This window comes from Nocardia sp. IFM 10818 (assembly GCF_054655275.1).
Window position 1 is genome coordinate 848,544 of sequence record NZ_BAAHJH010000001.1, and the last position, 57,671, is coordinate 906,214.

Genomic DNA, 57,671 nt, shown 5'->3' on the forward strand with positions numbered 1-57,671 from the left:
GTAGATGGTGACCCAGCTGAGCACCGCCACAATGATGGTCGCGCCCAGCGCGGCCGCCGCGGCGACGCGCGTTCGCACCGAATACGAACGGCGCCAATTCATTCGGCTGCCTGCATCATTCTCAGTGACCACAGCATTATCGCGCCCACGTCATTTCGGGGCCCGGAGCACGAAGCCCACGCCGCGGATGGTGTGCAGCAGTCGGGGCGTGCCGTCGGCCTCGAGTTTGCGGCGCAGATAGCCGACGAAGACGTCCACCACATTGGTGTCGGCGGCGAAATCGTAGCCCCACACCAATTCCAGCAGCCGCTCCCGGCTCAGCACCACGCCGGCGCTGCGCGCCAAGGTGGACAGCAACTCGAATTCCCTTTTGGTGAGCTCGATTTCGCGTCCGTGCAACAGTGCGCGATAACCCGCCACGTCCACTTCCAGCGGTCCGACCGAAATGCCGCCGGGAATGGTCGAGGCCGGGACGTCCGAGCGCCGCCGCAGCAGCGCCTTGATGCGCGCCACCAGTTCGGCGAGCACGAACGGCTTCACCAGATAGTCGTCGGCGCCGGATTCCAGCCCGGCAATGCGGTCGTCGACCGAGCTGCGCGCCGACAGCACGCAGATCGGCACCTCATTGCCCATGGCCCGCAGCGCGGTGACCACGCCCGCGCCGTCCAGGACGGGCATGTTCATATCGAGCACGACCGCATCGGGGGACTGCTCGGTGACGGCGCGCAGGGCCGCAGCCCCGTCCCGGGCGATGACCACCCGGAAGCCCGAGAGCCGGAGCCCGCGCTCGACCGAAGCCAGGACATCCTCGTCGTCGTCCACGACGAGGACCGTAGGTAGCGCTGTGTTTATCTCGCCCTCCGCTTCGCTCCGGGCGGGGTTCGCGGCCCTGATAGTCTCGATTTTTCACTCCTCCGCTCAGTCGCTGCGCTCCCTCGCTCCGTCGCCGCAGAATCGAGACGGGCCGCGAACCCGCATGTCGTCACACAACAGGCTTGCCCCGGGTTATCCGCGGGGCGAGCCTCTACCTAGTATCGCGCGATCGATGTCAGTAGTTGTGGCATGTGTCGGCGACCTGCTGGATCGCCGCGGCGATTCCGCCCGCGCGCGGGTCGGCCTCGGCCTGGGCGGCGGCGTCCGGGTTGGCCGCCACATAGGCCTCGAACTCGGCCTGGCGCTGCGCGATGGGCTGATCGAACTTGGCCTGCAGTTCGGCCTTCTGCGCCGGGTTCTGGTCGAGGAACTGGGCCAGCGCCGGGGCCTTGTCGTGCAGTGCGGCATCCACCTGGGCGAAGCTGCAGGTCGAATTGAGCAGCGGCGCGACCAGATCCGCCGGGGCCGCCGATGCGGTGGCCGGGACCAGTGCGATGGCGATGGTGGCGAGAGCGCCGGCCCCGAGGACCGCGCCGACCCGGCGATTACGGACGAAACTCATTGCATCGACCTTTCCGATTGGCATGCGCGGGGATCCGCGCCCGCCCGACGGTAGGGCATTGCGGTGGGAGACCGATGAACGATCTCTGAGAAAACTTTGAGGGCACGTACCCGAACAACCGGAGCGAAGCGGAGGCAAATTAAACACTGCCCGCCGGGTCGATCCGCCGCAGCGGCATGGTGGCGGCCGCGGCGGCATCGGCCGCGGCAATACGTTCCCGGTCCTCCATCACTGTGACGGCATCGCGGATCTGCTTCTCCAGCGTCGGCAGCATGCCCGCGTCCTCGATGGTGGGCGGCACCTCGAAGGCGTCCCCGGCCGCGATCTGCCGCATGGTGCGGCGCAGGATCTTTCCCGAGCGCGTCTTGGGCAGGGCCGAGACCGGCACCACGTCGTAGAGGGTGGCGATGGCGCCCACCCGCTCGCGCACCCGCGCGATGACCTCGTCGCGCAATTGTGCGGCGTCGATGTCGATACCGGCCTTGAGCACGACGTATCCGATGGGGCGCTGGCCCTTCAGCTCGTCGGGGATGCCGATGACCGCGGTCTCGGCGACCGCCGGGTGCCCGGCGATGGCGGCCTCGATCCCGCCGGCCGAGAGCCGGTGACCGGCCATATTGATCACATCGTCGCTGCGGCCGAGGACGAACAGATAGCCGTCCTCGTCGAAGTAGCCGGAGTCGCCGGTGAGGTAGTGCCCGGGATAGGCGGAGAGATAGGAGCGCTCGAAGCGCTCGTCGTCGCGCCACAGCGTGGTGAGCGTGCCGGGCGGCAGCGGCAGTCCGATGACGATATTGCCCTCGGTGTTCGGCGGCACCGCATTGCCTTCGGAATCCAGGACGCGCAGCCGGTAGCCGGGCACCGGCACCGAGGCGGAACCGGTCTTGATCGGAAGCTGCTGCAGCCCGAGCGGATTGGCGCAGATCGGCCAGCCGGTCTCGGTCTGCCACCAGTGATCCACCACCGGGCACTCGGGGTGATCGGCGAGCAGGGTGTCGACCGACCATTCGTAGGTGGCCGGATCGAGCCGCTCGCCCGCGCAGAACAGGGCGCGCAGGGTGGACAGATCGTGGCGCTTGGCGGCCGCGGCCTCCGGATCGGCGCGGCGGATGGCGCGCAATGCCGTTGGTGCGGTGAACATCACGTGCACCTTGTAGTCGTCGATCAACCGCCAGAAGGTGCCCGCGTCGGGGGTGCCGATCGGCTTGCCCTCGTAGAGAACGGTGGTCGCGCCCACCAGCAGCGGCGCGTAGACGATGTAGGAATGCCCGACGACCCAGCCGATATCGGAGGTCGTCAGCATGACCTGCCCGCCCTGGACGTCATAGATATTGCGCATGGACCAGGCCAGCGCCACCGCGTGCCCGCCGTTGTCGCGCACCACGCCCTTGGGCTTCCCGGTGGTGCCGGAGGTGTAGAGGATGTACAGCGGATCGGTGGCCGCCAGCGAGACCGGTTCGGCCGGTTCGGCATCGCGGGTGGCGTCGTCCCAGTCCAGCCAGCGCGCGGCCACCGTCTCCGAGGAGGCGGGCAGGGATTCGGTGGCGGCCTGCTCGGCCGGGAAGCGCAGCGCCGGAAAGCCCTCGCGCTGTTTGACGAGCACGGTGCGCGGGGACGTGGTCTCGGCAATATCGAGGGCCTGCAACACGATCGGCGGATATTCGATGCGGCGGCCGGGTTCAAGCCCCCCTGACGCAGTGATAATCAGCACAGGATGGGCGTCGTCGATGCGGGCCGCCAATTCGTGCGCCGCGAAGCCGCCGAACACCACCGAATGCACCGCGCCGATGCGCGCGCAGGCGAGCATGGCGATGACCGCTTCGGGGATCATCGGCATATAAATGACGACGCGATCGCCGGTCCGGACGCCCAGACGCGCCATGGATCCGGCAAATCGGGCGACTTCGTCCAGCAGCTCGGCATATGTGTACGCACGCCTGGTGCCGGTCATAGCGGAGTCGTATATTAGGGCGGGCTGATTGGCGCGACCCCCCTCCTGACCGCTGGATGAGCCGTCCGGGGCTGTGATCTCGCGCACATGCCGATCGAGGGCGTTGTAGGAGGTGTTGAGGCGAGCGTCGGGAAACCACCGGGCCGTCGGCCGTGCCGCGGTATCCAGAATTTGGGTGGGAGGCACGTCCCAGCTGATGCAATCGGCCGCGTCACGCCAGAACTCCGAAGGATCGACCAGGCTCAGCTGATACGCCGGTCGGTACTCCTGCTTCGCGTTCAACCCCGTGACTCCCTAGCTCCGCACCAGCACGCTTGTGATGGGCATGGATGCCCGCCTCGATAGATCAGCCTGATTGTGGCAGACTTCACGCGACGTCCGGGCGGACGCCGCGACCTTTGATAATGCCTGGAATCGGCAGGTCAGAGCCCGGTGGTTGCCAAGAAGTCACACAAGAAGTTATTGATCCGTTAGAATCGCATGTCACATATTTCGGCCGTCATGGACGCAATTTCTCGGCCAGCCGCAGTTCTCGGCCAGCTCTGTCTGTCGAGCCCAGCGTGCGATCGTGGAGGCTCGCGGATGGCGCGTGGCTTGGGCCAGTTTGGAAAGTGAGTGGGAGATGCGTGACGCCGCTAGGTCCGGCAGCACACGGCGCTGGGCGCTGAGCAACTGGGACCTGCGATGGAAGGTGACGGCAGTTCTGGCCGTCCCGCTGTTGGTCGCGGTCGCGCTCGGTGCGTCGAGGATCTCGGCGGAATTCGCCGAGTCGAGCCGGTACAAGACGGCAGTCGAGCACGTCGGGGTGATCCCGGCGATCACCGGTCTGTCCGCGACCGCCTCACAGGTGGCCTCGGGTCAGTCGATCATGTTGTCACCGACCCAGTCGATGACCTCCGAGCCCGAGTTGGCCGCCCTCGACACGGCCATCGCCTTCGCGGAGAAGGCCGCCCCGAAGCTGAGCGATATCCCGAGCGCTCGCTCCGCCATCGACGAGATGATCATCGGCGCCAAGGCGATCCGGGCCAGCGGCCTGGCGCCGACCAAGACCGTCGCCGACGCCACCGCCGCCATCGAGCGCATTCGCGGTAACAGCGTCCGCACCGTGGAATCCATCGTGTCCACGGTCGCCGACAAGAACGTGGACCAGTACAAACTGCGCCTGGTCGACTCGCTGAACACCCGTGCCGTCATGGTCAGCGAGATCGCGGGCGTGGCCGAGGCGCTACGCGGCAATACCAAGGACGGTCTGCGCGACTTCCAGGTCGGCGCGGCCACCGAACGCCACATGCTCAGCGTGCTCGCGCATCGCTTCGACGATGCCGACAAGACCATCGCCGAACTGAATCAGCTGGTCGACACCCGATTGCAGCTGACCTCCGGGCCGCAGGCCGCCTCCGGTTCGCTGCCGATCTCCGAGCTGAAGGATTCGCTCGAGCAGAGCATCAATCGCTATCAGGGCATCGTGAACGACTCCACCCGCGACATCGTGGACCGGGTGAACAGCCTCGCGAGCACCTCGCGCTCCGACGCCATCCGCTACGCGGTCATCGTGGTCGCCACCATTCTCGGCGCGCTGGCCCTGGCCGTGCTCATTGCGCGCGCCATGATCGTGCCGCTGCGCCGGCTGCGCCTGGCCGCGCTGCGCGTCGCCGAATACGACCTCGGTCAAGAGGTTTCCGCGCTGCGTGACGGCGCCGATCCCGAAGACGTGCCGCTGGAACCGATGCCGGTGCACACCGAGGAGGAGATCGGCCAGCTGGCCCGCGCCGTCGACGACATCCACGGCCAGGCGCTGCGCCTGGCCGCCGACCAGGCCGCCATGCGTACCCAGGTCAACGACATGTTCGAGACCCTGGCGCGGCGCTCCAAGTCGCTCGTCGACCACCAGCTCTCGCTCATCGAGGCGATGGAGTACGACGAGAAGGACCCGCGCCTGCTCGAAAACCTCTTCCGCCTCGACCATCTCGCCGCCCGTATGCGGCGGAACGGCGACAACCTGCTGATTCTGGCCGGCACCAAGCAGCGCCGGTCCAAGTCCGCCCCCGTCGAGATCGCCGACGTGCTGCGCGCCGCCATCTCCGAGGTGGAGGACTACGAACGCGTGAAGCTGGGCGCCACCCCGCGCGGCTCCCTCACCGAACCGGCCGCCTCCGACCTCGCGCACCTGTTCGCCGAGCTGCTGGACAACGCGCTGCGCGCCTCGCCGCCGGAAACGGATGTGAAGTTCACCTTCGCGCAGGCGCACGACCAGGGTCTGCTCATCGAGGTCGCCGACCGCGGTATCGGTATGCCGCCCGCGGAGATGGCCGAGATCAACCGCCGTCTGGAGACCACCGCCGAGGTGGGCCCGGACACCGCCCGCCACATGGGTCTGTTCGTGGTCGGCCGGCTCGCGGAACGGCACGGCCTGACCGTGCGGCTGCGGCCGACCTTCGATACCGCCCGCGATCCCGGCGTCACCGTGACGGTGCACGTGCCCAAGCCGCTCATTGTCGGCACCGGCGGGCCGATCTCGGTGCCGCCGCAGCCGAACGCCCAGCAGCCGGCGCCGCAGGGCCCGGCCCCGCAGGGCGCGCAGGGCGGCGGGGGCTCCTCCATGCAGATGCGGGCGGTCACCCGCACCGCGACCGGCAATGTCATGGTCACCGTGGATCCCGGTGGGAGCGGGCCGATTCCGGCCGGTTCCGCGCCGGCGGCCCCGGCCACGCCCGCGCCGGCCGCGGCCAGTGCCGCCACCGGCCTGCCGCAGCGCCAGCCGGGCGCCGCGGCGCCGAGCGTCGGGCTGCCGGTGCGGCAGCCGGGCACCAATGGGCCGACCGTGAAGCACACCGTGGCCACCCCCGGCGTCTCCCGGCCGGGCGGGCTACCCCAGCGGGAACCGGGCCAGCACGGACCGGCCGGGCCGGGCGCCCAGCCGGGCGCGAACCTGCCGCAGCGCGCACCGGGCGAGGGCCCGGCGCAGCCGCGCGGCGGACTGGCCGCCAATATGCTCAAGCGCCAGGGCGGGGGCGGCGGCCTGCCGCCGCGGCCGGGTGCTCCCGGTGCGCCGGGTGAGGGCCTCCCGCCGCGGGATTCGGGTCCGACCCAGCGTGGTCCGGTGCCGCCGCAGCGGGATGCGGCCGCCTCGGGCGGGCTGCCGACGCGCCAGCCGGGCGCCAATGGCGCGCCGCCGCGGGAGCCGGGTCTCGGTCAGCCGCAGCGGTCCGCCTCCGGTGGCCTGCCGCAGCGCGGTGGCGCCGACGGTGGTCTGCCGCAGCGTGAGCCGGGCAAGAACGGCGCACCGCAGCGCGGTGGCGCGGAGGCCGGGCCGAATGGCGCCGCGGGTCTGCCGCAGCGCGGTGTGAGCGAATCCGGCAAGCACGGTCTGCCGCAGCGGGAGGCCGGTGCGACCGGTATCCCGCAGCGGGATTCGGGTCCGACCCAGCGTGGTCCGGTGCCGCCGCAGCGCGATGCCGCCGCGTCGGGTGGTCTGCCGCAGCGGGATCCGGCCGCGGGCGGGCTGCCACAGCGCGGTGGCAATGGCTTGCCGCCGCAGCGTGAGGGCGGTCTGCCGTCGCGTGACGGCCTGCCGCAGCGGGAGGCCGGTGCGACCGGTATCCCGCAGCGGGATTCGGCCGGCGGCGGATTGCCTCGTCGTGCGCCGGGCAGCAATGGCGCGCCCCAGCCGGGTGCTCTGCCGCAGCGCGGCGGAGCCGATTCGGCCGCGGGCGGCTTGCCGCAGCGTGGCAATGGTCTGCCCTCGCGCGACGGTCTGCCCCAGCGGGAGGCCGCCAATGGCCTGACGCAGCGTGGCGCGGCTCCGCAGCGCGAGGGTCTGCCGCAGCGCGATGGTGGTCTGCCGCAGCGCGAAGGCGGTCTGCCGCAGCGGGATCCGGCCGCCGGTGGGCTGCCGCGCCGGGATCCGGGCGCCGGGCTGCCGCCGCGTCCGGCTCCGCTGCCGGGCGTCGGACTGCCGCCGAGCGAGCCCTCGGGTGATCCGAAGGATCGCGGCCGGCACAGCTTCCGCTCGAATCCGCAGAAGGCGGCCTCGTTCTTCCAGACCCGGCTGCAGCCGGCCGGGGAGTCCGAGTCGTCCATGGGCACGCCGATTTTCGCGGAGATGATGTCGGCGTGGCTGTCGGATCCGAATGCGGACCGGTCCCAGGTGGCCGCCTCCTTCGAATCACCTGGCGATGAGGGCTGGCAGGCTGCGCGGCGTGCCATCGAGTCCACGCCGGAGCGGCGCACCGCGGCGGGTCTGCCGCAGCGTGATCCGGGTAACCGCCTGGTGCCGGGCGGTGTGAACGGAAACGCTGACAAGGCGCCCTCTCGGGACCCAGAATCCATCAGGTCAAGTCTGAGTCGTCACCAGCAGGGCGTCCGGGATGGCCGCGCAATGAAAGCTATGAACCTAACCGGAGATAAAGGAGACCGATGAACCCCGATCTAGGTGGTACGAAGCGACAGCTGGATTGGCTGGTTTCGAACTTCGCCAATGAGGTTCCCGGCGTTGCGCACGCGGTTCTCGTGTCGGCCGACGGCCTGCTGATGGCCGCGAGCGCGCAGCTGCCCGTGGACCGCGCCGAACAGCTGTCCGCGGTGACCGCGGGGCTCGCGAGCCTCTCGGTGGGTGTGTCGAATCTGTTCGAAGGCGGCACCGTGCTGCAGTCGGTGGTCGAGATGGAACACGGCTACCTGCTGCTCATGGCTGTCGGCGACGGGTCCTACCTCGCAGTCCTGACCAATACGTCCTGCGACATCGGCCAGGTGGGATACGAAATGGCATTGTTGGTCGAGCGAGTGGGCCAGACCGTTCAGGCCACACCTCGCGTCACGATGGGTTCCTGATGGCGGGATGGACATAGACAACGAACGCGTTGGGAGCGCCGAGCCCAGTCTCGTACGCCCTTATTCCCTGACCGCCGGCCGTACGCGGCCGAAGGTGGAATTGGCGTTGGAAGCGCTCGTCGCATCGCATCCGGTCGCCCTCGAGCGGCAGTTCGAACTCACCAACATCGAGACGTCAATCGTGGAGTTGTGCAGAGAATCGCCGTCTGTCGCCGAGGTCGCCGCGCGCCTGGGTATCCCCATCGGGGTGGCTCGGGTGCTGGTCGCCGACTTGATCGAAGCCGGCCATGTTCGGGTTTCGGCGACATTGAAAGACGATTCCAGCGACGATGAACGTCGCGAGCTGATCGAAAGGGTTCTCAGTGGACTCCGGCGTATTTGATTCGACGACACAGGTCGATACGCGCACCAGCAAGCCCACGTCGGCCAAGATCGTTGTGGCCGGTGGTTTCGGTGTGGGCAAGACGACCCTGGTAGGTGCCGTCTCGGAGATCGTTCCGCTGCGCACCGAGGCTTTGGTGACCAATGCCAGTGTCGGCGTGGACTCCCTGACCGGTGTTCCGTCGAAGGCCACCACCACGGTGGCCATGGACTTCGGCCGTATCAGCCTGGCCGATGATCTGGTGCTGTACCTGTTCGGTACTCCGGGTCAGTACCGCTTCTGGTTCATGTGGGACGACCTCATCCGCGGCGCCATCGGCGCGGTGGTGCTGGTCGACACCCGCCGGCTGGAGGACAGTTTCGCCGCCGTCGACTACTTCGAGGCGCGGAACCTACCCTTCCTGGTGGCCATCAACGAGTTCGACGATGCGCCGCGCTACCCGGTGGAGGACATCCGGCAGGCCCTGGCCATTCCGGCGGATGTGCCGATCATGTCGATCGACGCTCGTCGCCGGGAACCGGTGAAGCAGGCGCTGGTCGCGGTCACCGAGTACGCGCTGCGCAAGGTCGTGCAGGGCTACTAGGACGGTTGCCCGGCCCGGCGTTGCCCGCGGCAACGTCGCGGCCGGTTAAGCTCGCGCCGTGAAGATCTCGGCGCGGGAACTACTCGGCCAATTGCTCGATCCCGGTTCCTTCCAGAGCTGGGATCGACCGCCGGTATCCCTCGACGCGTCCCCGTCGTACGCGCAGGATCTGGCAGCGGCCGCACTGTCGGCGGGCACCGATGAGTCGGTGCTCACCGGTCAAGGCCTCTTACGCGGGCGGCGGGTCGCCGTCATCGCGTGCGAATTCGCTTTTCTCGCAGGCTCTATCGGCGTCGCGGCCGCCGAGCGCATCGTCTCGGCCGTGGAGCGCGCCACCGAACTCGGCCTGCCCCTGATTGCCTCGCCCACCTCCGGCGGCACCCGAATGCAAGAGGGCACAGTCGCCTTCGTGCAGATGGTGAAGGTCGCCGGGGCCATTGCCGCGCACAAGTCCGCGGGCAATCCCTATCTCGTCTATCTGCGCAATCCCACCATGGGCGGCGTCTTCGCGTCCTGGGGTTCGCTGGGGCACATGACATTCGCCGAACCCGGCGCTCTGATCGGTTTCCTCGGCCCGCGCGTCTACCGGGCCCTCTACGGCCGCGACTTCCCCGAAGGCGTCCAAACCGCCGAAAACCTCTACCGCAACGGCGTTATCGACGGCGTGGTCCCCGTGCCGGTCTTCCGCCGCATCGCCCACCGCGCCCTCACCGTGCTCTGTGATTCCCCGCAACCTCTGCCCGACAAGGAAAAGGAAAGGGACCCAAGAGAATTCGACCGGGGTGTCGGAATCTTCGAATCAGGCCACGAACTCTACGGACCCGCCCTGCGCGAGAGCGACGATCTGCCCGCCTGGCAGTCGGTCCTCATCTCCCGCCGCGCCGATCGCCCCGGCATTCGCGAACTGCTCCGCCACGCCACCGACCGGGTTCCCTTGTCCGGCACCGGCCAAGGCGAAGCCGACCGCACCGTGGTGCACGCGCTGGCCCGCCTGCGCGGGCAGCCCTGCATCGTCTTCGGCCACGACCGTGCCGGCCAGTCCGCCGACCAGACCATGGGCCCGGCCGCGCTGCGCGAAGCCCGCCGCAGCATGCACCTGGCCGCCGAACTGCGCGTCCCCCTGGTCCTGGTGATCGACACCATGGGCGCATCCCTGTCGCGAGAGGCGGAGGAGCGCGGCCTGGCTCCCGAAATCGCGCGCTGCCTGGCGGATCTCGTCACCCTGGACACCCCGACGGTGTCCGTTCTGCTGGGCCAGGGCAGCGGCGGCGGCGCGCTGGCCCTGCTCCCGGCCGACCGGGTGCTCGCCGCCGCGAACGGCTGGCTGGCCCCGCTCCCGCCCGAGGGCGCCAGCGCCATCGTCTACCGCGACACCATGCACGCCCCGAGTTTGGCGGCGGCACAACGCATTCGCTCGGTCGACCTGCAGGAGGACGGCATCGTCGACCGCATCGTCCCGGAGTATCCCGACGCCGCCGACGAGCCGGTGGATTTCTCCCTGCGCATGGTCGCCGCCATTGCCCGTGAGCTCGCGAGCCTGTCCGCCGCGCCCGCCGGGGAACTCCGCGCAGCCCGCCACCGGCGCTATCGCCGCCTCGGACTTCCGGGTGGCTGAGCGGCCATCCATATCGCAACCAGTTGCCGAGAGATAACCAGCATTCACATGCAGCCTTCAGAGTCCGCGACCAAGACAGGTAGAGGACGAGCCGGCATGGTCGTTGACCGCGGGGCAAACGGCTTCTACGGTCGAAACGGTGACCTACAGGAGTGAAACGAGCCCCATCCCGTCCATCGTGCTGAACGACGGGCAGGTGATGCCCAAGCTCGGGTTCGGCGTGTTCCAGGTTGCCGCCGACGTGGCGGTGAACACCGTGGCCACGGCGCTGCAGGTCGGCTACCGCAGCATCGACACCGCCGCGGTCTATCGCAACGAGGCCGAAGTGGGCCGCGCCATCGCCGAATCCGGGCTGCCGCGCGATGAGATCTTCGTCACCACCAAGGTCTGGAACGATCACCAGGGCTACGACGCCACGCTGCGCGCCTTCGACGAGAGCATGAAGCTGCTCGGCCTGGACCGTCTCGACCTGTACCTCATTCACTGGCCGATCGCCCAGGCCAATCTCTACGTGGACACCTTCCGCGCCCTGCAGGCGCTCAAGTCCCAGGGCCGGATCACCTCCATCGGCGTCTCCAACTTCCAGCGCCCCCATCTGGAGCGCGTCATCGCCGAGACCGGTGAGACCCCGGTGGTGAACCAGATCGAACTGCACCCGTATCTGTCCCAGCCCGAGCTACGCGCCTTCCACGCCGAGCACGGCATCGCCACCGAGGCCTGGAGCCCCCTGGGTCAGGGCGCGGAACTCGAGGACCCGGTCATCACTGCCATCGCCACCGAGACCGGCCGCACCCCCGCCCAGGTGATCCTGCGCTGGCATATGCAACTGGGCAATGTCGCCATCCCCAAGTCGGTCACCCCCTCACGCATCGCCGAGAACTTCGAGGTCTTCGACTTCGAGCTCACCAATGATCAGATGGCTCGAATCCACGGCCTGGACAACGGCACTCGCGTCGGCCCGGACCCGGACACCTTCATGGCCGGCGCACCCGCCTGAGGGGTCAGGCCAATCCCAGAAAACCGGTGAGCTCCACCGCGGCGGCGCGACCGGCGCGGTTGGCGCCGATGGTGCTGGCCGACGGGCCGTAGCCGATGAGGTGGATGCGGGGGTCGGCGGCCACCTGGGTGGCCAGGCGGCCGGTCATGGTGATGCCGCCGCCCGGACCGCGTAGTCGCAGCGGCGCCAGGTGGTCCAGGGCGCTGCGGAAGCCGGTGCACCACAGGATCACGTCGGCGCGCTGGAAAGTATTGTCCGGCCAGCGGATTCCCTCGGGTTCGATGTGATCGAACATGGGGTGGCGATCGAGCACGCCGCGGGTGCGGGCGGCGCGGACGCGATCGTCCTCGAGCAGGCCGGTCACCGACACCACCGAACCCGGCGGGAGGCCGCGGCGGACGCGGTCCTCGACGATGGCGACGGCCGCGCGGCCGTTCTCGGGGGCGAATTCGCCTGTGCGGAAGACGGGTTCGCGCCGGGTCACCCAGGTCGTGGTGGTGACCTGCGAGATCTCGTCGAGGAGCTGGATGGCGGTGATGCCGCCGCCGACCACGACCACGTGCTTGCCTTCGAATTCGGTTGCGGTGCGGTAGTCGTGGGCGTGCAGCTGGCGGCCGGCGAAGGTCTCCGCACCCCGGTAATAGGGAATGAAGGGTTTGTCCCAGGTGCCGGTGGCATTGACCAGGCCGCGCACGCGCAGCGGGCCATCGGTTGTGCTCCCGGGTTTCAGTTCCGCGTGCAGCAGGCCGTCGACGGCCTCGTTCGGGCAGGTCGCGGGGGTGGAGCGGTCGCAGACGACGGTGACCGATTCGGGGCGGTGCACGCGCAGGTCGAATTCCTTCTCGTACAGCGCGAAGTAGTGCGGCACGGCGGTCGCGGCCTGCGCGTTCTCCGATCCGGGCGGCAGGGTTTCCGCGAAGGACATGCCGGGTAGATCGTGCACGCGGTTGACCGTGCTCAATGTCAGTGACGGCCACCGGAACTGCCACGCCCCGCCGGGTGCGGGGGAGTGATCGACGATGAGGAAATCCCGTTCGGGGGCCAGGCCGAGGCGGCGCAGATGATAGCCGACGGAGAGGCCGGCCTGGCCTGCGCCGATCACGAGGATGTCGACATCGGGTGTTGCGGTCACGAACCCGACGTTATACCCGCTTAGAGTGAAGATGACCTTGGGTACGCAGCGCACAGTGGGGAAGGACAGATGCTCGGAGTAAGCCGCGATGGTGAGGTCGTCACCATCGAACTACAGCGGCCTCAGCGCCGGAACGCGCTCAACGAAGAGCTGGTCGGGCTGTTGCGGATCGCCATCACGGAGGCGGCGGGGTCGGCGCGGGTGATCGTGCTGACCGGTCAGGGACCGCTGTTCAGCGCGGGCGCGGATCTGGACGGGGTGTACTCGGACAGCTTCCTGGGCGGTCTGCTGGGAATGTTGCGGACCATCGAATCGGTGCCGGTGCCGGTGATCTCCGCCATCAACGGCGGGGCGCTGGGTGCGGGGGTGCAGCTGGCGCTGGCCTCGGATCTGCGGGTGCTGAGCCCGGATGCCTTCATCGGCATTCCGGCCGCGAAACTCGGTATCTCCGTTGATCGTTGGACGGTGCGGCGGTTGTCGTCGCTGATCGGGCCCGGTCCGGCGCGCACGATTCTGCTGGGTGCGGAGCGGGTGTCGGCGCAGGACGCCTACACCTTCGGTTTCGCCAACCGGATCGGCACCCTCGCCGATGCCCAGGCGTGGGCCAAGCAGATCGCCGAGCTGGCGCCGCTGTCGCTGCGGCACATGAAGCTGGTGTTCAACGACGACGGCACCCGCGGCGAGGACACCCCCGAACAGAGCGCGGCGCTGGCGGCGGCCTGGAGCAGCGCGGATGCACAGGAGGCGCGAATGGCCAGGCAGGAGAAGCGGGCCGCGAGGTTCACCGGCCGATGAACGGGAAGCGCATCGCCGCGAATTCGCGGAGACTGGTGGGTATGGCTGCGGGAGCGTTCGGAATCGGCTGGGTTGTGCGGGCGGCGTGGGGGATACCGTCCGCCATGGGTGCGTCCATCTCGGCCATCGCGCCGACCGCCATGGGCGCGACCACCTATCGCAAGGGCCAGTTCCACAACACCGAGCCCAGCGCCCAGATCACGCCGGGTTCCGGCCTGGAACTGCTGTACCAGCTGGTGACCAAGAGCACTGTGGGCCGGCCGCCGGGCCGCATCCCGCTGGAGACCCCGGCGCATCCGGAGCAGGCCGCCGATCTGGCGGTCACCTGGTACGGCCACGCCAGCTGCCTGGTCGAGGTGGACGGCTATCGCGTGCTCACCGATCCGGTGTGGAGTGAGCGCGTCTCGCCGTCACCGCTGGTGGGCCCGGCCCGCCTGCATCCGGTGCCGACCGCCCTGGAGTCGCTGCCGCCGGTGGACGCCATCCTCATCTCGCACGACCACTACGACCATCTGGACCGCGAGACCGTGGACGCGCTGGTGCGCATCCAGGACGCGGTCTTCATCGTGCCGATCGGCATCGGCGCGCATTTGCGGCACTGGCACGTCCCGGTCGACCGCATTGTCGAATTGGATTGGGGCGCTTCGGTTTCCCTGTCCGAGCTGGAGCGCGCCCGGCCGGACGGCACCGATCTGGTGATCACCTGCTCGGAGGCCAGGCACTTCTCCGGCCGCGGGCTGGTGCGCAACACCACGCTGTGGGCGTCCTGGTCCATCGCCGGCCCGACACGCCGGGTGTATTTCGGCGGCGATACCGGCTACACCAAGGCGTTCGCCGAAGCCGGCGCACGACTCGGGCCTTTCGATCTGACGCTGCTGCCCATTGGGGCCTACGATCGGCACTGGCCGGACGTGCACATGAATCCCGAGGAAGCGGTGCGCGCACACGCCGACCTGTGTGTCGGCGATCCGGGGCACGGCCTGCTGGTGCCGATCCACTGGGCGACTTTCAACCTGGCCTTCCACGGCTGGTCGGAACCCGTCCGGCGATTGGTCGCGGCGGCGGGCGAGGCGGACACGCGGATCGCCGTGCCGAAGCCCGGACAGCGGATCGACCCGATTGGCCTGCCACCGCGAGATACGTGGTGGGAAGATGTTCGCCAATGACCGAGGACCAGGAGTGAAGGAGTAGGACTGTGAGTCTGATTGACACGCTCAAGGGTTTGGTCGGCAAGGGCAAGGATGTGGCGGCCCAAAACGCCGAGAAAATCGAGCAGGCGGTCGACAAGGCCGGAACGTTCATCGACGAGAAGACGGGGCACAAGTACTCCGACAAGATCGAGAAGGGCAAGGAGGCGGCCAAGAACGCCATTCCGACCGAGAGCGGCGAGGCCGCCCCGGCCGCCGAGCCCGCACCCGCCGAAGCCGCGGCCGAGCCCGCCCCGGAGCCGGCTCCGGAACCCGCGCCCGCGCCCGAAGAGGGGCAGCAGCAGCCTCCGGCCTGATTTCACCGGCCGTACCGGGCCGTTCGGGTCCGGCGGATAGCCTCCGCCGGTGACCCGAACGGCCCGTTGGCTTTTCGGAAACCTTCGAGGTACCGGCCGTGGCCGGTTCCCGGCACTAGACTGGTTCTATGGGGTCCCGGAGGAATTTCGGGGGAATCGAGGTTGGGCTGACCAACCTCGACAAGGTGCTGTATCCGGCCACCGGGACCACCAAGGGCGAGGTCATCGACTATTTCACCGCCATCGCGCCGGCGTTGCTGCCGCATATCGCCGGGCGTCCGGTGACGCGCAAACGCTGGCCGAACGGGGTGGAGGAGGGCTCGTTCTTCGAGAAGAACCTGGCCGAGCACGCGCCGAAATGGCTGGCGCGGCGCAGCGTTGAACACTCCGACCGGACGGTTGTGTATCCGCTCATCGATTCGGTGGCCGGCATGGCCTGGCTGGGGCAGCAGGCGGCGCTGGAACTGCATGTGCCGCAGTGGCGTTTCGACGGCGCCGAAATGGGGCCGATCACGCGGCTGGTCTTCGATCTGGACCCCGGGCCGGGCGCCGGGCTGGCGCAGTGCGCGGAGGTGGCGCTCATCCTGCGCGATGTGGTGCGCGATGTCGGTCTCGACGCGTATCCGGTGACCAGCGGCTCCAAGGGAATTCACATCTATGTGCCGCTGGACCGGCGGCTCGGGCCGAACGGCGCGTCGGCGGTGGCAAAACAGGTGGCGACCAATCTGCAGCAGTTGCGGCCGGAATTGGTGACCGCGAATATGGCCAAGTCGGCCCGGGACCGGAAGGTGTTCCTGGACTGGAGCCAGAACAATCCGGCCAAGACCACCATCGCGCCGTATTCGCTGCGCGGGCGCACCGAGCCGTGGGTGGCCGCGCCCCGCGCCTGGGAGGAGATCGAGAAGCCGAAGAAGCTGCGGCACTTGCATTTCGAGGAAGTGCTGCGGCGGTGGGGGCGGGACGGGGATCTGCTCGAAGATCTCGACGACCCGGCTCCGGACCGGCTGGACAAATACCGTTCCATGCGCGACGCGGAGTCCACTCCCGAGCCCGTCCCGATCGGCAGGCCCGCGCCGAGCCCCGGCAATCGCTATGTGGTGCAAGAGCATCGGGCCCGGCGGCTGCACTACGACCTACGGCTGGAACGCGATGGCGTACTGGTGTCGTGGGCCGTGCCCAAGGGCCCGCCCACCGATACCCACGAGAACCGGCTCGCCGTGCACACCGAGGACCATCCGCTGGAGTATCTGGAATTCCACGGCACGATTCCCCAGGGGCAGTACGGCGCCGGGGAGATGACCATCTGGGATACCGGCACCTATGAGACCGAGAAGTGGCGCGAGGACGAGGTCATCGTGCGGCTGCACGGTGAGCGCCTGGACGGCCGGTACGCGCTGATCCAGACCAATGGCAATCAGTGGCTCATGCACCTGATGAAGGACCAGCGGCCCCCGGAGTCGGAAGGCAATGGCGCACAGCGTGTTCCGGCACCGAAGAGCGATTCGCCCATGCCGCGCGGTCTCACGCCCATGCTGGCCACGCCCGGCGATGTCTCGACCCTCGACGCCGAGCACTGGGCCTTCGAAACCAAATGGGACGGCTTCCGGCTGATCGCCGAGATCGAGGACGGCGGGGTGACGCTGCGCAGCCGCAAGGGCCTCGTGGTGACCGGCAAATACCCGGGCGTGGCCCGGCTGGGCGACGAATTGGCCGGGCACCGCGCGGTCCTGGACGGCGAGGCGGTGGTCTTCGACGATCACGGCGCAGCGAATCTCGGCCTGCTGCGCGAGAATTCGGGCCGGGCTATTTTCCTGGCCTTCGATGTGCTGTACCTGGACGGCACCTCGCTGGTGCGCAAACGCTACGACGACCGGCGGCGGGTGCTCGAAGCCCTGGCGGGCCGGGCGTCTTCGCTCATCGTGCCGCCGCGCCTGGACGGTTCCGGCGCCCAGGCCCTGCGCTACAGCCAGGAGCACGGTATGGAGGGCGTGGTCGCCAAGCGCCGCGATTCCATCTATCTGCCCGGCCGGCGCGGCCAGTCCTGGATCAAGACCCGCAATTGGCGCACCCTGTCGGTGGTGGTCGGCGGCTATCGCAAATCCGAACTGCGGCAGTTCGCCTCGCTGCTGGTGGGCGTCCCGCACGAGGGCGAGCTCTACTATCTGGGCCGGGTCGGCACCGGTTTCAGCGAGCAGGAGATGAGCGAGCTGGCCGCGCAATTGCGCCGCCTGGAACGCAAGACCAGCCCGTTCGGCAACGACCTCACCGCCGATGAACGCAAGGACGCGGTGTGGGTGAGCCCGAAGCTCACCGGCACGGTGCGCTTCATGAACTGGACCGAGGGCGGGCGGCTGTGGCATCCCGCCTGGATACCCGCCTCGGACTGAGGATTCCGGCTAGCTCGACTTCTCCAGCAGCGGCGTGAGAGTGTCGCTGTCGGTGACCATGGCATGCCCCTGGAAGGCGAATTCGTCCCAGGCGCGCTGCAATCCGGCCTCGTCCTTGCCGCCCACGGCATCGCGCACCACGACCGGGATGAAGCCCAGATCGGTGGAGTGCGCGACGGTGGGCTGAATGCCGATCTCCAGGGCCACGCCGACGATGGCGTACGCGCCGATGCCCAGATCGCGCAGCGTGGACGCCAGCGGCGTGCCCTCGAAGGCCGACATGGAGGTCTTGTCGAACACGATCTCACCGGGCTGCGGCTGCAATTCCGGCACCAGCTGGAAGCCCGGGGTGTCGCGCTGCAGGATCGGCTCGACCTGCTCGACGGAGTCCACGCCCTGCCAGCTCATGGCCATCCGCAGCGCGAAGGCGCCCATGAGCCGCTTGGGCAGGAACATGTGGCGCAGGAAGATGATCGGATACCCGCCGCGCCGGGCGGCCTCGACCACGCGCACCACCCGCTCGGTGATCCGCGGCCCGTCCGCCAGCTGGCCCAGCACGCCGACCTGCATGTCGTACACGATCAGCGCCATGCGCTCGGGCGCGCACACATCCTCGAGGGTCTCCGGAATCTCCAGTCCGTTACCGCGTCGCATCGCACCCCGCTATCGGTAGCTCCCACAACAGCTTTCGCTGCCCCACAGTACCCGCTCAGGCGGCGGCCACGGCCGTGTCGCCGACCTTCGGATCACGGTCCTCGTGCTCCGGCGCGGGCCGGTGTACCTGCTGGAATCCGGGCAGGAAGCGGTCGACCACGGGAATCAGCACGTGAATGAGCGGTCCGATGCCGAAGGCGTACACCAGCGTGCCCACGCCGAGGCTGCCGCCCATCAGGAATCCGATGGTCAGCACGGTCACCTCGATACTGGTCCGCACCACCCACACCGGTTTCCCGGTCCGCCGGACCAGTCCAGTCATCAGGCCATCGCGAGGTCCCGGCCCCATGCCCGCGCCAATGTAGAGCACCGTGGCGATCGCATTCAGCACCACCGCCGCCGCCATCGCCGCGATCTGCCAGCCCAGCCCGTGGACCTGCGGCAACATCCACAGCCCGGCATCGACCGACACCCCGATCACCACCACATTGCTGACCGTCCCGAGTCCGGGCCGCTGCCGCAGAGGAATCCAGGCCAGCAATACCGCCGCACCCACGATGGCGGTGACTGTGCCGAAGCTGAGCGGGGTGTGGTTGACCACGCCCTGATGGAAGACGTCCCACGGATCCAGTCCCAAGGCCGCGCGGATCATGACCGCCATCGAGAACCCGTACAACCACAACCCGACATACAGAGCGATCAACCGGCGAAGCAACATTCCGCAATCATCCTGGCAACTGGCATGCCGGAAACAGATCCAGTTGCCGATCACTGGTCTGTTTGCTGGACCGGGATTCGCGGCTGGGTTGATGATCTCCCGGGACCTCAGCAGGTGGTCAGTCCGCTGACCGCCAGTGTCATGCCGAGCAGTGTGACCGCCGCACCGGCCACCGGCAGTCCGCGCCGCCGGTCGATGCCGTCGAGCCCGCGGCGCAGCCGCGCTCCCGTCGATCGGGCGAATTGTGCGATGGCCGCGGTCGGCCGGGCCACGCGATCACGCCGGGCTCCGGTGGACGGCGTCGCGGCGGTCGAGGTGTCGGCCGGGGCGTTCTTCCGGCGCAGGCGGCGTATGACTCCGAGTGTCGTGACGATGAGCGTGGCGATCAGCATGGCCGAGTCCTAATCGGTCGGTGAATGTCGGATCGTAGGGACGGTGCGTGGCGGATCGGGTTCAGGCCGAGGCGGTTTGGGGGCGGGGCGCCTTGCGGGAGGCGTGCGTGCGGGGTGCGCCCGGATCGGCGACGACGCCGAAGCGGATGAGGCTCTCGGCGGTATCGAGGAGGGTCTGCTCGACGGGCCGCATGCTCCAGCCGAGCTCGTTCTCGGCTTTCGCGGCGCTGAGCAGTTCGCGGCGGCCGAGGTAGCGCGCGGCCAGGGCGGCGGAGGGGTTGAAGCGGGCGACCAGGCGGACCAGCCAGTCGGGCAGGGTGCGGGTGGGGACGCGGTAGCGGGTGGCCAGGACGCGCGCCATATCCGGGAGCGAGAGTTCGCCGCCCGCACAGATATAGCGGTTGCCGGCGGCATGGGGATCGGTCATGGCCAGCCGGTGCGCGACGGCCAGATCGCGGACGTCGACAGTGGCGAAGTTGAGCCGGGGCGCGCCCGGCATCTCGGCGGCGAGCAGGATGCGCAGGGCGTCGACGGAGGTGCGGACCTCGGCGTATTGAATGGGGCCAAGGATCATGCCCGGATTGATCACCGCCAGTTCGAGTTCCGGATGCGCCGCCGCGAAATCCCAGGCGGCGCGCTCGGCGAGGGTCTTGCTCTTCTCATAGGCATTGCAGGCCGCGGGATTCGACCAGTCCTCCTCGGTGAGCACCCGATCGCCGCCGTGCCCGACCCGGATCGCCGCGATGGACGAGGTCAGCACCACCCGCTCGACCCCGGCCGCCGCGGCCGCGCGCAGCACCCGCAGCGTCCCGTCGACCGCGGGCCGGACCAGCTCGTCCTCGTTCTTGGGCTCCCCGGACGGGAACGGCGAGGCCGTGTGCACGACGAACCGGCAGTCCGCGGCGGCGGCGGCCCATCCGGCATCGGAGGTGAGATCGGCCTCGACGAGTTCGAGGCCCGGCAGATGCGGCAGCGTGCCACTGCGCGCGAGCGACCGCACCGTGCCGCGCACCCGGTATCCGTGCTCCTGCAGGTCCTTGACGATATGCCCGGCCACATAACCCGAGGCGCCGGTGACGAGAACGAGATCGGACATGATCCGACTCCAATCTGAGCAGTGTTTAGAATCTAAGTACTGTTTAGATTGCGAGGACCGCAGCTGTCAACCCTCTACAGTCATCCCATGTCGCCGACCAAGGACCGCTACCACCACGGAGATCTCCGCGAAGAGCTGATGCGAGCATCCCTGCAGCTCATCGACTCCGAGGGTCTGGCCGCGGTGAGCCTGCGCCGGGTGGCGCGCGAGGCCGGCGTCAGCCCCGGCGCCCCCTACCACCACTTCGCCGACCGCTCCGCCCTGCTCGCGGCCCTGTCCACTCGCGGCTTCGAAATCCTGCGCGACGAAATCACCGCCGCCAAGGCCCAGGCCTCCGGCCCCCGCGACGCGCTGTCGAAGCTCGCCGCCGGTTATGTCCGCTTCGCCGTCGAACAGCCCGCCTACTTCCGCCTCATGTTCCGCCCCGAACTCTCACAGCCCGAGAAGCATCCGGACGCGATGGTGGCCGGAGAAGCCGCCTTCGCGGTCCTCTCCGAAACCGTCGAGGAGGCGGTGCGGGCGGGCGACCTCCCCGCGGACGAAGCGGGCGCCCTCGCCGTCGCCTGGTGGAGCCTGGCCCACGGCCTGGCCGCCCTGACCGTCGACGGCCAGCTCAGCAAGCGCGCGGGTCTGATGGGCACCACCCCCGAGGAACTCACCTGCCGCATCACGGGCATGTTCGCCGCGTTCGTGGACTCCGCCAAAGCCGGCGATTGATCGATACGAACCAGTAAACCTTCGCAAATCCGGCACTACCCTTGGTCGCTGTGACCACCGATCTCCGTAGCTGGGCCGCGCGGACCGCGCGCGCTCGATTATGTGCGCTACCGCGTCGCTGGGCACACACCCAGGGTGTCGCGCGGCAGGCCGCCCTGGCGGCCGGCGTCGTCGACGACCCGGACCTGCTGATAGCGGCGGCCTGGTTGCACGACATCGGATATGCGCCCGATCTCGTACGAACCGGATTCCATCCGATCGACGGCACGATTCATCTAGCGGCACAGGGTATTTCCGAACGATTGTGCGCGCTGGTGGCCCACCATTCGTGCGCCAGTGTGGAGGCGCGCAATCGCGGACTGACGATCGATTGGCCCGATGAACGCACATCCCTGCGCGATGCGCTGTGGTGGGCCGATCTGACCACGACGCCGACGGGCGAGGTCACCGACGGGTCCAGTCGCATCGAGGAAGTCCGGCGGCGATACGGGGCCGATCATGTCGTCACCCGCTCGGTGGTGGAAGCCGCGCCGGAATTGCTTGCCGCGGTGGGGCGAACCGAGCGACGGCTGGCCGGACGGGATCAGGTGTAGAACGGGTCGGCCCGGTATTCGAGCCCGCGCGCGATCCGCAGCCGGATGGAAGGGTGGATGTCGAGCGCCGCCAGGTCTCCGGCCGCAACCCATTCCACCGCTGTGGATTCCGCGCTCGTGCGCAGCTCGCCGCCGGTCGGGTCGGCGCGGAAGCAGATCGAGAACTCTTGGCGCACTTCGCCGTCGTCGTAGGCGATGACGTGCCCCGGATTGGAGAAGACGCCCACCAGTCCCGTCACCACGACGTCGATGCCGGTCTCTTCCTTCACTTCTCGCACCACCGCCTGGGTGGGCGTCTCGCCGATCTCCAGCCCGCCGCCGGGAATGGCGTACTTGCTGTTGTCGGTGCGATGGATCAACAGAATTCGTCCCTGGGCATCACGGACCACCGCGCTCACCGCGACCCGGATGGTGTTGGCTCTGGGCGCCGCCGGATCGTGGTAGTAGTCGATGCGGGTCATGCCCTGATCCTGGAGAAGTTCGCGGCCTCCGAGGCCGCCCAGACATGTTCGAAGCTGGTCGAATACGTCTCGAACATATCGCTCGCCGGCAGCCGTCTGAGGTGCAGCGCCGGCGCGTAGGCGCCGGGCAGGCCGAAGACGTGGGTGTTCACGATCATTTCATCGTCGAATCTGAAAACCGAGTTGTAGAGGGTGGTGCGGTGGAAGCGCAGGTCGACGCCGTCCACCTCGTTCAGCGACTCCACCAGCGCCAGCGCGTTGCGGATCCGGGCCTGCACCGCCCCGGCCGCCAGCCGCTCCTCCGCGCTGCGCCGCGCGACCTCGTCCGCCAGCGGGTCACCGAACAATATTCGCACCGAAACACCCTGCTGCGCTTTGCTTTTGACCAGCTTCACAAAGACCGGATCCTCGGCGAGGAACAGGCCCGCGAGCACCAGGATGTCGATCCGGTGCACGCACGCGCTCAGCAACCGGCTCCACAGGTCCGCCGGAACCGAGCTGCGATGCGGATAGACCGTGATCACCTCGGCCGTCCCGGTTCCCGGCCCCGGCTCCTGCCCGCAGAACTGCTCGAACAGGTCGCCGATGGACCATTCCGGGAACATGGCCTGCAGGATGCGGCAATGATGCGGGTACGGCAGGCCGGTGAGATCGCCGGAGAGCCAGCGGTAGAACTGCGCCTTCTTGGGGCCGCAGCCGATCAGCTCGGGCTCCACCAGTCCGGCGAGCCGATCGTATTCCCGGTTGAACGAGGAGACGGTTTGCAGATGTCGTTGTTGCAGTAGCGCTTTCAGTACCGTCGCCATATCGCCGCCCCGAGCCGAGCCGCCGTGTCCATGGCGGCGATCCTACCTGCGGAAACGAGACATAGAGGAGACATTGACGGGGCAGAAGGTACCTCGGCGGCGACGCGCCGAGACCCCGGCTCGGGCCAAGCTGAGGCCATGGGAAGGAAGGCGATGCGGTTTCGGCCCGCGGCGCTCGGCTATCTGCGGGCGGATGTTTCCGGCATGGGCCAGCCGTGGGATGAGGAGCGGATTCGAGGAGTCGCCGAGCAGCGCGGCTACGACTTCTGCGGTGTGGTCGTGCACGACGGGCGCAGCGGAAGGCCGCCGCTGGCCCGGCTCCGGGCATTGGTGAACCGGCTCGATGTGGCGGCCGTGATCGTGCCCGGGGCCGACCACTTCAACGGCGGCCGGGCGCCCGACGCGCTGGTCCGGCGAGTGGAGGTCATCACCGTCGAGCCCGCCGGACTACCAGGACAATTCCTTGCAATGGGCGGCGGAATCGGCGCTTTCGACCTGGAGGGTGGCGTGTTCGATGTGGAAGTCGCCGGCCAGGATCTGCTGGGCGGCGCGCAGGACGTCGTCGCCGGAGTGCCCGGCGGCCACCGCGAGATGGGCGGAGGCCACTTCCATGCCGGAGGTGAGAGTCCAGACGTGGAGGTCGTGGACGTCTGAGACGCCGGGGACGGCCTGCAGGGCCGCGGCGATCTGCTCCACATCGAGGTCTTCGGGGCTGTGCTGGAACAGGATTCGCAGCGACCGCTTCGCCAGCAGGAAGGCGCGGGGCAGCACCCAGAAGCCGATGGCCACGCCGACGATCATGTCGGCGTAGCGCCATCCGGTGGTGAGAGTGATTGCGGCGGAGACCAATACGCCGACCGATCCGATGAGGTCGGCGAAGACCTCCAGATAGGCGCCGCGCACATTGATGCTCTCCCGGGCGCCCTGGCGCAACAGCAGGAAGGCGGCGATATTGGCGACCAGGCCGAGGGCGCCGACGATGAGGACCGGCCGGCCGGGGACCTCCGGCGGCTCGCCGAGGCGGGTGATGGCCTCGTAGAGGACATAGGCGGCGACCGCGAAGAGCAGGATCGCATTGGCCAGCGCGGCCAGCACCTCGGCCCGGTAGTACCCGAAGGTGCGGGTGTAGGTGGCGCGGGTGCGCTTGGCCAGCAGGATCGCCGACAGCGCCATGGAGATGCCGACCACATCGGTCAGCATGTGCGTGGCGTCGGAGAGCAGGGCCAGCGATGAGGTCGCGAAGGCGACGATGAACTCGACCGCCATGAAGAGCAGCGCTATGGCCAGCGCCAGCACCAGGCGGCCGAGGTATTTGCCCGAGGCGCTCTCCGGGGCTACGCCGTGCGAATGATCATGTCCCACAAGGCTCAAACATATGCACAGTTGCGCATGAATGCAAGCACCCGGCCGTGCATCGGCGTGGACACGGCAGACTGGTTGACGTGACTGCTTCGTCCCCGCCCGCCGGGCCACCCCGCCTGACCCGAGGCCCGCTGCGGCCCATCGAACTCGCCACCGGGGCCGTGCTGGGCGGGGCGACGGTCGGACTGGTGACAGTGGGGGCGCTGGTGCCGTTCGCCGCCGCACTCCAGCTGGTGGCCGCGGTGCCGATGGGACTGCTCGCGCACCGGCACCGGCTGCGCGCGGTCGCCACCACCACCATCGCGGCGACGCTGGTGACCTTCGTGGCGGCCGGCATCGTGCCGGCGGTGAATCTGGTCGGGGTGGCCGTGGTCGGCGGGATCATCGGCATCGTCAAGCGGCGGCACGGCGGTCTCCTCGCGGTGCTCGGGCTGTCCGCGCTCGCCGGACTGGTCGGGGCATGCTTCTCCGTCGGAATGCTGCTGCTGTTCTCCCGCTCACGCCAACTGCTGTTCGACACTATCCGCAACTCGGCGCGCGGCCTGGAAAATCTGGCGGCGCGCCAAGCCGCGCTGGAACCGCTCGGACGCTGGGCCGCCGAGGCGACCGATGCCATCCTGCGCTGGTGGTGGGCCTGGATCGGCGGCGGCGTCATCGCCGGGGTGATCGTGAGCGGCGTGGTCTCCTGGTACGTGCTCGGCTCGGTGCTGGACCGGCTGGCCTGGCTGCCCGGGCGCGACGATCTGCTCGACGCGCCCGCCGACGACCGGCCGGTCGCACCGCTGCCGGTCACGCTGCGGGAGGTGTCGTTCCGCTATCCCGGCGCTCGCGCGGACGCCCTGCACGGCATCGACCTGACCGTGCGGGTCGGCGAATTCGTGGCGGTGGTCGGGCACAACGGGTCCGGAAAGTCCACGCTCACCAGGATTCTCGCGGGCCGCCCGCCCACCGGCGGCGCCGTGACCCGGCCCGGATCGGCCGGGCTCGGCGTGCGCGGCGGCACCGCAATGGTGTTGCAGCGCCCCGAAAGCCAGACCCTGGGCGTGCTGGCGGCCGATGACGTGGTGTGGGGCCTGCCCGCCGAGATCGCCGCCGAGGTCGATATCGACGGGCTGCTGACCGAGGTCGGGCTGGCGGGCATGGGCGACCGGGAGACCGCGACCCTGTCCGGCGGGCAGCAGCAGCGCCTCGCCGTCGCCGCCGCGCTGGCCCGGCAGCCCACGCTGCTGCTGGCCGACGAGGCGACCTCCATGATCGATCCGGAGGGCCGCCGCGATCTCGTCGCGCTGCTCGCCGATCTGCCCAAACGGCACGAGATGGCGGTGGTGCTGGTGACCCATCACGAGGCCGACGCCGCGGCCGCCGACCGGGTGGTGCACCTGATGGGCGGGCGCTCGGTCGCGCATCTGCCCGCCTGGCCGCGGCCGGTGCGCGACCAGCGGCGCAGGCCCATGGGCGATCCCGTGCTGGAACTCACCGGCGTACGGCACACCTACAACCGGGGCACGCCGTGGGAGGCGCCCGCGCTGCACGGCGTGGATCTCAGCGTCCGGCGCGGCGAGGCCCTGCTCATCGTGGGCGGCAACGGCTCCGGCAAATCCACGCTGGCCTGGATCATGGCCGGGCTGACCATCCCGACCGACGGCGCCTGCGTGCTGCGCGAATTCGCCGGCGCCAAGCCGGTGCACAAGCGAATCGGCGCGGTGCAGCTGGCCTTTCAGCATTCCCGGCTGCAGTTGCAGCGACAGAGCGTGGGCGAGGAGATCGAGGACTGGGGCGGGCGCGGCACCGCCGCCGTCGCCCGGGCCCTGGACGCGGTCGGCCTGGACCGCGCCCTGGCCACCCGCTCCATCGAGGAGCTCAGTGGCGGACAGGCCAAACGGGTGGTGCTGGCCGCCATCGTGGCCGGGCGCCCGCAGGTGGTCGTGCTCGACGAGCCGCTGGCCGGGCTCGATCCGGAGGGTCGCGCCGGGGTGGTGGAACTGCTTGCCCGGCTGCGCGATTCCGGTCTCACCCTGATCGTCATCTCGCACGATGTGGCGGATATGGCGGCGGTCTGCGACCGCACCGTGCACCTGCGCGACGGGCGCATTGTCGAAACCGCCGCGCCGCCGCATCCCGATGCGCCCGCACATCCCGCGGCGCCATCGCATCCCGCGGGGCCGCGCGTCCCCGATTTCACCGGAGGCTTCCGATGAGCAGCGTCATTCTCCGCGAGGTCCCCGTCGACAGCCCGGTGCATCGGCTCTGGGCCGGTACCAAGATGATCGCGGCCTTCGCCATCAGCGCGCTGCTGATGTTCATGCCGTCCTGGCCGGTGCTCGGCCTGAGCACCGCGTTCCTGGTGGCGGTGTGGCTGACGGCGCGGCTGCCGCTGGGCACGCTGCCGCGGTTCCCGTGGTGGTTCTGGCTGGGCATCGTCATCGGCGCGCTCATCAATCTGCCGGTGGGCGGGGCCGCGGTGCTGCGCTACGCCAATGTCGTGGTCTTCGGCCTCATCCTGCTGGGCGCGTCCTTCCTCATCGCGTGGACCACGCCCATGGGTGAGATCGCGCCCGCGCTGGCGAAACTCGGTGCGCCGCTGCGGCGCATCGGCTGGACGCGCAAGGGCGTCCGGCACCGGATTCCGGTCGACGAGTGGGCGGTGGTGGTGGCGCTGACGCTGCGCGGCCTGCCGTTGCTGCTGGAGGAATTGCGAATCCTGCGAGCGGCCCGCAAGCTCCGGCCCAAGGATTCGCTGCTGCATCGGGCGTCGGAGAATCCGCTGGTCGACATTCTCACCGCGAGCATGGCCGTATCCAGCCGTCGCGCAGGTGAACTCGGCGAGGCCATCACCACCCGCGGCGGGACCGGAGAATTGACCGCGCGGCCCAGCCGGCCGGGGCGCGGTGATGTCATCGCGCTATCGATCGTCGGGCTCGTATGCGCGATCTGCATAGCTGTCGACCTGGCATTTTGAATGACACTCGAGTCAAAAATGATCCGAGGTGTCGGTGTAACGCGTTACGGTGATCGCTTGTAGAGCGCAATACGCCGCAACACGGGCTCGGCAGCACTCTTCGAGGGGAGGAATCTTATCGATGAGCCGCGTGTTGCCTTCGAAACCTGATGAAGATTGGAAGTTCCATGCTGCGCAAGATCACCGCTGTCGCCGCACCCGTAGTGACCGCACTCGCCATTGCGAGCGCGGGGGTCGCACAAGCTGATCCGGCCACCCCGAATGTGGGGTACGAGACCAAACTGGTCGGCAACACCGTCGTCACCACCCTGACCGACGGATCCTTCGAAGTCGCCGGCAGCTCGGTGAATGTCAAGGACATCGCGGGCAACACCGTGGTGAGCCTGCCCCTGTCGTTCGCGCAGGACGGCCTCGAATACGCCCTGCCGCACAATATCTCCGGCGACGCCCGCACCCTCGAGCTGACCGCCGTCAAGGATGTCGCCTCGGCCCGCCCGGTGCCGGTGCAGCCCATCGCCTCCACCGAGGAGAACCAGAAGGCCATGCAGGCCTTCAGCAGCCAGTTCGGCATCGCCACCGCGGTCGGCAGCTTCATCGGCCTCGCCATCGGCGCGGTGGTCGGCCTGATCGGCTTCGCCGGCGGCGCCTTCGGCCTGGCCACCGTGCCGGTCGCGGCGGGCATCGGCGCGATCATCGGCACCCTGGTGGTCGGCGGCCCGACGCTGATCATCGCCGGCGTGGACCTGATCAACACGCTCACCGCCGCGCCGGGCACCACCAAGTGGGCCAACTAGCAGCAGCCGAAATCCGGTAGGGGCGCACGCGTTCCGCGCCCCGCCGGGCTTCAGCTTCAGCGCACCGCGCAACCGTCCGCGACCGGGACACCGGCGAAGCGATCGGACAGATAGTTCAGGGCGCCAACCGATTCCACCACCGCGGCCGGATTGTGGCCCGGGATCGCGGAGTGCACCGCGGTGAGATTCGCGCCCAGGGCGCAGTAGCGCTCCACCAGGGCCGTGTAGCCCGCCACGGGAATGATGTCGTCGCCGACGCTGTGATACATGTACAGCGGGATATCGGGGGCGATCTCACCCAGCTCCTGTTTCTGCGTCGCGGCCTGGAAGGACGGATGCCACAACAGGTTCGGCTCGGCGCCGTATTCGTCCACGTGCCGGTTCAGATGCCGCACCACCAAATCGGCGCCGCACGCCTGCGCCTCCTGCACCAGCAGATCCCGGCCGCGCTGATTCAGCGCGTCGATCAATCCGGATCCGGGATCGTTGCGCGCCAAAGCCACCAGGATCAGGACCGCGAGACCGGCCTGGGTCTCCCCATCGATCTGCCTGGCGATGGCGGCGATATCGGCGGGCACGCCACCGGCCGCCACGCCCGCGAACCACAGCTCCGGCGCATAACCGGCCCGCTGCTCCATGGCCCACAGCGTGGCGAACGCGCCACCCGAATAACCCCACGCCCCGATCGGGCTGGCCTCGGTGATCCCCAGCGGCGGGAACGATTTCGCCGCCCGCACCCCGTCGAGCACCCCGCGTCCGGAATTCACGCCGTCGAAGAACCGCGACTGCGGCCCCTCGTAATCGGACACCACCACCGCCCATCCCCGCCGCAGCAGCTCGGCGAGGAAGGGCACATCCAGCGCGGTGTTGACGATCGACCAATCCCGGCCGCCCCGAAGCGCATACGACGGTGCGCACCGCGTCCCGAGACTGTCCTCGGCCACCTGATACGACAGCAGCGGCCGCCCGCCGGGCCCGAACCACGGCAGCAGCGGCGCGAGCACGGTCGCCATATCCGCGACCGCCGCCCCGGTCGAATCCGTCGACCGGTACTGCACCTGCCACCCCGCCACGGGCAGCGGCAGCCCGAGCACCGAGATAGGCCGCGAGTTCAGCACGTCCCCATTCGCGAAGTCCGCCAATCCCGCCGGCGCCGCATAGAACGGATCATCGTCCGGATACGGAATCTGCGCCCGGGTCTGCGGCACCACCACGGCGGCCGCGATCAGCGCCACGGCCGCGACCAGCCCCATCCGCCACCAGGATCGAATCCGATGTGGCCGGTCTCGCGGCGAACGCCCCGCAAAATCCCGCGCGAATCCCCCGAACCATGCGCCATCCCGCCGCATAACGCCTCCAGCGTCGACTCCCCGACGCTCCAGCACTACGGACTCGCATCTCGCGCCGACCTCGATCTCCGGCGCATCGGACCACCAAACCTACTGCCCGGCATACCGCCAGGTCAACGGCGTGCGCGCGTCATAGCCACGGCATTGCGGGCGAAAACCGCCCGGTCCCAATGAAATATGGAAAACCGGCCACAGAGATCTGAAACACCACCGACCGGGAACTGGTGGCGGGGTGCTCTCGGCCGATGCCGCCACAGTTTCCCGGTGATCAACTGTCCAGCAGCTAGGACGCCGGTTCTTTCGAGATCACCTTGATCAGGTGCCAGGTGTGGGAGGGGGCGTCTGCCGGAGGGTTCAGCCAGGGGCGTTCCTCCACGAGTAGGTGGTAGGTGTAGCCGGGCCGGTAGTCGAAGCCTTCGATGTCGAAGTAGTGGAGTTCCCACGGGGAGTCGGGGGCGCGGCGGACCTGGAGGCAGGACTGGGGAGCCATGCCGGTGCAGGGGACTTCCTCGGGGGCTACATAGATTTCGAACTGCCGGGCGCCTGGGACCATCGGGGTGCTCGACGCGGCCGCCGAGGTCGTGGACGGCTCGGTGGAGCCGTCGGAGGAGCAGGCGCTCACCGGGAGGAGGGCCAGCAGCATGAGGGGAACGGCCAGGCGGAGGCGAGTTCGCATGGCGTGAATATGCCACACGGGTATCCGGGCGCCGGGGGATCAGCGGGCCACGTGGGTGAGTCGGTAGTCGGCGAGGTCCACCTTGCGGGTGAGGCGGCGGTAGCTGCGGGTGGTGCCGGGCCAGTTGTTGGTGATGCGGCCGGACGGGGTGCGGTACCAACTGGTGCAGAAGTTCCAGGGGGTCTTGGCCAGACGCTGCTGGAGGGCGGTGTTGAAGTCGCGTTCCGCGTCGGCGCGGACCTCCATGACCTGTCCGGGGCGTTCGGCCAGGAGCTGGAGGGCGTGGCGGATGTAGTGGGCCTGGGATTCGATCATGTAGATGATGGAGCCGACGCCCAGATTGGTGTTGGGGCCGTAGATCATGAACATATTGGGGAAGCCGGGCACGGTGAGGCCGAGGTAGGCGTGCGCGCCGTCGTCCCAGACGTCGGCGAGGTGCACGCCGGCGCGGCCGCGGATCTTCATGGGCCACAGGAATTCCGTGCCCTTGAAGCCGGTGCCGTAGATGATCACGTCGGCGCGGTGCAGGGCGCCGTCCTCGGTGCGGACGCCCTCGGGGACGATCTCGGTGATGGGCGTGGTCTCGACCGCCACGTTCGGCTGGGTGAGGGCCGGATAGTAATCGTTGGAGAACAAGCCGCGCTTGCAGCCGATGGGGTAGTCCGGGGTCAGTTTGGCGCGCAGTTCCGGATCGGCGACCTGTTCCTCGAGATGCCGCTCGGCAATGCCGGACACCAGCCGGACGATGCCCGGAAACTCCACCAGGCCCAGCGCCACGAATTCGCCGATGGCCCACCAGGAGAAGCGTTCGGCCACGGGCAGACCCGGGACATGCAGCAGCACGCGCTGATGGACGGGCTTGTAGTCGGTGTCGAACTTCGGCAGCACCCAGGCGGCGGTGCGCTGGAACAGCGTCAGGTGGGCGACCTTCGGCTGGATCTCGGGCACGTACTGTATGGCGCTGGCCCCGGTGCCGATGCAGGCCACGCGCTGTCCGGTCAGATCGATGTCGTGCTTCCACCGCGCGGAGTGAAAGGACCGCCCGGCGAAGGTGCCGATACCGGGGATGGCGGGCATGGCCGGCCGGGACAGTTGCCCCACCGCGGAGATGAGGACATCGGCGGTGCGGGCCACCCCGTCGGTGGTGTGCACGGTCCACCGGCCGGTGGTCTCGTCGTACTCCGCCTCGGTGACGTCCGCGCCGAACACGATGTGCTCGCCCAGCCGATGCCGCTCGGCCACCCCGCGCATGTACGCCCAGATGTCCTCGCGCGCCGAATACCGTTGCCGCCACTTGGGTTTGGGCTCCTTCGAGAAGGAGTACAGCGGCGAGGGCACATCGCAGGCGGCGCCCGGATAGGTGTTCTCTCGCCAGACTCCGCCCAGGTCAGCGGCTCGCTCCAGTATGGTGAACTCGCGGAAACCATTGCGCTGCAACTCGATCGCCATGCCGAGCCCACCGAACCCGGCACCGATGATGATGATCGACGGCATGTGGCACCCCTCGCATCGGAGACCTTTCCACTGTAGGAGGCCGGGTCGCGGTTCGTGGGGGTCCTGATCGAGAATTTCGGCCATAATCTGGGAATGAGCACGGTGCAGGAGGCGGGGGTGCGGGACTGGGACTTCCCACGGGGAGTCGCGAGTGTCGTGCTCATGGTGGGGTTCGGGCGCGAGCACGGGGTGCCGGTGCAGCGCATGCTGGCGGGCTCGGGGGTCGGCGAGAAGACCCTCGCCGATCCGGATGCGCAGATCGATGCGCACACCGAGCTGGCGGTGATCCGGAACCTGGTCCGGGAGCTGGGGGAGCGGCCCAATCTGGGGCTGGAGGTGGGGCGGCGGTATCGGATCACCACCTTCGGGATCTTCGGATTCGCCTGCGTGAGCAGCCCGACGCTGGGCGAGGCCATTGCCTTCGCGCTGCGGTATCTGGAATTGAGCTTCACCTTCTGCATTCCGGTGGCGCGCTGGCGGCCCGGCGAGTTCGTGGCGCGGATTCACGACGAGCGCATTCCGGCGGATGTGCGGCGATTCCTGGTGGAGCGGGACGTGACCGCCATGCATCAGATGCTGTGCGATCTGCTCGGGCATCAGGTGGAGCTGGTGCGGGCCGAATTCGACTTCCCGCCGCCGCCGGACCGGCGGCTCTACGACGAGATCTTCGGGCTGCAACCGCAATTCGATCAGCCGCACAATCTGTTCAGCCTCGATCCCGCGATGCTGGAACAGCCGCTGCCGCAGGCCAATGAGCACACCTGGGCCATATGCCTGGCGCAGTGCCGGGAATTGGTGTCACGACGGCGGGCGCGCACCGGTATCGCCGCGGATGTGCGCGAGCGATTGGTGCCGCGCGGCGGGGTGGACGGATTCGCCGCGCCGCCGGGAATCGACCTGGTGGCGCGGGATCTCAATATGAGCACCCGCACGCTGCGCCGGCACCTCGATGCCGCGGGCACCAGCTACCGGCAGCTGCTGGACGAGGTGCGCCGCGCGCTGGCGGAGGAAATGCTCACGGCCACACCGCTTTCGGTGAGCGACGTGGCCATCCGGCTGGGATACGCGGAGGCGTCCACCTTCATTCACGCGTTCAAGCGCTGGACGGGGACCACGCCCTCGGCGTATCGGCGCGGGGCGCTCACTCCGCCGGTTCGCTGAGCCAGCCGCCCATGGCGACGGGTCGGAAGGTGGACAGCAGCCGGCCGTCCTGAATGGAGTGGAAGACCAGCACCGGGTCCGGGGCGAAATCGATGGGGACGTGCCCGGGGCGGGCCGTCTCCCATTCGCCGCCGATGGTCGAGGCGACGCTGGGGGCCACGATGAGCGGCTTGCCGGCGAAGGTGGTGGTCAGGCCGAGATGCACATGGCCGGTGAGCACGGCGAGAATGCGGTCGTCGGCGGCGACGATCTCGGCCAGGCGTTCCGGATTGGTGAGGCGGATGGGGTCCACGACCGTGGAGTGCACCGGCACCGGCGGATGGTGCATGGCGATCAGGACGACATCGTCGGCCGGGGTGTTCGCCAGCAGGGTGGTGAGGAAGTCGTAGGTCTCCTCGGCGAGCTCGCCCGCGGACTGCTGGGGAATGCTGGAATCGAGCAGGGCGAGGGTGACGCCGTCGACGCTGAACGATTGGTTGATCGGTGCGTAGGAAGACGATTCGCCGAACAGCACGGTGCGCATATTGCCGCGATCATCGTGGTTGCCGGGGAGGATGACGACCGGGACATCGGCCTTCAGGGCCACCCGGGCCTGCTGGTATTCCTCGATATCCCCTTCGTCGCCGATATCGCCGGTGACCAGGATGACGTCCGGTCGCTGCGGCAGCTCGGCCAGAAAGGCCATGACACGTTCCGTGCGTTCGAGATTCCGATCGCTCATGTTGAAATGGGTGTCACTGAGCTGTGCCAGCAGAACCATCGGCGTTCGCTTTCTGTGAAGGGCAGCGCCATTGCGCCCGAGCGGGCCGCGGGCGGCCACCCTTTCGAGGCTAGATGACCTGCCGCTATGCGGTCTCGGTGAGACTCGCCACCGAATATAGCGATTTCACATCGAAGCGGCCCGGGAGTGGGGTGGCCCACTCCCGGGGCCCTCAGGGGCTTCGCCCCCGAACCCCCAACCGCGTCAGGCGCGCGGCGCTCACCCCGGGACTCCGTGGGATTCCGGCCCCGAACCCAACCGTGCTGGGCGCGCGGCGCTCACCCTGGGACTCCGTGGGATTCCGGCCCCGAACCCAACCGTGCTGGGCGCGCGGCGCTCACCCCGGGGCCTCTGGGGCCTCGCCCTGCACGCTCACCGGGCCTCCCCGGACCTCGAGACGTTCAGGCGTGGCGGCTGCTCCGGGGGCTTTCGGCGTCGGCCCCGAACCCGCGAATGCAGTCGCTCGAGAGGATTTCGCCGCCCACGTTCCAGAAGTCCGCGCCCGGTTCGGCTTCCAGGTTCAGGGTCGCCGGATCGCGCCAGGGGGCGTCCAGGTGTAGGCGCCAGGAGTGGAGGTGGGTGCGGGGGTGGGTCCCGGATTTGTCGAAGAGGGGGTCGCCGGCGATGGGGTGGCCGATCCAGGCGAGGTGGACGCGAATCTGGTGGCGGCGGCCGGTGATCGGGCGCAGGGCCAGCACGGTGTGGGCGGGGGTGCGGGCGAGGGTGGTGAATTCGGTGATGGACGGATAGTTCTTGCCTGCCAGCAGGTCCTGGTCGTCCACGCGCCAGGTGTCGCCGTCGCGCCGGATGGCCTCGCGCGGGGCGGCGATGCGGACGCGGTTCTTGCGGCCCACGCCGAGGGGCAGGTCGATGACGCCGCGATCGGGCAGCCCGGTGGATTCGGTGACGGCCAGGTACGCCTTCTCGGCCGTGCGCTTGTTGAACTGCCGGGTGAGCTGGCCGTGTGCGGGGAGTTCCTTGGCCAGCAGCACCAGACCGGAGGTCACCTTGTCGATGCGGTGTACCGGGTAGAGGGTCTCACCGGCCGCCGCGGCGAGCTCCACGATGTCGGTGTCGTGGCGCTCGCCGGTGACCGAGATGCCCGCGGGCTTGTTCAGCGCCAGCACCGCCTCGTCCTCGGCGAGCAGGCACTGTTTCCGCAGTTCGGGCCAACGCGTATGCACCCGCCCAGGGTAGAGATCAGGCGATGGCGTGCTCCAACTCGGTCAGGCCCGCCTCCAGCAGATCCGGGAAACGGCCCAGGTCCGGCACCGTTCTGCGGCAGCCGACGAGCCCGAAGTCGAGATTGTCGCCATTGGTGGTGACCGTGATGTTCATGGCCTGCGATTCGAACGGAATCGACAGCGGATAGTTGGCGTCCAGCCGCGCCCCCTGCATGTACACCGGCTTGCGCGGCCCGGGCACATTCGAGATCACCAGGTTGAACGGCATGCGCGGCAGGGCCTCGAATCCGGGCAGCAGCGATACCCCGAGCGGCGTCATGAGCAGCGCCGACAGCGCCATGGCCTCCAACTTCGGCAACTGGGTGAAGACCTGCTTGGTCTCGCGCATGGAGGTGCTGATGGAGCGCAGCCGCGCCAGCGGATCGTCCAGGTGGGTGGCCAGATTCGCCAGGCAGGCGGCGACCAGATTGCCCTCGGCGGTATCGGCCTCGGCAATGCTGCGAATATTCACCGGCACCATGGCGATCAGCGGATCCTCCGGCAGCGCCCGGTGTTCCAGCAGATATGAGCGCAGCGCCGCCGCGCTCATGGCCAGCACCACATCGTTGACGGTCGCCCCGGTGGCGTACCGGATCGTATTGATGCGCTCGATCGGCCAGGACCGCACCGCGATTCGCCGCGCCCCGCCGATGGAGGTGTTGAGCATGGTCTTGGGCGCGGTCATGGGCATGGTGAGCCGGCCGTCCACGGCCCCGCGCAAGGGCGCGGCAATCGATCCGGCGCTGCGCATCATGCGCGGCAGTGCTTTTCGCAGCTGCTGCCAGGAGCTCTGCGGTTCGCCGTCGCGCGGGACCGGCGCGGCGCCCCACGGCACCCGGACGCGGGTGTCGAACGGATCGTCGGTGAAGGTGCGCTGCATGAGCCGCATGGCGGAGACGCCGTCGATGAGCGCGTGGTGCATCTTGATGTAGACCGCGAAGCGCCCGTCGTCGAGGCCCTCGATGAGGCGCGCCTCCCACAGCGGCCGGTGCCGGTCCAGCAGTGTGCCGTGCAGGCGCTCGGTCAGATCCAGCAGATCGGCCATGGCGCCGGGCGCGGGCAGCGCACAGCGCCGCAGGTGGTAGCGCAGATCCACGGATTCGGCACGCGACCAGGACAGGCTGGAGAAGCCGCCGAGCATGCGGCTGGGGTGCCTGCGGAAGCGGGCGCGCACCTCGCCCGCGGCGGTCATCTCCTCGAAGCGGTCGCGCGCGAATTCGGGGCCCGCGTCGGCGGGTGGTTCGAACAGCTGCAGCCCGCCCACGTGCATGGGGTGTTCGCGGGATTCGAAGGCCAGGAAGATCGCGTCGAGCGGATTGAGAAGGTCCATCGGTTTCGCCTAACCGGTGCGGCAGCGCGCGGATCGTCACAGTGAAACGGGGCTGTCCGGAAGAGAACGGTATGGCGACACTGCCCCCGTGTGTTAACGATGAATCAGGTTATCACTGTGCTTGATTCGTCATAACCCGAACTCCGGGCCGCAAACCTCCGGCGTGGCTGCCGCGGGATTGCTCGCGGCGCAGATCCGCCCGCGAGGCGAAGGACATGCTCACGATGGTGCGCCGCCCGTGGCTGAACGGGTGCACGCGGTGCAGGGTGGTATCGGCGCGAATCAGGTAGAGATCACCGGGATGTAGTTCCCAGGAGCGGATCGGATTCCGGATCAGGGTGCGATAGATATCGGAGTGGTCCCAGTCGCGGCGGGTGTGCGCCACGGTCTGCACGAAGCCGCCCTCCTCCAGCGGCGGGCATTCCACCACCAGCGCGAGCATGAAAGAGTATTCGCCCCAATGCCATTCGTTGGGCCGATCATCGTGGTGCAGACGGGTGATGGCGTACCGGCGTTCCCCCGGTCGCGGCAGCACGTCCTCGGCCGCCACGACGGATAGCCTGTGGCGCAAGGATTCACAGTCGTACAGCTGCGGAATGCACTGCCCGTGCGCGTCGACTTCCCGCTGCCCGATATCGATTCCGTGCCGCGCGGGTTCGTTTCCGGGGAGCCTGGCGCCCAATTCCCGATGCCGGTCCACCAGGGTCAGCGCCTCGGCGGCCAGGCTGCGTTTGACCTGGTGCGGCAGCAGGAAGCCGAGCCGGGCCATCCCCGTCTCGGTCAATCGATCCCGGGCGTGGAGCAGGGCCTCCGGGTCGATGCGGTGCAAATGCCGGCGGGCGTTCTCGAGCGTGCTGTGTTGCTGCACCTCCTCGATTGTAATCCGTTGCCGGGCAACGACCTTGGATTTGTATTTAGTCTTGATCACGATCGGGGCCGGGCGCCGTGATCTGGCTGTCGACCACCGTCGACAGGACGCGCCGAGTGCGGGCCTTGCCGCCGCGCTCGCTCGCGGCGGGAGTAGCTTGAGATTCGCTATGGGCGATTACGGACATGAGCTGAGGTTCGGGATCTTCGTTCCGCCCGAGGCGGCGCGGGGCCGGGAGCTGCTGCGGCTGGTGCGCCTGGCCGACGAGCAGGGCCTGGAGGTCCTCGCCGTCCAGGACCACCCGTACCAGCCCGCCTTCCTCGACACCTGGACCCTGCTGTCCTATCTGGCGGGCGTCACCCGCAATCTCACCCTCATGCCCGCGGTGGCGAATCTGCCGTTGCGCCCGCCCGCCGTGCTCTCCCGTGCCGCCGCCGGCCTGGATCTGCTCAGCGGCGGCCGGGTGGAACTCGGCCTGGGTGCGGGCGCGTTCTGGGATGCCATCGACGCCATGGGCGGACAGCGCCGCACGCCGGGGGAGGCGCTGCGGGCGCTGCGCGAGGCGATCGCCGTCATCCGCGCCCTGTGGAACACGGAGGAACGCGCCTATCTGGACGGTGAGGTCTATGCCCTGCGCGGCGCCAAACCGGGCCCGCGCCCGCCCCATCCGATCGGCATCTGGCTCGGCGTCTACGGCCCGCGCGCCCTGGCCGTGACCGGCGAGCTGGCCGACGGCTGGCTCGGTGGATTCGCCTACGCGCCACCGGATTCCCTCGCCGCCCGGATGGCCGCCATCGACGCCGGCGCCCGCGCGGCCGGTCGCGTCCCCGCCCTCATCCGCCGCGCCTATGTGATCGAACCGGCCATGCCCCAGGCCCAGCTCACCGAGATCGCGCTGGCCCACGGCATCAGCGAGTTCCTGCTCCAGGTCGCCCCCGACGACGAATGGGAGACGCAGCGTTTCGCGGCCGAGACCGCACCCGCCGTGCGCGCCGCCGTCGCCGCCGCCCGCGTCGCCTGACCGGCAAGGGGGCTTATCGGTGTCCCAGTAAGGGGCTGTCGAGGATCTTCCGGATGGGCGCGGGCGCGCCGGAATGATGGACCCGCTCGGAGCGCACGATGTGCACCGAACTGTCGCCCTGGGCCGGATCCTCGCAGAGCACGCGAATATCCCGGCCCCCGGCCGCGGCGAGGGTGAGTTTCGCACTGCCGTCCGCCGCGACGGTCGCCCAGGGCCCGCTGACGGTCTTACCGGCCAGCTGGCAGCGGTTACCGGGCTTCTCGCCGGTGACCGACGCGGTGAGCGTGGCCCGGCCGTGGATGACCGCCCGCGGTTCCTGTTGGGCCAGGGCCGCGCCGGTGGCCAGCAGGGCGCCGAGCGTGCCGATCACGACAGCGGTGCCGACCCGGGTGCGCAGCGATCGACTCATGCGTCGATGGTGCCGCGCGGGATATGAGGATTTCGTGATCCCGGGGGGCGAGTCGTCCCGGTGGTGTGCCGAAAAGGGTGTCCTGACTGTTCGGTCGGAGTGTTCTCTGCCAGAATCGAATTGCTGTGAGTACGCTGAGCGCCGTTCATCGTGGGTTCCGGAGCCGATAGTCCAAGCTGCGGACGGATCTCGAGGAGGATGTGGTGACTGCCGTAGCTCCCAAGCCGCAATCGGGATTGGAGCCGACTCGGCCCTATCCACCGCGGCTGGGCCCCAAGGGATCGTTCATCTACAAATGCGTGACGACGACCGACCCCAAGGTCCTCGGCGTCATGTACCTGACCACCGCGATCTCGTTCTTCATGATCGGCGGCCTGATGGCGTTGCTCATGCGCGCCGAGCTGGCCCGGCCGGGCATGCAGTTCCTGTCCACGGAACAGTTCAATCAGCTGTTCACCATGCACGGCACCATCATGCTGCTGTTCTACGCGACGGCCATTGTGTTCGGCTTCGCGAACATCGTGCTGCCGCTGCAGATCGGCGCGCCCGACGTGGCGTTCCCGCGATTGAACGCGTTCAGCTACTGGCTGTACCTGTTCGGCGGCACCATGGCCACCGCGGGTTTCGTCACCCCCGGCGGCGCGGCCGACTTCGGCTGGACCGCCTACAGCCCGCTCACCGATATGGTGCACGCGCCGGGCGTGGGCGCCGACCTGTGGATCCTGGGCCTGGCCGTGTCCGGCCTGGGGACCATCCTCGGCGGCGTCAACATGATCACCACCGTGGTCTGCCTGCGCTGCCCGGGCATGACGCTGTTCCGCATGCCCATTTTCACCTGGAACATCATGGTGACCTCGGTGCTGGTGCTGCTGGCCTTCCCCATCCTGACCGCGGCGCTGTTCGCCATCGCCTACGACCGGCACCTGGGCGGGCACATCTACGATCCGGCCAATGGCGGCACCCTGCTCTACCAGCATTTGTTCTGGTACTTCGGGCATCCCGAGGTGTACATCATCGCGCTGCCGTTCTTCGGCATCGTCTCGGAGATCTACCCGGTCTTCAGCCGCAAGCCGATCTTCGGTTACACCACCCTGGTCTACGCGACGCTCGGCATCGCGGCGCTGTCCATCGCGGTGTGGGCGCACCACATGTACGCCACCGGCGCGGTGCTGCTGCCGTTCTTCTCGTTCATGACCTTCCTCATCGCCGTGCCCACGGGCGTGAAGTTCTTCAACTGGATCGGCACCATGTGGCGCGGCCAGCTGACCTTCGAATCACCCATGCTGTGGTCGGTGGGCTTCCTGGTCACCTTCCTGTTCGGCGGCCTGTCCGGCGTCATCCTGGCCAGCCCGCCGCTGGATTTCCATGTGTCCGACAGCTATTTCGTGGTCGCGCACTTCCACTACGTGCTCTTCGGCACCATCGTGTTCGCCACCTTCGCGGGCATCTACTTCTGGTTCCCCAAGATGACCGGCCGCATGGTCGACGAGCGGCTCGCGAAATGGCATTTCTGGGCCACCTTCGTGGGCTTCCACACCACGTTCCTGGTGCAGCACTGGTTGGGTAACGAGGGCATGCCGCGCCGGTACGCGGACTACCTGGAAATGGACGGATTCACCGTGCTGAACACCATTTCCACCATCGGCGCCTTCATTCTGGGCGCGTCGATGCTGCCGTTCGTGTGGAACGTCTTCAAGTCCTACCGCTACGGCGAAGTGGTGACGGTGGACGATCCGTGGGGCTACGGCAATTCGCTGGAGTGGGCGACCTCCTGCCCGCCGCCGCGGCACAACTTCTACGAACTGCCCCAGATCCGTTCCGAGCGACCGGCATTCGAATTGCATTACCCGCACATGGTCGAGCGCATGCGCGCCGAGGCGCATGTCGGCTGGGGTTCCAAATCCCATCAGGTAGCGGAGCCGGAAACGGTCTCCAGCTAGTATTCGGCTCGCGAGAAACCGGCGACTGTCACCCTGACAGTCGCCGGTTTTCGCATTTTCACTTGGATATCGCTGTGCCCCAGCAGACTTTCAGCAACGGTGCGGTACTGTCCGGCGTATTCCGCAGGTCCGGACTTCGGGAGGGACAATGCTCGCCGATTCGCCTGACGTTTGCGACGTACCGTTCGAATTGTCCCGCGCCCAAATGGAATTGTGGCTCGCGGACGATATCGGAGCGGTGGACGGAGCCGAACCGCGTCCGCGGGCGTTACCCGGGCAAGCGCATTACCTGGAACTGCGCGGCGAATTGAATGCGGACCTGTTCGACGAAGCATCGCACCGCGCCTTCGGAGAGTTCGGGGTCGGCCGGCTGCGCATCGGACTGGCCAACGGGCAGCCGTACCAGTGGATGGCGGCCGATATCGGCGGCGGACTGGAACGCGTCGATCTGACCGACCGGCCCGATCCGCATCGGGCGGCGCTGGATTGGATGGATCGGCGGCATCGGGTGCCCATCGAGCTGCTGGACGCCCCCTTGTGGGCGGCGGCGCTGCTGCGCCTCGGGCCGGAGCACCACATCTGGTACGCGCAGATGCACCACGTCGCCATCGACGGCTATGGCGGGCTGAGCCTCATCGCGCGCATCGGCCAGTGGTACGAGGCCCTGCTCACCGGCGGCGAACCGCCGGTCTTCGGCGGCTTGTCCCCGGCGGAGATCCAGGCCGCCGATGCCGACTACCGGGCCTCCGCCCGCTTTCTCGCCGACCGCGACTACTGGCGGGAACGCTTCGCCGACTGGACCGCTCCCATCCCCGCGCCCGGTGCGCATCGCCCGCGCCGGGTCGGCGCGCCGGCACCGGCCCTGCGCGCGGCCGGTGCGCTGGACTCCGGCGAATGGGAGGCGCTCGAACGCCTGGCCGCCGCCTGCGGCGCCAGTCCCGCGCAGGTCCTGGTGGCGGCCATCGGCGCCTTCCGGGCGGGGATGACCGGCGAATCCGAGCCCCTGGTGCAGCTGGCCGCCTCGGCGCGCACCACCGCGGCGCTGAAGCAGTCCGGCGGCATGCTCGCCAATGTGCTGCCCATCCGACTGCGCTGCGCGGGCGGGGTCACGCTGCGCGAGCTGATCACCGCCGCCGTGCGCGAGACCACCGGAGGACTGCGGCATCAGCGGTATCGGTTCGAGGAACTGCGCCGGGATCTGGGCGTGGGCGCCGATCAGGCGCTGGGCCCGAGCGTCAATCTCATGTTCTTCGACCGGACCAGCCGTTTCGGCGCGGCGGTCGGCGAATACCGCATCCTCGCTTCGGGTTCGGTGGCCGATCTGCATTTCAATCTGTATCGCGCGGGGTCCGAGGCCGGATTGTCGGTCGACATCCTGGCCAATCCGGAGCACTACGGCCAGCAGGCCCTCGAGGAACAGCTGCACCGCTTCCTGGTGTGCCTGCGCGGCGTGATTGCCGCCCAGCCGGACGAACCGGTCAGTCGAATCAGCTTGCTCACACGGCCGGAACGCGATCTGCTGCGGCGCGCACCCCGGCGCACGGGGACGGGCGCCGCGGTACTGCTGCCGGATGTGCTCGCCGCCGCGGCCGCCCGTGATCCCGGCGCCCAGGCGGTGGTGTGCGGTGATGCCGCGCTCAGCTACGGCCGGCTGGACTCGCTGTCGAATCGCCTGGCCCGCACCCTGTGCGGGCACGGCATCGGCCCCGAGGACGTGGTGGCCGTGCCCATGGGTCGCTCGGCCGAATGGGTGGTGGCGGTGTGGGGCGTGGCGAAATCCGGTGCGGCGTACCTGCCCATCGATCCGGACCATCCCGGCGAACGCCTCGCGGCGATACTCGCCGAATCCGGGGTGCGGTTCGGAATCACCACCGCCGCGGCCGCCTTGCCCGAGATCGTGCGGGACGGCCGGGAGTGGCTGGAACTGGATGCCTGCGAGCCGCTGCTCGATCACCTCGACGCCGCCGCCGTCACCGATGCCTGCCGGACCCGGCCGCTACGCGCGGAACACCCGGCCTATGTCGTCCACACCTCGGGCTCCACCGGAGTTCCCAAGGGGGTCATGGTGACCCATGCCGGGCTGGCCGATCTCATTACGGCGCAGGCCGAGCGCATGCCCACCGGGCCCGGGGACCGGATGCTCTGCGTGGCGGCGCCCGGTTTCGACGCCTCGCTGTGGGAACTGCTGACCGCGGCCACCGGCGGCGCGACCCTGGTGGTGGCCTCCGGCGACGCCTACGCGGGTCCCCGGCTGGCCGATCTCCTGCGCTGGGAGCAGGTGACGCACGCCTTCATCACCCCCGCCGTGCTGGCGGGCACCGATCCCGCCGGACTCGATCAGCTGCACCATCTTTCGACCGGCGGCGAGGCCTGCCCGCAGGCGGTGGCCGCGGCGTGGGCGCCGGGCCGCACCATGCTGAACATCTACGGGCCCACCGAGACCACCATCGCCACGCACCTGGGCCACCTGAACCCCGACCGTCCCGCCGCCCTCGGCGCGCCCGTGCCCGGCGTGCGCGCCCACGTGCTCGACCCGTGGCTGCGCCCGGTCCCGCCCGGCGTGCCCGGTGAACTGTATGTCGGCGGTCCCGCCCTGGCGCGCGGCTACCTCGGGCGGCCGGGCGCCACGGCGGCGCGCTTCATCGCCGACCCGTTCGGCGCCGCGGAACGGCTGTACCGCACCGGCGACCTGGTCACCCGCAGTGCCGAAGGGGAGCTGGAATTCCGGGGCCGCGCCGACCACCAGGTGGAGGTCCGCGGCCTGCGGATCGAACTGGGCGAGATCGAGACCGTGCTCGCCGACTACCCGGGCGTCGCCCAAGTGGTGGCCGTCATCCGCGGCGGCGCGTACGACACCACCCGCGAGCACCCGGCGACCCCGCCCCGCCTGGTCGCCTACGCCGCCCCCGAGCCCGGCTGCCTGCTCACCACCCGCGAACTGGAATACACCGCGGCCCAGCGCCTGCCGAGCCACATGGTCCCCACCGTGGTCCTGCTGGACCGGCTGCCGGTCACCCCCAACGGCAAGGTCGACCGCCGCGCCCTCCCCGCCCCCCTGGCCGCGACCCCCGCCTACCGCGCCCCGGTCACCAAGGCCGAAAAGGTGGTGGCCGCGGCCTTCGCCGAAGTACTCGCCCTCCCGCCCGCGGCCCATCGCGAGGCGGCGGTCGGTGCGGACGGCCGGACAGTCGCCTCGCGCGTCACCGAGGTGAGCGGCGGCTACGGCGGTGCGGACGCGGTGGATGTCGCCGCTGCCGCTGATACCGGAAGCACCGGAGCAGCTGAACGTGTCGTGGCGGCGAGCGGTGGTCTCGGCGGTGCGGATGCGGTGGGCGGGAGTGGGGTGGCCGTCGAATCCGCTGAGCCGGTGTGCGGGCGGAAGCGCTCGGTGGTGGGCGCGGTGCGGCCTCGGCGGGTGGGGTTGGATGACGATTTCTTCGCGCTGGGTGGGGATTCGCTGTCGGCGACGTTGGTGGTGGCGCGGGTGCAGGCGGCGCTGGGGGTGGAGGCGGGGGTGCGGGATCTGTTCGAGGACAGTACGGTCGCGGGGTTCGCGGGGCGGGTGAGTGCGCGGAATCTGCTGGTGGAGCGGGTGCGGCCGGAGGTGCGGGCGGACAAGGGGGAGGCGCCGGCCTCGTATGCGCAGCAGCGGCTCTGGGTGATCAATCAGCTGGATACCGGGTCGGGGCTGTACAACATGCTGCTGGGATTGCGGCTGACCGGTGCGGTGGATGTGGCGGCGCTGACGGCCGCGCTGACCGATGTGGTGACGCGGCACGAGGTATTGCGGACCTCGTTTCCGGAGTCCGACGGTGTTGTGCGCCAGCGGGTGTGGGCCGCGGACGCGGTGATCTCCGGGCTGGCCGCGGAACCGGCCGGGGCCGGTGAGCTGGCGCGGCTGCTGGAGGAATTCGGTTGCGCCGGTTTCGATCTGGCCGCGCGTCCGCCGCTGCGGGTGCGGTTGTTCGAGGTGCACGGGGCGAATACGGCCGATCACCATCTGCTGGCGGTGCTGGTGCATCACGCGATCGCCGACGGCTTCTCGCTCGGGCCGTTCGCCCGCGACCTCGCCGTGGCCTATCAGGCCCGGATGCGCAGCGCGGCGCCCGACTGGGCGCCCCTGCCGGTGCAGTACACCGATTACGCGCTGTGGCAGCGCGAGGTGCTCGGCGCGGATACGGACCCGGAATCGATGCTGTCGCAACAGCTCACGTATTGGTCGGACATGCTGTCCGGGTTGCCGGTGGAATCCGGGCTGCCGCCGCACCGGCCGCGCCCGGCGAGCACCGCGCGGCGGGGCGAACGGGTGCAGGCGAGCGTCGACGCCGATACCGTCTGGCGATTGCAGGAGGTGGCGCGGCGGCACGGGGCGACGCTGTTCATGGTGGTGCACGCGGCCCTGGCGGCGCTGCTCGCGGCGGTTTCCGGCGGCCGCGATATCGCGGTGGGCACACCGGTGGCCGGGCGCGGGGACGCCCGCCTCGAGGAGCTGATCGGGATGTTCGTCAACACCCTGGTGCTGCGGGTGGATGTGGACGCCTCGGAATCGTTCACCGAACTGCTGGCGCGGGTGCGCGATGCCGATCTCGGCGCCTTCGCCCACGACGAGGCGCCGTTCGAGCGCATTGTGGAGCTGATCGATCCGCCGCGGGAACGCTCCCGGCATCCCCTGTTCCAGGTCATGCTGTCGTTCCGGAACTCGGATCGGGCCGCCTTCGAATTGCCCGGCCTGCGCGTGCATCCCGTCGAGATCCCGCTGCCGCTGGCCAAATTCGACCTCGAATTCGCCTGCGCCGAAACGGCATCCGGGCTGTCGGTGGCGGTCCAGTACGCCACCGACCTGTTCGACCGGCCCGGGATCGAGGCGCTGGCATGGCGGCTGGTGCGGATGCTCGAGCAGATCGGGCGGGATCCGCGGGTGCGGGTCGGGGATATGGATCTGCTGGCCGCCGACGAACTCCGGCTGCTGCGGGAGTGGAACGACACCAGCCAGGCCGTCGCGCTCACGCTGCCGCAGTTGCTGACCCGCGCCGCCGCCTACGATCCGGAGGCGACGGCGGTGGTGTGCGAGAGCGGCACGCTGACCTACCGCGAACTGGGCGAGCGGGCCCATCGGCTGGCGCACCGGCTCATCGCGCGGGGCGCCGGCCCGGAAGACGTGATCGCGGTGGGCCTGCCGCGCTCGCCGGAATGGGTGATCGCGGTGTGCGCGGTGGCGCACACGGGTGCGGCGTACCTGCCGATCGATCCGAGCGGACCGGCCGAGCGGATCGCCGCCATGCTCTCGGATTCCCGGGTGGCCGTGGGCATTACGACCGATCGCTGGAGTACGACGGTGCCCGCGCTGCCCGGCGGCCATTGGACCCTTCTCGACCCGGCCGAACCCGTCGAGCCGGGTATCCGCCCGGTCACCGATGCCGACCGCGTCCGGCCGCTGCGGCTGCACCACCCGGCCTACGTCGTCTACACCTCGGGATCCACGGGAGCGCCCAAGGGGATCACCGTCACCCACGCCGGTCTGGCGAATGTCGTGGTGACACAGGCGCAGCGCTGCGATGCCGATCCGGCGGCCCGGGTGCTCGCCGTCGCCTCACCCGGTTTCGACGCCTCGCTGTGGGAAATGCTGCTGGCCTTGGCATCCGGGGCGGCACTGGTGATCGCGCCGCCGTCGGCGTACGCGGGCGACGAGCTGCTGGAACTGCTGGTGCGCGAGCGGATCACGCATGCCCTGCTGACTCCGCGCGTGCTGGCCACGCTGTCCATGCCGGAGCGGGTCCCGCGATTGCGGCTGCTGGGCGCGGCGGGGGAGTCCTGCCCGCCCGAGGTGGCCGGAACCTGGTCCGCCGGACGGTCTTTCATCAATGTGTACGGACCCGCCGAGGCGACCATCTGCGCCACCGTGACCCGTCCCGTGCGGATCTGCGCGGCCGACGGCGCCGTCTCCCTCGGCGGCCCGATCGTCGGCGCTCGCTGCTATGTGCTGGACCGCCGCCTGCGGCCGGTGCCGCCGGGCGTGATCGGCGAGGTCTACGTGGCCGGTCCCGGCCTGGCCCGCGGCTATCTGCGCCGTCCGGGCCTGTCCGGCTCCCGGTTCGTCGCCGACCCGTTCGGCGCACCGGGCGAGCGCATGTACCGCACCGGCGATCTCGGTTCCTGGCGCGGTGACGGGGAACTGGATTTCCACGGCCGCAATGATTTTCAGGTGAAGCTGCGCGGCGTCCGCATCGAGCTGGGCGAGATCGAGGCGGCGCTGGCCGCGCTGCCCGAGGTGGCGGACGCGGTGGTCGTGCTGCGGCCCGAGAGCGCGGCCGGGGACGAGATCGTGGCGTACGTGGTGCCCGCACCGGGACGATCGGTGGATCCCGCGGGCGTGCGCGCCGCCCTGGCCCGGCGACTGCCCGGTCCGTACGTCCCGGCCGCCGTGCTGGTGCTCGATCATTTCCCGCTCACCCTCACCGGCAAGGTGGACCGGGACGCACTGCCCCCGCCCGCCGCCCGCGCCCGCACCCGCACCGGCGACCGGATGCCGGGCAATGCCATGGAGCGGTTGGTGGCCCGCGCCTTCGCGCGGGTGCTCGAGCGCGGCGAGGTGGGTGCGACGGAGGACTTCTTCGACCTCGGCGGCAATTCGCTCAGCGCCACCCGCGTCATGACGCTGCTGCGCGCGGAGCTCGCCGCCGCCGTGGACCGCCCCGGCGACCTGGACGTGGATCAGGGTGCGGTCGTGCGACTCCGGGACCTGTTCGACGAGCCGACCGTGGCCGGACTGGCCTGGCTGCTGTCCGAACGCCTGGCGGCCGCCCCGGTCGCGCCGCGCCCGGCCGCGCCGGGGCCGGATATCCGCCCGCACCGTATTCCGCTCTCGCCCGCGCAGCACGGCATCTGGCTGCTGGACCGCACGGGATCCGGGCGCGCCTATCACATTCTGCTGGCGGTGCGGCTGGGCGGCGCCCTGGATGTGGCGGCCCTGGCGGCCGCCGTCGCCGATGTGGTGCAGCGGCACGAGGCGCTGCGCACCTATTTCCCGGAATCCGACGGTGTGCCGTATCAGGCGGTGGCGCACGCGGATACCGGCGTGCTGGAGATCCGCCGGGTGCCCGCGGATCGGTTGGAGCGCGCACTGGCGGAACTCGAATCCGAACCCTTCGATCTCACCGCCGCACCGCCGATCCGGGTGCGGCTGTACGCGGTCGAGGCGGCCGGGGGCGATCTGCGGCAGGCCGAATGGGCGCTGGCCCTGGTGGTGCACCACATCAATGCCGACGGCGCCTCGCTCGGCCCGCTGACCCGCGATCTGGCCACGGCCTATGCCGCCAGGACCGCCGGCCGCGAACCGGACTGGGCGGGACCGCCGCCGCGCTACACCGACCACACGCTGCGGCAAGTGGCCGCGCTGGGGGCGCCGGATGATCCGGGCTCCGAGCTGAATCGGCAGCTGGGCCAGTGGGTTCGGATGCTGGCGGGCGCGCCCGCGGAGCTGCCGCTGCCGGCCGATCGCCCGCGGCCCGCGGTGGCCCGGCATATCGGCGCGGGCGTGGAACTGGCCCTGTCGCCGGAGCGCACGGCCGGGCTGCACGTCCTGGCCCGGCAGCACCGCGCCTCGCTGTTCATGGTGGTGCACGCCGCGCTGGCCGTCCTGCTCGCGAAGCTGTCCCGCACCTCCGACGTGGTCATCGGAACGCCGACCGCGGGCCGCGACGCGCCCGGACTCGACGATGCGGTGGGCATGTTCGTCAATACCGTGCCGCTGCGGGTGCGCGTCGCTGCGGAGGAATCGTTCGCGGCCCTGCTGGACCGGGTCCGCGACACCGATGTGGACGCGCTCGCCGTCGCCGGTGTGCCGTTCGAGCGGATCGTCGACGCGCTCGAGCTGCCGCGCACTGCCGCCCGGCATCCGCTGTTCCAGGTGGGCCTGGCCTTCCGCAACTTCGGCCCGGCCGAGCTGCGGCTGCCCGGCATTCGCGTCGAACCGCTGCCCGTCCCCGTGCGCACCGTGCGCTTCGATCTGGAATTCGAGGTCGCCGAATCGGATTCGGGGCTCACGGTGGCATTGCGCTACGACACGGCGCTGTTCGATCCGGAGACCGCCGATACGCTGCTGCGGCGCCTGGACCGGGTGCTCGCACAGGTGATCGCGGATCGCGAGCGGCCCGTCCGCGCCGTGGATGTCCTGACCACCGGTGAACGCTTCGATGTGCTGGACGGCTGGAACCGGACCGGCGGCGGTCCCGCGCGCCCGCTGCCGGAGATCCTCTCGCGTGCCGCACTGCGCGATCCGGACGCCGAGGCGGTCGTCTTCCACGGGCAGGCCCTCACCTACCGAGAGCTGCACGACCGGTCGAACCGGTTGGCGCACTGGCTGATCCGGCGCGGCATCGGACCGGATCAGGTGGTCGCCGTCGCGCTGCGGCGCTCGGTGGAGTGGGTGATCGCCCTGTGGGCGGTGGCCAAGACCGGTGCGGCCTACCTGCCGCTGGATCCGGGCCATCCGCAGCAGCGGCTCGCGCACCTGCTCGCCGATGCGGGCGCTGGTTTCGGCCTCACCGTCGACCGCATGCTCGATCGGCTCCCCGAATTCCCCGATACCCGGTCGAACTGGTGCTCCCTGGACGATCCGGACCTGGAAGCCGAACTCGCGCTGGCCGATTCCGCGGAGGTGACCGATGCGCTACGGGTGCGGCCGCTGCGCATCGCCGACGCGGCCTATCTGCTCTACACCTCCGGTTCCACCGGTGTCCCCAAGGGCGTCGTCGTCACCCACGAGGGCCTGTCGAACGTCGTCGAGGCGCAGGCGAAACACTGTGCCGTGAACCGTGACTCACGGGTCCTGCAGGTGGCCTCCCCGAGCTTCGACGCCTCGCTGTGGGAAGTGCTGCTCGCGGCGGGCGCGGGCGCCGCGCTGGTGATCGCGGATCCGGATATCTACGGAGGCCAGGATCTGGTGGATCTGCTGCGGCGGCAACGGATCACCCATGCCTTCATCACCCCGGCCGTGCTGGCCGGAATGGATCCCGCCGAACTGGCCTCTCCGCCCACGGGTTCCGCCCTGCGCGTCGTGGTGACCGGCGGGGAAGCGGTCGCACCGGCCGTGGCGGCCCGCTGGTCGGCTGGGCGGACGCTGCTGATCGCCTACGGCCCCACCGAGATCACCATCATCTCGAATCTGAGCGCCCCGTACGCCGCGGGTCTCCCGGTGGACTTCGGCGGCCCCGCCGCCGGTGTGCGCTGCTATGTGCTCGACGAGCGTCTCGAGCCGGTGCCGGTCGGCGTTCCCGGCGATCTGTATGTGGCCGGGCCGGGCGTCGCCCGCGGCTATCACGCCCGGCCCGGACTGACCGCGGCGCACTTCCTGCCCGATCCGTTCGCCGCGCGGGCGGGTGCGGCGAACGCCCGCATGTATCGCACCGGCGATCTGGTCCGGTGGCGGCCCGGCGGTGCGCTGGAGTTCGTGCGCCGCACCGATTCCCAGGTGCAGCTGCGCGGTATCCGGGTCGAGCTCGGCGAGATCGAGGCCGCGGTCGCGGCCGTCGCGGGCGTGGCACAGGCCGTGGTCACGGTTCGCGAGGACAGTCCGGCCGCCCGCCGCCTGGTCGCCTATGTGACCGCCGAGCCCGGCGCCGATCCGGAGGTGGCCGATATTCGCGCCGCCGTGGCCGCGCGCCTGCCCGAGTACATGGTGCCGTCGGCGATCGTCCGCTGTGAACGGCTGCCGGTGAACGCCAATGGCAAGGTGGACCGGGCCGCGCTGCCCGCCGTCGCGGCCGAGCTCTTCCGGATGCCGCGCACGCCCGCCGAGCAGACGGTGGCGCGGGTGTTCGCGGAGGTGCTGGAGGTGGATCGGGTCGGTGCGGACGACGACTTCTTCCGGCTCGGCGGCAATTCGCTCAGCGCCACCCGGGTGGCGGCGCGGCTGGGCGCGGCGCTGGGCACGCGGGTCCGGGTGCGGGAAGTGTTCGACGCGCCCACGGTCGCCGAATTGGCCGCGCGCGTGGGCGATTCGCCCGCGCCGAGCCGGCCGTCGCTGGTGGCGCTGACCCGTCCCGAACGGATCCCGCTGTCGTTCGCGCAGCAGCGGCTGTGGCTGCTGCACCGGCTCGATCCGGAGTCCGCGGCCTATCACATTCCGCTCGTGCTGCGGCTGGACGGCCCGCTCGACCCGGCGGCCATGACGTCGGCGCTGCGCTGGGTCGTCGCCCGGCACGAGGCGCTGCGCACCTACTATCCCGAGACCGCCGGTGAGCCCGGCCAGCGAGTGCTGCCGGTCGAGCAGGTGTTCGGGGAATCGTTCGCGACGGTGCCGGTGGCCGCCGCGCAGGTGCCCGAGATTCTCGGGGAATTCTGTTCGGCCCCTTTCGATCTCCGGTCCGAAGCGCCGCTGCGGATCGGGTTGTTCGCCGTCGGCGACGCCCGTTATCCGGACCGGGAATGGCTGCTCGCCCTCACGGTGCACCACGCGAATGCGGACGGGTTCTCCCTGGGCGTGCTGGCGCGCGAGTTGAGCGAGGCGTACACCGCCGCGCGGTCCGGCGTCCTGCCCGACCGCCCGGCTCCCCGCGTGCAGTACGCGGACTACACGCTCTGGCAGCGTGCGGTGCTGGGCTCGCCCGACGACCCGGAATCCGAGCACAGCCGTCAGATCGATTATTGGACAACGACACTCGCCGGGCTGCCCGGCGAAATCGGCCTGCCCCTCGACCATCCGCGCCCGGCGGTCGCCTCCCATCGCGGCGCGGTGTTCTCCCGCGCGATCCCCGACCCCATCCTGCGGCGTCTGGGCGAGGTGGAGCGCGAATACGATGTCTCGCTGTTCATGACGCTGCACACCGGTCTGGCCCTGCTGCTGTCGGCTTGGTCGGGCAGTACCGACATCGCGATCGGCACCCCGGTCTCCGGTCGCGGTGAGGCCGCGCTCGACGAGCTGGTCGGCATGTTCGTCAACACCCTGGTGCTGCGCGTGAACACCGGTGCCGCCGAACCGATCTCCGCGCTGCTGCGGCGGGTGCGCGATATCGACCTGGACGCCTTCGCGCACGCCGAGCTGCCCTTCGAACAGGTGGTGCGGGCCCTCGATCCGCCGCGTTCGGGTGCGGTGCACCCGCTGTTCCAGGTCATGCTCTCGGTGGAGAATCTCGACCCGGTCCGCCTGGAGCTTCCCGGCCTGCGCGCCGAACCCATCACGGTGGCGGTCCCGACGGTCCGCTTCGACCTGGAATTCATTGTCAGCCACGGCGAGTCCGGTCTGGCGCTCGCCATCCGCTACGCCACCGACCTGTTCGACCACGACACCGTCGAGCAGCTGGCCGACCGCTATCTGCGCGTCCTGGACCAACTCGGCGCCGATCCGGAGGTTCCGGCCGCGCGGATCGCGATCCTGGCCGAACCGGAATACCGGCAGCTCGTGCACGACTGGAACGACACCGGATCCGCCCCGGACCTGCTGCTGCCCGACCTGCTGGCGGCCGCGGTGCGCCGCGCGCCCGACGCCGACGCCGTGCGCTGCGCAGACCTCACCCTCACCTACCGCGAACTCGACGAGCGGGCCGAACGCGTGGCGCAAGCCCTGAGGGCACGCGGTATCGGCCCGGAAGCGGTGGTGACGCTCGGCATGTCACGGTCACTGCCATGGGTGGTGGCGTGCTGGGCGGTCGCCAAATCCGGTGCCGCATTCATGCCCGTCGACCCGGGATTCCCCGCCACACGGATCGCCGACATGGTCACCGCCGCAGCAAGCCGAATCGCATTGACCACTCCCCAGACCTATCCGGCGTTCGCCGCGTCACCGGCGGCGGAAGTCCTGGTTCTCGACTCCGACGGCGCGGTCCTCGCCCCCGACAGTGCGGTACTCGGCCCCGACAGTGCGGTACTCGGCCCCGACAGTGCGGTACTCGGCCCTGACAGTGCGGTGCTTGGCGACGACGGCGCGCTCACGGAGGTCGTAGGCGCGACCTCCCCTCGTTCTCCTGGCGCGACCTCCTCCCGTCATCCTGGCGCGACCTCCTCTCGTCATCCCGGCGCGTTCTTGGCCGGGACCCACATCCCCAGCGCACCGACAAGTCCGGTGGATTCCGGCCAAAAGCACGCCGGAATGACGGAAGCCGGGCGCCGGATTGATCAGGCCGCCTATGTGATTCACACGTCTGGCTCCACCGGCGCACCGAAGGGCGTCGTCGTGACGCATGCCGGATTGGCGAATATGGCTGCCGCCCAGGCGCGTTGCCTGGGTGCGGAGCAGGGCTCGCGCATTCTCTCGGCGGCCGCCCCGAGTTTCGACGCCTCGGTGTGGGAACTCGTGCTGGCCGCCGGCGCCGCCGCCACCCTGGTGGTCGCGCCCGCGGACGTGTACGCGGGTCCCGCGCTCGCACGGTTGCTGCGTACCGAGCGGGTGACACACGCCTTCCTGACGCCCGCTGTACTGGCGGCCACCGAACCCGATGGGCTGCCGGATCTCTCGGTGCTGGTCACCGGCGGGGAAGCCTGCTCACCGGCGGTGGCCGCCGCGTGGGGACGGGAGCGGCGGCTGCTGAATGCCTACGGCCCCACCGAGACCACGATCATCGCCGGCATGAGCGGTGCGCTCGATGGCGGCAGGCCGATCACCCTCGGCGGCCCCGCGCTCGGCGTCCGGTACTACGTCTTGGATTCCGGTCTGCGTCCGGTGCCGCCCGGCGCGACCGGTGAGCTGTACATCGGCGGCGCGGGACTGGCGCGCGGCTATCTCGCCGACCCCGGGCGGACCGGCGTGCGGTTCGTCGCCGATCCCTTCGGATCGCCGGGCGAAAGGCTCTACCGCACCGGCGATCTCGTCGCCTGGACCGCACGCGGCGAACTGGAGTACCGCGGTCGCGCCGATCTCCAGGTGAAGCTGCGCGGCATGCGCGTGGAACTCGGCGAGATCGAGGCGGCGGTGGCGGCCGCGCCGGGTGTGGCGCACGCGGTCGCGGTGCGCGCCGGGGACGGGCCGGACGCGGTACTGGCTTCCTATGTGGTGCCGCACCCGGACCATGCGCTCGACCCGGCCGCGGTGACCGCGTGTGCGGCGCAACGGCTTCCGCGCTATCTGGTGCCCGCCGTCATCGTGCTCGACCGGCTGCCGCTCCTGGCGAACGGCAAGGTCGATCGGTCCGCGCTGCCGCCGCCACGTCCGCAGCGGCGGTACCGCCCGCCTGCGACACCGGCCGAGCACGCGGTGGCAGCGGCCTTCGCACAGGTGCTCGACCTCGAATGCGCCGGGCTGGACGACGATTTCTTCGCGCTCGGCGGCAATTCGCTCAGTGCCGCCCGCGTCATGGCCCGGCTCGACGGCGGTATCGCGCTGCGGGACCTGTTCGAGGCCCCGACCGTCGCGGGACTGGCGGCCCGGCTGGGCACCCGGGACGCCGACGAGTCCTTCGCCGTGCTGCTGCCGCTGCGGCGCGCCGCCGCCGAGGCGCTGTTCTGTATTCACCCCGGCGGCGGGCTGGCCTGGCCCTATGCGGGCCTGCTCACCCAGCTCGATCCGGAGATCTCGCTCTATGGCCTCCAGGATCCGTGGGTGGTGTGCGCCGAGCCCGCACCGGATTCGATCGCCGCCTACGCGGAACGGTATGTGCGCGAGATCCGCCGGGCGCAACCGGCGGGACCGTACCGCCTGCTCGGCTGGTCCCTGGGCGGCCGCATCGCCTACGAGGTCGCGGTCCGGCTCCAGGAGCAGGGCGCGCAGGTGCGCCTGCTCGCCCTCATGGATTCCACGCCCGAGGACGGCGCGTTCGAATCCGCCGGGGAGCCCGCCGATTCCGCGGCCGCCTGGGACGAGCTGCGCGGCATGGTCAGCGCCGACAGCTTCCCGCCGGAACTGGTCGACCGCGCCATGGCCGCCCTGACCCGCCGGGTGCCGGGCGCGCCGAGCGGCAAGTATCACGGCGACCTGCTGCACTTCACCGCCGCCCGGGAGGCCGATCCGGCGCGCTGTCCGGCGGCGGGCTGGGCCGATCACGTCACCGGCACCGTCGTCGATGTGCCCGTCGACGCCACGCACATCGGTATGGCGCAACCGATTCCGCTCGCACGCATTGCCGCGACGTTGACCGAATGGTGGCGGCGGGGGTGAGCACCGATCACCTACCGGAGGCTATTCACGTGGTGGGCGCGCGCGTCCACAATCTGAAGGACCTCGATGTGGACGTCCCGCTGTGGCGGTGGGTGGCGATCACCGGGCTGTCCGGGTCCGGTAAGACGTCGCTGGCGATGAACGTGCTCTACGCCGAGGGCTATCAGCGGTTCCTGGAGGGCCTGTCCACCTACACGCGGCGGCGCATCGCTCAGGCCGAACGGCCGGATGTGGATCGCATCGACTTCCTGCCCGCCACCCTGGCGCTGCGGCAGCGGCCGCCGATTCCGACCCGGCGCAGCACGGTCGGCACCATGACCGAGGTGTACAACGTGCTGCGGCTGATGTACTCCCGCCTCGGATCGCATTTGTGCCCCACGGGATATCGGCTGCCGCCCATGCTGGAGGTCGCCATGCGGGGATATGTGGATCTCCCCGAATGCGGCGGCAGATTCGAGCTGCCCGGCGCGGAATCCTTCGCCTTCGACAGTTTCGGGGCGTGCCCGCGCTGCGGCGGGCTGGGCACGGTGGAGGAGATCGACGACGACGCCCTGGTGCCGAATCCCGAACTCACCATTGCGGCGGGCGCGGTGGCGCCGTGGAAGCTGCCGCTGCGCGACTTCCAGCCGCAGATCGCCGCCCAGCTCGGCGTGCGCATCGATGTGCCCTATCGGGAGCTGACCCAGCGGGAGAAGGACATCGTCCTGGACGGTCCGGCCGTGAAGCGGCACGTGGTGGTGACCACCAAATCCGGCCGCGCCGCCGAACTCAACGGCACCTATGAGAATGCCCGTGCGGCCGTGCGGCATTCGCTCACCAACACCACCAGCGAGACCACCCGGGAGCGGTTGAGCAAGTTCTTCACCCTGCACACCTGCCCCGCCTGCCACGGCACCCGGCTGCGTCCGGAAGCGCTCACCACCCTGGTGGACGACCGTGACATCGCCGCCACCAGCGCTCTCACCCTCGCCCAATTGCGGCCCTGGGCAGGCGGATTGCCGGAGCGCCTGCCCGAGGATCTGCAGCCGCTGGCGAAAAGGCTGACGGCGGAGTTCATCCGGACCATCGAGCCGCTGCTCACCCTCGGTCTCGGCTACCTGACCCTGGATCGCGCGGGTGAGACGCTCTCGACCGGCGAGCGGCAGCGAATCCAGCTGACCGCGACCCTGCAGGCCCGGTCCACCGGCATGCTGTACGTCCTGGACGAGCCCTCGATCGGATTGCATCCGGCCAATGTCGAGGGCCTGCGCAGCGTGATCCGCGCCTTGGTCGACAACGGCAATTCGGTGGTCATGGTCGACCACGACGTGGACCTGCTGCGCTGGGCGGATCAGCTCATCGAAATGGGTCCGGGCGCGGGCCGCGCCGGCGGGACCATTGTCGCTCAGGGCAGTGTCGAGGAGGTGGCGGCCGACCCGAATTCGGTGACCGGTCCCTATCTTTCGGGCGCCGCCGAGACCCGGATGCGCGAGCGGCGGCCGGTGCGGGCGGAGGCCGAACACCTCGAGATCACCGTCGGCGACTACTACACGCTGCACGATGTCACCGCCCGCATCCCGGTGCGGCGGCTGACGCTGGTCACCGGCGTCTCCGGGTCCGGAAAAACGAGCCTCGTGCTGGACAGCCTGGTGCCCGCACTCACCGCCGAGCTCGCCCATCGGCGTCTGCCCCGCCACGTGCGCGCGCTGCGGACCGGCGGCATCGGGCGCGTGGTGACCGTCGACTCCACGCCCATCGGCAATAACAGCCGGTCCACCCCCGCCACCTACTCCGGCGCGTTCGACGGTATCCGCGCCCTCTTCGCCGCCACCCCGCTGGCAAAGGAAAGGCATTGGGGCGCCGGGCGCTTCTCCTACAACGTCAAGGGCGGGCAATGCCCCGAGTGCGCGGGCCTCGGCGAGGTCGCCCTGGACGTGCAGTACCTGCCCGATATGACGGTCACCTGCCCGGCCTGCCACGGCGCCCGCTACAACCCCGAGACCCTGGAGGTCCGCGTCGACGGCCTCACCATCGCCGACGTCCTGCACCTGACCGTCGCCGATGCCGCGGAGCGCTTCGCCGGCGCCCCGCGCATCGGCCCGCCGCTGCACGCACTGCGGGAGGTCGGCCTCGGCTACCTGTGCCTGGGCGAACCCACTCCGGCGCTGTCCGGCGGCGAGGCGCAGCGCATGCGGCTGGCGAACGGCCTGCGCACCAGCCAGGCGCATACCCTCTACGTCTTCGACGAGCCCACCACCGGACTGCACCCGGAGGATGTGCGGACCCTGCTCGGAGTCCTCGATCGGCTGCTGCGGGCGGGCGCGACCATCATTGCCATCGACCACGATCTCGACATGATCGCCAATGCCGACCATGTCATCGATATGGGACCGGGCGGCGGGCCCGACGGCGGCCGCATCGTCGCCGCCGGAACACCGCGCGAGATCGCCGCGGCCGAGGACAGTCTCACCGGCCGCTATCTGTTCACAGGCCCGGAACGCTGACGTAGACGACGGCGGCGCTGCCCTGCATGAGATAGACGTCCGCGGGCGGTTCCCGGTGCGCCGTGACGCCGGAATCGGGCAGCCAGGAGTAGTCGAGCAGGGTCAGGGGCAGCGGTCCGGCGGGGGCGACCAGTTCGACCTCGACGCCTTCGGCGGTGGGCGCGAAGAAGCGGAACCCGCGCGCCGGCGCCGGAGTGATCTCGCGGCCCGCCACGCGCAGGGCCTGTACGCCGTCCTGCGCCCACCGCAGATCCAGGCGCGTCGCACCGCGCGGGGAGCGCAGCAGCAGGCGCACCGTGCGCTGTCCGGATTCGGTGCGGTCGGACAGGATCTGCGCGGTCGGCGGCGACAGTGCCTGCGCCGGTGCGGGTCCGCTGGATTTGGCCTTCGGGAATATCTCGGCGGCCGTGCCTTCCGGCGCGTTCGCGCTGACGAACTGCTCGGTCCAGGGGTTGGGCTCGGGTGCGGAGATCCATTGCGCCGCATGACGGTCGGCGTCCAATGCGTAGTAGAGCTGGGCCATCCGCGGATGCTGGGCATCGACCCGGTTCACCGCCAGTCCGGCCGCCGTCAGCGCCGCGGTGAGCAGCAGTGCGAGGGCCGGAATCGTCCAGCCGTGCCGCTGGGGCCAGGTGTGGGTCAGCGGGAACAGCAGCAGTCCGCCGTAGAGCAGCACCATCGGCGCCATCAGCAGGTAGCCGGTGTTCA

General features: G+C 69.7%; 41 protein-coding genes (2 of these 41 cut by a window edge). 20 read left to right on the forward strand and 21 right to left on the reverse strand.

What is annotated here, in order from left to right; all coding sequences use genetic code 11:
• The 4 genes from ACYQ5L_RS04070 to ACYQ5L_RS04085 all read right to left on the reverse strand — a co-directional run.
• Positions 1 to 102, reverse strand: partial view of a HAMP domain-containing sensor histidine kinase gene (locus ACYQ5L_RS04070; RefSeq protein WP_459955571.1) — the 5' end (the start) only. It extends 1,284 nt beyond the left edge of the window; the window shows 102 of its 1,386 coding nt (coding positions 1–102); its start codon is at positions 100 to 102; the stop codon falls past the left edge of the window.
• A 48-nt stretch (positions 103 to 150) separates the two neighbouring features.
• A complete protein-coding gene (locus ACYQ5L_RS04075) occupies positions 151 to 822 on the reverse strand; it encodes a response regulator transcription factor (protein ID WP_459955573.1) in 672 nt (223 codons plus the stop codon).
• Between the two features lie 226 nt (positions 823 to 1,048).
• On the reverse strand, positions 1,049 to 1,435 hold the full coding sequence (locus tag ACYQ5L_RS04080; RefSeq protein WP_459955575.1) for a hemophore-related protein: 387 nt from the start codon (positions 1,433 to 1,435) through the stop codon (positions 1,049 to 1,051).
• A gap of 139 nt (positions 1,436 to 1,574) precedes the next feature.
• A complete protein-coding gene (locus ACYQ5L_RS04085; protein ID WP_459955576.1) occupies positions 1,575 to 3,668 on the reverse strand; it encodes an AMP-binding protein in 2,094 nt (697 codons plus the stop codon).
• 340 nt (positions 3,669 to 4,008) lie between these two features.
• On the opposite strand from ACYQ5L_RS04085, the gene ACYQ5L_RS04090 reads away from it, so the two are divergent.
• The 6 genes from ACYQ5L_RS04090 to ACYQ5L_RS04115 all read left to right on the forward strand — a co-directional run bounded on the left by ACYQ5L_RS04090 (position 4,009) and on the right by ACYQ5L_RS04115 (position 11,793).
• A complete protein-coding gene (locus tag ACYQ5L_RS04090) occupies positions 4,009 to 7,806 on the forward strand; it encodes an ATP-binding protein (protein ID WP_459955578.1) in 3,798 nt (1,265 codons plus the stop codon).
• Positions 7,803 to 8,216, forward strand: coding sequence for a roadblock/LC7 domain-containing protein (locus ACYQ5L_RS04095; protein WP_029930951.1), 414 nt, complete (start codon positions 7,803 to 7,805; stop codon positions 8,214 to 8,216). Before ACYQ5L_RS04090 ends, ACYQ5L_RS04095 begins: the two co-directional genes overlap by 4 nt.
• A gap of 7 nt (positions 8,217 to 8,223) precedes the next feature.
• Positions 8,224 to 8,598: a DUF742 domain-containing protein gene (locus ACYQ5L_RS04100; RefSeq protein ID WP_067531005.1), complete on the forward strand. Its 375-nt coding sequence runs from the start codon at positions 8,224 to 8,226 to the stop codon at positions 8,596 to 8,598.
• Complete coding sequence (locus tag ACYQ5L_RS04105; protein WP_459955582.1) at positions 8,579 to 9,181, forward strand: GTP-binding protein; 603 nt, start codon at positions 8,579 to 8,581, stop codon at positions 9,179 to 9,181. The genes ACYQ5L_RS04100 and ACYQ5L_RS04105 overlap by 20 nt, the downstream gene beginning before the upstream one ends.
• A gap of 58 nt (positions 9,182 to 9,239) precedes the next feature.
• Complete coding sequence (locus tag ACYQ5L_RS04110) at positions 9,240 to 10,796, forward strand: carboxyl transferase domain-containing protein (protein ID WP_459955584.1); 1,557 nt, start codon at positions 9,240 to 9,242, stop codon at positions 10,794 to 10,796.
• A gap of 139 nt (positions 10,797 to 10,935) precedes the next feature.
• A complete protein-coding gene (locus ACYQ5L_RS04115) occupies positions 10,936 to 11,793 on the forward strand; it encodes an aldo/keto reductase (RefSeq protein WP_459955587.1) in 858 nt (285 codons plus the stop codon).
• Positions 11,794 to 11,797: 4 nt separating this feature from the next.
• Here ACYQ5L_RS04115 and ACYQ5L_RS04120 read toward each other — a convergent pair whose 3' ends face one another.
• Entirely contained in the window at positions 11,798 to 12,925 is a 1,128-nt protein-coding gene (locus ACYQ5L_RS04120) for an FAD-dependent oxidoreductase (protein ID WP_459955591.1), read from the reverse strand.
• Positions 12,926 to 12,994: 69 nt separating this feature from the next.
• On the opposite strand from ACYQ5L_RS04120, the gene ACYQ5L_RS04125 reads away from it, so the two are divergent.
• From ACYQ5L_RS04125 to ACYQ5L_RS04140, 4 genes are all read left to right on the forward strand, one after another.
• Positions 12,995 to 13,720 (forward strand): enoyl-CoA hydratase, encoded by a 726-nt coding sequence (locus ACYQ5L_RS04125; protein ID WP_459955593.1) that lies wholly within the window; start codon positions 12,995 to 12,997, stop codon positions 13,718 to 13,720.
• A gap of 41 nt (positions 13,721 to 13,761) precedes the next feature.
• A complete protein-coding gene (locus ACYQ5L_RS04130) occupies positions 13,762 to 14,886 on the forward strand; it encodes an MBL fold metallo-hydrolase (RefSeq protein WP_459955595.1) in 1,125 nt (374 codons plus the stop codon).
• A gap of 29 nt (positions 14,887 to 14,915) precedes the next feature.
• Positions 14,916 to 15,224, forward strand: coding sequence for an antitoxin (locus ACYQ5L_RS04135; RefSeq protein ID WP_459955596.1), 309 nt, complete (start codon positions 14,916 to 14,918; stop codon positions 15,222 to 15,224).
• 128 nt (positions 15,225 to 15,352) lie between these two features.
• A complete protein-coding gene (locus ACYQ5L_RS04140) occupies positions 15,353 to 17,611 on the forward strand; it encodes an ATP-dependent DNA ligase (protein ID WP_459955598.1) in 2,259 nt (752 codons plus the stop codon).
• A gap of 9 nt (positions 17,612 to 17,620) precedes the next feature.
• On the opposite strand, the gene ACYQ5L_RS04145 is transcribed toward ACYQ5L_RS04140, so the two are convergent.
• From ACYQ5L_RS04145 to ACYQ5L_RS04160, 4 genes are all read right to left on the reverse strand, one after another.
• Positions 17,621 to 18,265 (reverse strand): cysteine hydrolase family protein, encoded by a 645-nt coding sequence (locus tag ACYQ5L_RS04145; protein WP_459955599.1) that lies wholly within the window; start codon positions 18,263 to 18,265, stop codon positions 17,621 to 17,623.
• A 55-nt stretch (positions 18,266 to 18,320) separates the two neighbouring features.
• Complete coding sequence (gene yczE, locus ACYQ5L_RS04150) at positions 18,321 to 18,983, reverse strand: membrane protein YczE (RefSeq protein ID WP_459955601.1); 663 nt, start codon at positions 18,981 to 18,983, stop codon at positions 18,321 to 18,323.
• Between the two features lie 107 nt (positions 18,984 to 19,090).
• Positions 19,091 to 19,375, reverse strand: a complete 285-nt coding sequence (locus tag ACYQ5L_RS04155; RefSeq protein ID WP_459955602.1) for a hypothetical protein — start codon at positions 19,373 to 19,375, stop codon at positions 19,091 to 19,093.
• Positions 19,376 to 19,436: 61 nt separating this feature from the next.
• Positions 19,437 to 20,471, reverse strand: a complete 1,035-nt coding sequence (locus ACYQ5L_RS04160; RefSeq protein WP_459955603.1) for an SDR family oxidoreductase — start codon at positions 20,469 to 20,471, stop codon at positions 19,437 to 19,439.
• An 87-nt stretch (positions 20,472 to 20,558) separates the two neighbouring features.
• On the opposite strand from ACYQ5L_RS04160, the gene ACYQ5L_RS04165 reads away from it, so the two are divergent.
• Entirely contained in the window at positions 20,559 to 21,188 is a 630-nt protein-coding gene (locus ACYQ5L_RS04165; protein WP_459955604.1) for a TetR/AcrR family transcriptional regulator, read from the forward strand.
• 50 nt (positions 21,189 to 21,238) lie between these two features.
• Positions 21,239 to 21,781, forward strand: coding sequence for an HD domain-containing protein (locus tag ACYQ5L_RS04170; RefSeq protein WP_459955605.1), 543 nt, complete (start codon positions 21,239 to 21,241; stop codon positions 21,779 to 21,781).
• Here the strand turns inward: ACYQ5L_RS04170 and ACYQ5L_RS04175 are convergent.
• From ACYQ5L_RS04175 to ACYQ5L_RS04185, 3 genes are all read right to left on the reverse strand, one after another.
• A complete protein-coding gene (locus ACYQ5L_RS04175; RefSeq protein ID WP_459955607.1) occupies positions 21,772 to 22,242 on the reverse strand; it encodes an NUDIX hydrolase in 471 nt (156 codons plus the stop codon). The two genes, ACYQ5L_RS04170 and ACYQ5L_RS04175, sit on opposite strands and share 10 nt — an antisense overlap.
• Positions 22,239 to 23,048, reverse strand: a complete 810-nt coding sequence (locus ACYQ5L_RS04180) for a phospholipase D-like domain-containing protein (RefSeq protein ID WP_459955609.1) — start codon at positions 23,046 to 23,048, stop codon at positions 22,239 to 22,241. Before ACYQ5L_RS04180 ends, ACYQ5L_RS04175 begins: the two co-directional genes overlap by 4 nt.
• A gap of 447 nt (positions 23,049 to 23,495) precedes the next feature.
• Positions 23,496 to 24,410: a cation diffusion facilitator family transporter gene (locus ACYQ5L_RS04185; RefSeq protein WP_459955610.1), complete on the reverse strand. Its 915-nt coding sequence runs from the start codon at positions 24,408 to 24,410 to the stop codon at positions 23,496 to 23,498.
• Between the two features lie 80 nt (positions 24,411 to 24,490).
• On the opposite strand from ACYQ5L_RS04185, the gene ACYQ5L_RS04190 reads away from it, so the two are divergent.
• The 3 genes from ACYQ5L_RS04190 to ACYQ5L_RS04200 all read left to right on the forward strand — a co-directional run bounded on the left by ACYQ5L_RS04190 (position 24,491) and on the right by ACYQ5L_RS04200 (position 28,163).
• The gene (locus ACYQ5L_RS04190) at positions 24,491 to 26,608 is read left to right on the forward strand and encodes an ABC transporter ATP-binding protein (protein WP_459955611.1); all 2,118 of its coding nucleotides are present in this window, start codon (positions 24,491 to 24,493) and stop codon (positions 26,606 to 26,608) included.
• The gene (locus ACYQ5L_RS04195; protein ID WP_459955613.1) at positions 26,605 to 27,369 is read left to right on the forward strand and encodes an energy-coupling factor transporter transmembrane component T family protein; all 765 of its coding nucleotides are present in this window, start codon (positions 26,605 to 26,607) and stop codon (positions 27,367 to 27,369) included. Before ACYQ5L_RS04190 ends, ACYQ5L_RS04195 begins: the two co-directional genes overlap by 4 nt.
• Positions 27,370 to 27,518: 149 nt before the next feature.
• The gene (locus tag ACYQ5L_RS04200) at positions 27,519 to 28,163 is read left to right on the forward strand and encodes a DUF8020 domain-containing protein (RefSeq protein ID WP_459955615.1); all 645 of its coding nucleotides are present in this window, start codon (positions 27,519 to 27,521) and stop codon (positions 28,161 to 28,163) included.
• Between the two features lie 56 nt (positions 28,164 to 28,219).
• Here the strand turns inward: ACYQ5L_RS04200 and ACYQ5L_RS04205 are convergent, their stop codons facing one another.
• From ACYQ5L_RS04205 to ACYQ5L_RS04215, 3 genes are all read right to left on the reverse strand, one after another.
• A complete protein-coding gene (locus tag ACYQ5L_RS04205) occupies positions 28,220 to 29,416 on the reverse strand; it encodes a lipase family protein (RefSeq protein WP_459955617.1) in 1,197 nt (398 codons plus the stop codon).
• Between the two features lie 379 nt (positions 29,417 to 29,795).
• Entirely contained in the window at positions 29,796 to 30,188 is a 393-nt protein-coding gene (locus ACYQ5L_RS04210) for a DUF4377 domain-containing protein (protein ID WP_459955618.1), read from the reverse strand.
• Between the two features lie 39 nt (positions 30,189 to 30,227).
• The gene (locus tag ACYQ5L_RS04215; protein ID WP_459955620.1) at positions 30,228 to 31,682 is read right to left on the reverse strand and encodes a flavin-containing monooxygenase; all 1,455 of its coding nucleotides are present in this window, start codon (positions 31,680 to 31,682) and stop codon (positions 30,228 to 30,230) included.
• Between the two features lie 93 nt (positions 31,683 to 31,775).
• Between ACYQ5L_RS04215 and ACYQ5L_RS04220 the strand changes: the two genes are divergently transcribed.
• Positions 31,776 to 32,843 carry an AraC family transcriptional regulator gene (locus ACYQ5L_RS04220; RefSeq protein ID WP_459955622.1) on the forward strand — a complete coding sequence of 356 codons (1,068 nt, stop codon included), beginning with the start codon at positions 31,776 to 31,778 and terminating at the stop codon, positions 32,841 to 32,843.
• On the opposite strand, the gene ACYQ5L_RS04225 is transcribed toward ACYQ5L_RS04220, so the two are convergent.
• The 4 genes from ACYQ5L_RS04225 to ACYQ5L_RS04240 all read right to left on the reverse strand — a co-directional run bounded on the left by ACYQ5L_RS04225 (position 32,824) and on the right by ACYQ5L_RS04240 (position 37,024).
• Positions 32,824 to 33,603, reverse strand: a complete 780-nt coding sequence (locus ACYQ5L_RS04225) for a metallophosphoesterase (protein WP_459955623.1) — start codon at positions 33,601 to 33,603, stop codon at positions 32,824 to 32,826. The genes ACYQ5L_RS04220 and ACYQ5L_RS04225 overlap by 20 nt on opposite strands.
• A gap of 401 nt (positions 33,604 to 34,004) precedes the next feature.
• On the reverse strand, positions 34,005 to 34,787 hold the full coding sequence (locus ACYQ5L_RS04230; protein ID WP_459955624.1) for an RluA family pseudouridine synthase: 783 nt from the start codon (positions 34,785 to 34,787) through the stop codon (positions 34,005 to 34,007).
• A 16-nt stretch (positions 34,788 to 34,803) separates the two neighbouring features.
• Positions 34,804 to 36,156 carry a WS/DGAT/MGAT family O-acyltransferase gene (locus ACYQ5L_RS04235; RefSeq protein WP_459955625.1) on the reverse strand — a complete coding sequence of 451 codons (1,353 nt, stop codon included), beginning with the start codon at positions 36,154 to 36,156 and terminating at the stop codon, positions 34,804 to 34,806.
• 112 nt (positions 36,157 to 36,268) lie between these two features.
• Positions 36,269 to 37,024: a HalD/BesD family halogenase gene (locus ACYQ5L_RS04240; RefSeq protein ID WP_459955627.1), complete on the reverse strand. Its 756-nt coding sequence runs from the start codon at positions 37,022 to 37,024 to the stop codon at positions 36,269 to 36,271.
• A 169-nt stretch (positions 37,025 to 37,193) separates the two neighbouring features.
• On the opposite strand from ACYQ5L_RS04240, the gene ACYQ5L_RS04245 reads away from it, so the two are divergent.
• Complete coding sequence (locus ACYQ5L_RS04245) at positions 37,194 to 38,045, forward strand: LLM class flavin-dependent oxidoreductase (protein WP_459955629.1); 852 nt, start codon at positions 37,194 to 37,196, stop codon at positions 38,043 to 38,045.
• Between the two features lie 13 nt (positions 38,046 to 38,058).
• On the opposite strand, the gene ACYQ5L_RS04250 is transcribed toward ACYQ5L_RS04245, so the two are convergent.
• Positions 38,059 to 38,454 carry a hypothetical protein gene (locus ACYQ5L_RS04250; RefSeq protein WP_459955630.1) on the reverse strand — a complete coding sequence of 132 codons (396 nt, stop codon included), beginning with the start codon at positions 38,452 to 38,454 and terminating at the stop codon, positions 38,059 to 38,061.
• A 203-nt stretch (positions 38,455 to 38,657) separates the two neighbouring features.
• On the opposite strand from ACYQ5L_RS04250, the gene ctaD reads away from it, so the two are divergent.
• The 3 genes from ctaD (at position 38,658) to ACYQ5L_RS04265 (ending at position 56,963) form a co-directional block, all read left to right on the forward strand.
• Positions 38,658 to 40,394, forward strand: coding sequence for an aa3-type cytochrome oxidase subunit I (gene ctaD, locus ACYQ5L_RS04255; protein WP_459955631.1), 1,737 nt, complete (start codon positions 38,658 to 38,660; stop codon positions 40,392 to 40,394).
• Between the two features lie 190 nt (positions 40,395 to 40,584).
• A complete protein-coding gene (locus tag ACYQ5L_RS04260) occupies positions 40,585 to 54,480 on the forward strand; it encodes a non-ribosomal peptide synthetase (RefSeq protein WP_459955632.1) in 13,896 nt (4,631 codons plus the stop codon).
• The gene (locus tag ACYQ5L_RS04265; RefSeq protein WP_459955633.1) at positions 54,477 to 56,963 is read left to right on the forward strand and encodes an excinuclease ABC subunit UvrA; all 2,487 of its coding nucleotides are present in this window, start codon (positions 54,477 to 54,479) and stop codon (positions 56,961 to 56,963) included. The genes ACYQ5L_RS04260 and ACYQ5L_RS04265 overlap by 4 nt, the downstream gene beginning before the upstream one ends.
• Here the strand turns inward: ACYQ5L_RS04265 and ACYQ5L_RS04270 are convergent.
• Positions 56,944 to 57,671 carry the final stretch of a M28 family peptidase gene (locus ACYQ5L_RS04270; protein ID WP_459955634.1) on the reverse strand. It continues 1,528 nt past the right edge of the window, so only the last 728 of its 2,256 coding nucleotides appear in the window; the start codon falls outside the window, past its right edge — the gene reads right to left on this strand; the stop codon is at positions 56,944 to 56,946. The genes ACYQ5L_RS04265 and ACYQ5L_RS04270 overlap by 20 nt on opposite strands.

Coding starts and splice junctions, on each gene's coding strand:
- ACYQ5L_RS04155 (WP_459955602.1), bottom strand. CDS start 19,375: ATGCTGATCGCCACGCTCATCGTCACGACACTCGGAGTCATACGCCGC.
- ACYQ5L_RS04160 (WP_459955603.1), bottom strand. CDS start 20,471: ATGTCCGATCTCGTTCTCGTCACCGGCGCCTCGGGTTATGTGGCCGGG.
- ACYQ5L_RS04130 (WP_459955595.1), top strand. CDS start 13,762: ATGGCTGCGGGAGCGTTCGGAATCGGCTGGGTTGTGCGGGCGGCGTGG.
- ACYQ5L_RS04095 (WP_029930951.1), top strand. CDS start 7,803: ATGAACCCCGATCTAGGTGGTACGAAGCGACAGCTGGATTGGCTGGTT.
- ACYQ5L_RS04210 (WP_459955618.1), bottom strand. CDS start 30,188: ATGCGAACTCGCCTCCGCCTGGCCGTTCCCCTCATGCTGCTGGCCCTC.
- ACYQ5L_RS04125 (WP_459955593.1), top strand. CDS start 12,995: ATGCTCGGAGTAAGCCGCGATGGTGAGGTCGTCACCATCGAACTACAG.
- ACYQ5L_RS04205 (WP_459955617.1), bottom strand. CDS start 29,416: ATGGGGCTGGTCGCGGCCGTGGCGCTGATCGCGGCCGCCGTGGTGGTG.
- ACYQ5L_RS04200 (WP_459955615.1), top strand. CDS start 27,519: ATGAAGATTGGAAGTTCCATGCTGCGCAAGATCACCGCTGTCGCCGCA.
- ACYQ5L_RS04090 (WP_459955578.1), top strand. CDS start 4,009: ATGCGTGACGCCGCTAGGTCCGGCAGCACACGGCGCTGGGCGCTGAGC.
- ACYQ5L_RS04220 (WP_459955622.1), top strand. CDS start 31,776: ATGAGCACGGTGCAGGAGGCGGGGGTGCGGGACTGGGACTTCCCACGG.
- ACYQ5L_RS04250 (WP_459955630.1), bottom strand. CDS start 38,454: ATGAGTCGATCGCTGCGCACCCGGGTCGGCACCGCTGTCGTGATCGGC.
- ACYQ5L_RS04175 (WP_459955607.1), bottom strand. CDS start 22,242: ATGACCCGCATCGACTACTACCACGATCCGGCGGCGCCCAGAGCCAAC.
- ACYQ5L_RS04235 (WP_459955625.1), bottom strand. CDS start 36,156: ATGGACCTTCTCAATCCGCTCGACGCGATCTTCCTGGCCTTCGAATCC.
- ACYQ5L_RS04145 (WP_459955599.1), bottom strand. CDS start 18,265: ATGCGACGCGGTAACGGACTGGAGATTCCGGAGACCCTCGAGGATGTG.
- ACYQ5L_RS04180 (WP_459955609.1), bottom strand. CDS start 23,048: ATGGCGACGGTACTGAAAGCGCTACTGCAACAACGACATCTGCAAACC.
- ACYQ5L_RS04195 (WP_459955613.1), top strand. CDS start 26,605: ATGAGCAGCGTCATTCTCCGCGAGGTCCCCGTCGACAGCCCGGTGCAT.
- ACYQ5L_RS04215 (WP_459955620.1), bottom strand. CDS start 31,682: ATGCCGTCGATCATCATCATCGGTGCCGGGTTCGGTGGGCTCGGCATG.
- ACYQ5L_RS04140 (WP_459955598.1), top strand. CDS start 15,353: ATGGGGTCCCGGAGGAATTTCGGGGGAATCGAGGTTGGGCTGACCAAC.
- ACYQ5L_RS04165 (WP_459955604.1), top strand. CDS start 20,559: ATGTCGCCGACCAAGGACCGCTACCACCACGGAGATCTCCGCGAAGAG.
- ACYQ5L_RS04245 (WP_459955629.1), top strand. CDS start 37,194: ATGGGCGATTACGGACATGAGCTGAGGTTCGGGATCTTCGTTCCGCCC.
- ACYQ5L_RS04225 (WP_459955623.1), bottom strand. CDS start 33,603: ATGGTTCTGCTGGCACAGCTCAGTGACACCCATTTCAACATGAGCGAT.
- ACYQ5L_RS04100 (WP_067531005.1), top strand. CDS start 8,224: ATGGACATAGACAACGAACGCGTTGGGAGCGCCGAGCCCAGTCTCGTA.
- ACYQ5L_RS04080 (WP_459955575.1), bottom strand. CDS start 1,435: ATGAGTTTCGTCCGTAATCGCCGGGTCGGCGCGGTCCTCGGGGCCGGC.
- yczE (WP_459955601.1), bottom strand. CDS start 18,983: ATGTTGCTTCGCCGGTTGATCGCTCTGTATGTCGGGTTGTGGTTGTAC.